Origin of the sequence: Stenotrophomonas sp. AN71 (genome assembly GCF_050435725.1) — a bacterium.
Lineage (GTDB): Bacteria > Pseudomonadota > Gammaproteobacteria > Xanthomonadales > Xanthomonadaceae > Stenotrophomonas.
In genome coordinates this window covers 228401-286071 of sequence record NZ_JBNDKU010000004.1, presented here as the reverse complement: position 1 = coordinate 286071, position 57671 = coordinate 228401, and the positions used below count along the sequence as shown (strand labels likewise).

General features: G+C 67.1%; 50 protein-coding genes (1 of these 50 cut by a window edge). 34 read left to right on the top strand and 16 right to left on the bottom strand.

Annotated features, from left to right (window positions below; all coding sequences use genetic code 11):
- Positions 1-148, bottom strand: the 5' end (the start) of a protein-coding gene (map, locus tag ABH900_RS09215) for a type I methionyl aminopeptidase (RefSeq protein WP_429622591.1). Its footprint begins 638 nt before the window's first position; only the first 148 of its 786 coding nucleotides appear in the window; the start codon lies at positions 146-148; its stop codon lies off the left edge, out of view.
- A gap of 230 nt (positions 149-378) precedes the next feature.
- Here map and ABH900_RS09210 point away from each other — a divergent pair, with 230 nt between their 5' ends.
- The 24 genes from ABH900_RS09210 to ABH900_RS09095 all read left to right on the top strand — a co-directional run bounded on the left by ABH900_RS09210 (position 379) and on the right by ABH900_RS09095 (position 28628).
- On the top strand, positions 379-915 hold the full coding sequence (locus ABH900_RS09210) for a Csu type fimbrial protein (RefSeq protein WP_429622590.1): 537 nt from the start codon (positions 379-381) through the stop codon (positions 913-915).
- A complete protein-coding gene (locus ABH900_RS09205) occupies positions 915-1664 on the top strand; it encodes a fimbrial biogenesis chaperone (RefSeq protein ID WP_429622589.1) in 750 nt (249 codons plus the stop codon). Before ABH900_RS09210 ends, ABH900_RS09205 begins: the two co-directional genes overlap by 1 nt.
- A gap of 7 nt (positions 1665-1671) precedes the next feature.
- Positions 1672-4050, top strand: coding sequence for a fimbria/pilus outer membrane usher protein (locus ABH900_RS09200; RefSeq protein ID WP_429622588.1), 2379 nt, complete (start codon positions 1672-1674; stop codon positions 4048-4050).
- Entirely contained in the window at positions 4047-5084 is a 1038-nt protein-coding gene (locus ABH900_RS09195; RefSeq protein WP_429622587.1) for a Csu type fimbrial protein, read from the top strand. Before ABH900_RS09200 ends, ABH900_RS09195 begins: the two co-directional genes overlap by 4 nt.
- A 247-nt stretch (positions 5085-5331) precedes the next feature.
- A complete protein-coding gene (locus ABH900_RS09190; protein WP_429622662.1) occupies positions 5332-5550 on the top strand; it encodes a hypothetical protein in 219 nt (72 codons plus the stop codon).
- The gene (locus ABH900_RS09185; RefSeq protein WP_429622586.1) at positions 5550-6248 is read left to right on the top strand and encodes a fimbrial biogenesis chaperone; all 699 of its coding nucleotides are present in this window, start codon (positions 5550-5552) and stop codon (positions 6246-6248) included. Before ABH900_RS09190 ends, ABH900_RS09185 begins: the two co-directional genes overlap by 1 nt.
- A 218-nt stretch (positions 6249-6466) precedes the next feature.
- Entirely contained in the window at positions 6467-7273 is an 807-nt protein-coding gene (gene rpsB / locus ABH900_RS09180) for a 30S ribosomal protein S2 (protein ID WP_295570718.1), read from the top strand.
- 126 nt (positions 7274-7399) lie between these two features.
- On the top strand, positions 7400-8275 hold the full coding sequence (gene tsf, locus ABH900_RS09175) for a translation elongation factor Ts (protein ID WP_429622585.1): 876 nt from the start codon (positions 7400-7402) through the stop codon (positions 8273-8275).
- A 263-nt stretch (positions 8276-8538) separates the two neighbouring features.
- On the top strand, positions 8539-10077 hold the full coding sequence (locus ABH900_RS09170; protein WP_429622584.1) for an HDOD domain-containing protein: 1539 nt from the start codon (positions 8539-8541) through the stop codon (positions 10075-10077).
- A gap of 121 nt (positions 10078-10198) precedes the next feature.
- Positions 10199-10927 (top strand): UMP kinase, encoded by a 729-nt coding sequence (gene pyrH, locus ABH900_RS09165; RefSeq protein ID WP_005415854.1) that lies wholly within the window; start codon positions 10199-10201, stop codon positions 10925-10927.
- A 96-nt stretch (positions 10928-11023) separates the two neighbouring features.
- The gene (gene frr, locus ABH900_RS09160; RefSeq protein ID WP_429622583.1) at positions 11024-11578 is read left to right on the top strand and encodes a ribosome recycling factor; all 555 of its coding nucleotides are present in this window, start codon (positions 11024-11026) and stop codon (positions 11576-11578) included.
- Between the two features lie 5 nt (positions 11579-11583).
- On the top strand, positions 11584-12351 hold the full coding sequence (uppS, locus tag ABH900_RS09155) for a polyprenyl diphosphate synthase (RefSeq protein WP_429622582.1): 768 nt from the start codon (positions 11584-11586) through the stop codon (positions 12349-12351).
- Positions 12348-13184, top strand: coding sequence for a phosphatidate cytidylyltransferase (locus tag ABH900_RS09150; protein WP_429622581.1), 837 nt, complete (start codon positions 12348-12350; stop codon positions 13182-13184). Before uppS ends, ABH900_RS09150 begins: the two co-directional genes overlap by 4 nt.
- Positions 13185-13186: 2 nt before the next feature.
- Complete coding sequence (locus tag ABH900_RS09145) at positions 13187-14377, top strand: 1-deoxy-D-xylulose-5-phosphate reductoisomerase (RefSeq protein ID WP_429622580.1); 1191 nt, start codon at positions 13187-13189, stop codon at positions 14375-14377.
- A 55-nt stretch (positions 14378-14432) separates the two neighbouring features.
- Positions 14433-15791 (top strand): RIP metalloprotease RseP, encoded by a 1359-nt coding sequence (gene rseP / locus ABH900_RS09140; RefSeq protein ID WP_429622579.1) that lies wholly within the window; start codon positions 14433-14435, stop codon positions 15789-15791.
- A 74-nt stretch (positions 15792-15865) separates the two neighbouring features.
- The gene (gene bamA / locus ABH900_RS09135) at positions 15866-18229 is read left to right on the top strand and encodes an outer membrane protein assembly factor BamA (protein WP_429622578.1); all 2364 of its coding nucleotides are present in this window, start codon (positions 15866-15868) and stop codon (positions 18227-18229) included.
- A gap of 422 nt (positions 18230-18651) precedes the next feature.
- A complete protein-coding gene (gene lpxD / locus ABH900_RS09130; RefSeq protein WP_429622577.1) occupies positions 18652-19674 on the top strand; it encodes a UDP-3-O-(3-hydroxymyristoyl)glucosamine N-acyltransferase in 1023 nt (340 codons plus the stop codon).
- Positions 19671-20129, top strand: a complete 459-nt coding sequence (gene fabZ / locus ABH900_RS09125) for a 3-hydroxyacyl-ACP dehydratase FabZ (protein ID WP_005415845.1) — start codon at positions 19671-19673, stop codon at positions 20127-20129. The genes lpxD and fabZ overlap by 4 nt, the downstream gene beginning before the upstream one ends.
- A gap of 16 nt (positions 20130-20145) precedes the next feature.
- Positions 20146-20937 carry an acyl-ACP--UDP-N-acetylglucosamine O-acyltransferase gene (gene lpxA / locus ABH900_RS09120; RefSeq protein ID WP_429622576.1) on the top strand — a complete coding sequence of 264 codons (792 nt, stop codon included), beginning with the start codon at positions 20146-20148 and terminating at the stop codon, positions 20935-20937.
- 53 nt (positions 20938-20990) lie between these two features.
- Complete coding sequence (gene lpxB / locus ABH900_RS09115) at positions 20991-22193, top strand: lipid-A-disaccharide synthase (RefSeq protein WP_429622661.1); 1203 nt, start codon at positions 20991-20993, stop codon at positions 22191-22193.
- Entirely contained in the window at positions 22190-22858 is a 669-nt protein-coding gene (locus ABH900_RS09110) for a ribonuclease HII (RefSeq protein WP_429622575.1), read from the top strand. The genes lpxB and ABH900_RS09110 overlap by 4 nt, the downstream gene beginning before the upstream one ends.
- Before the next feature lie 169 nt (positions 22859-23027).
- Positions 23028-26618: a DNA polymerase III subunit alpha gene (gene dnaE / locus ABH900_RS09105; RefSeq protein WP_429622574.1), complete on the top strand. Its 3591-nt coding sequence runs from the start codon at positions 23028-23030 to the stop codon at positions 26616-26618.
- A gap of 67 nt (positions 26619-26685) precedes the next feature.
- Positions 26686-27555, top strand: coding sequence for a hypothetical protein (locus ABH900_RS09100; protein WP_429622573.1), 870 nt, complete (start codon positions 26686-26688; stop codon positions 27553-27555).
- Positions 27556-27668: 113 nt separating this feature from the next.
- Positions 27669-28628 carry an acetyl-CoA carboxylase carboxyltransferase subunit alpha gene (locus ABH900_RS09095; RefSeq protein ID WP_429622572.1) on the top strand — a complete coding sequence of 320 codons (960 nt, stop codon included), beginning with the start codon at positions 27669-27671 and terminating at the stop codon, positions 28626-28628.
- Between the two features lie 132 nt (positions 28629-28760).
- Here ABH900_RS09095 and ABH900_RS09090 read toward each other — a convergent pair whose 3' ends face one another.
- Positions 28761-29216, bottom strand: coding sequence for a CopD family protein (locus tag ABH900_RS09090; RefSeq protein WP_429622571.1), 456 nt, complete (start codon positions 29214-29216; stop codon positions 28761-28763).
- A gap of 148 nt (positions 29217-29364) precedes the next feature.
- Here ABH900_RS09090 and ABH900_RS09085 point away from each other — a divergent pair, with 148 nt between their 5' ends.
- Both ABH900_RS09085 and ABH900_RS09080 read left to right on the top strand, forming a co-directional pair.
- Positions 29365-29955: a class I SAM-dependent DNA methyltransferase gene (locus ABH900_RS09085; RefSeq protein WP_429622570.1), complete on the top strand. Its 591-nt coding sequence runs from the start codon at positions 29365-29367 to the stop codon at positions 29953-29955.
- A gap of 93 nt (positions 29956-30048) precedes the next feature.
- The gene (locus ABH900_RS09080; protein ID WP_429622569.1) at positions 30049-31356 is read left to right on the top strand and encodes a polyhydroxyalkanoate depolymerase; all 1308 of its coding nucleotides are present in this window, start codon (positions 30049-30051) and stop codon (positions 31354-31356) included.
- A 108-nt stretch (positions 31357-31464) separates the two neighbouring features.
- Here ABH900_RS09080 and ABH900_RS09075 read toward each other — a convergent pair whose 3' ends face one another.
- Both ABH900_RS09075 and ABH900_RS09070 read right to left on the bottom strand, forming a co-directional pair.
- Complete coding sequence (locus tag ABH900_RS09075) at positions 31465-32454, bottom strand: sensor domain-containing protein (RefSeq protein WP_429622568.1); 990 nt, start codon at positions 32452-32454, stop codon at positions 31465-31467.
- Positions 32451-32816, bottom strand: a complete 366-nt coding sequence (locus ABH900_RS09070; RefSeq protein ID WP_046429709.1) for a PadR family transcriptional regulator — start codon at positions 32814-32816, stop codon at positions 32451-32453. The genes ABH900_RS09075 and ABH900_RS09070 overlap by 4 nt, the downstream gene beginning before the upstream one ends.
- Before the next feature lie 136 nt (positions 32817-32952).
- On the opposite strand from ABH900_RS09070, the gene ABH900_RS09065 reads away from it, so the two are divergent.
- Positions 32953-33855: a peptidylprolyl isomerase gene (locus ABH900_RS09065; protein WP_429622567.1), complete on the top strand. Its 903-nt coding sequence runs from the start codon at positions 32953-32955 to the stop codon at positions 33853-33855.
- Between the two features lie 110 nt (positions 33856-33965).
- On the opposite strand, the gene ABH900_RS09060 is transcribed toward ABH900_RS09065, so the two are convergent.
- Positions 33966-34838 (bottom strand): DMT family transporter, encoded by an 873-nt coding sequence (locus tag ABH900_RS09060; RefSeq protein WP_429622566.1) that lies wholly within the window; start codon positions 34836-34838, stop codon positions 33966-33968.
- A 115-nt stretch (positions 34839-34953) separates the two neighbouring features.
- On the opposite strand from ABH900_RS09060, the gene ABH900_RS09055 reads away from it, so the two are divergent.
- Together ABH900_RS09055 and ABH900_RS09050 are read left to right on the top strand one after the other, a co-directional pair.
- The gene (locus ABH900_RS09055; protein ID WP_429622565.1) at positions 34954-35898 is read left to right on the top strand and encodes a LysR substrate-binding domain-containing protein; all 945 of its coding nucleotides are present in this window, start codon (positions 34954-34956) and stop codon (positions 35896-35898) included.
- Between the two features lie 69 nt (positions 35899-35967).
- Complete coding sequence (locus ABH900_RS09050; protein WP_429622564.1) at positions 35968-36261, top strand: hypothetical protein; 294 nt, start codon at positions 35968-35970, stop codon at positions 36259-36261.
- Positions 36262-36351: 90 nt separating this feature from the next.
- Here ABH900_RS09050 and ABH900_RS09045 read toward each other — a convergent pair whose 3' ends face one another.
- Positions 36352-37116: a DUF4349 domain-containing protein gene (locus ABH900_RS09045; protein WP_429622660.1), complete on the bottom strand. Its 765-nt coding sequence runs from the start codon at positions 37114-37116 to the stop codon at positions 36352-36354.
- A 32-nt stretch (positions 37117-37148) separates the two neighbouring features.
- A complete protein-coding gene (locus ABH900_RS09040) occupies positions 37149-37505 on the bottom strand; it encodes a GFA family protein (RefSeq protein ID WP_429622563.1) in 357 nt (118 codons plus the stop codon).
- A gap of 112 nt (positions 37506-37617) precedes the next feature.
- Here ABH900_RS09040 and ABH900_RS09035 point away from each other — a divergent pair, with 112 nt between their 5' ends.
- Entirely contained in the window at positions 37618-39426 is a 1809-nt protein-coding gene (locus tag ABH900_RS09035) for a DUF885 domain-containing protein (RefSeq protein ID WP_429622561.1), read from the top strand.
- Between the two features lie 77 nt (positions 39427-39503).
- A complete protein-coding gene (locus tag ABH900_RS09030) occupies positions 39504-40571 on the top strand; it encodes a polysaccharide lyase (RefSeq protein WP_429622560.1) in 1068 nt (355 codons plus the stop codon).
- A 12-nt stretch (positions 40572-40583) separates the two neighbouring features.
- Here the strand turns inward: ABH900_RS09030 and agp are convergent, their stop codons facing one another.
- The 3 genes from agp to ABH900_RS09015 all read right to left on the bottom strand — a co-directional run bounded on the left by agp (position 40584) and on the right by ABH900_RS09015 (position 45475).
- Complete coding sequence (agp, locus tag ABH900_RS09025) at positions 40584-41807, bottom strand: bifunctional glucose-1-phosphatase/inositol phosphatase (RefSeq protein WP_429622558.1); 1224 nt, start codon at positions 41805-41807, stop codon at positions 40584-40586.
- Between the two features lie 119 nt (positions 41808-41926).
- The gene (gene smrA, locus ABH900_RS09020) at positions 41927-43759 is read right to left on the bottom strand and encodes a multidrug efflux ABC transporter SmrA (protein WP_429622556.1); all 1833 of its coding nucleotides are present in this window, start codon (positions 43757-43759) and stop codon (positions 41927-41929) included.
- Positions 43760-43915: 156 nt separating this feature from the next.
- A complete protein-coding gene (locus tag ABH900_RS09015; RefSeq protein ID WP_429622554.1) occupies positions 43916-45475 on the bottom strand; it encodes a serine hydrolase in 1560 nt (519 codons plus the stop codon).
- A gap of 110 nt (positions 45476-45585) precedes the next feature.
- Between ABH900_RS09015 and ABH900_RS09010 the strand changes: the two genes are divergently transcribed.
- Genes ABH900_RS09010 through ABH900_RS09000 form a run of 3 tightly spaced genes read left to right on the top strand, consistent with a single transcriptional unit; the run spans position 45586 to position 47822 of the window.
- Complete coding sequence (locus tag ABH900_RS09010) at positions 45586-46029, top strand: VOC family protein (RefSeq protein ID WP_429622553.1); 444 nt, start codon at positions 45586-45588, stop codon at positions 46027-46029.
- The gene (locus ABH900_RS09005; protein WP_429622552.1) at positions 46026-46829 is read left to right on the top strand and encodes a DUF72 domain-containing protein; all 804 of its coding nucleotides are present in this window, start codon (positions 46026-46028) and stop codon (positions 46827-46829) included. The genes ABH900_RS09010 and ABH900_RS09005 overlap by 4 nt, the downstream gene beginning before the upstream one ends.
- A gap of 45 nt (positions 46830-46874) precedes the next feature.
- A complete protein-coding gene (locus tag ABH900_RS09000; RefSeq protein WP_014036476.1) occupies positions 46875-47822 on the top strand; it encodes a DMT family transporter in 948 nt (315 codons plus the stop codon).
- A gap of 87 nt (positions 47823-47909) precedes the next feature.
- Here ABH900_RS09000 and ABH900_RS08995 read toward each other — a convergent pair whose 3' ends face one another.
- The 6 genes from ABH900_RS08995 to ABH900_RS08970 form a co-directional block, all read right to left on the bottom strand.
- Complete coding sequence (locus ABH900_RS08995) at positions 47910-49070, bottom strand: AAA family ATPase (protein WP_429622551.1); 1161 nt, start codon at positions 49068-49070, stop codon at positions 47910-47912.
- A 120-nt stretch (positions 49071-49190) separates the two neighbouring features.
- Positions 49191-50261: a sensor domain-containing diguanylate cyclase gene (locus ABH900_RS08990; protein WP_429622550.1), complete on the bottom strand. Its 1071-nt coding sequence runs from the start codon at positions 50259-50261 to the stop codon at positions 49191-49193.
- Between the two features lie 133 nt (positions 50262-50394).
- Complete coding sequence (locus ABH900_RS08985) at positions 50395-51117, bottom strand: pseudouridine synthase (protein WP_429622549.1); 723 nt, start codon at positions 51115-51117, stop codon at positions 50395-50397.
- A gap of 34 nt (positions 51118-51151) precedes the next feature.
- Positions 51152-52816 (bottom strand): diguanylate cyclase, encoded by a 1665-nt coding sequence (locus ABH900_RS08980; RefSeq protein WP_429622548.1) that lies wholly within the window; start codon positions 52814-52816, stop codon positions 51152-51154.
- Positions 52817-52925: 109 nt separating this feature from the next.
- Complete coding sequence (locus ABH900_RS08975; RefSeq protein WP_429622547.1) at positions 52926-55349, bottom strand: putative bifunctional diguanylate cyclase/phosphodiesterase; 2424 nt, start codon at positions 55347-55349, stop codon at positions 52926-52928.
- A 215-nt stretch (positions 55350-55564) separates the two neighbouring features.
- A complete protein-coding gene (locus tag ABH900_RS08970) occupies positions 55565-57520 on the bottom strand; it encodes a DEAD/DEAH box helicase (RefSeq protein WP_429622546.1) in 1956 nt (651 codons plus the stop codon).
- Positions 57521-57671 lie beyond the last annotated feature (151 nt).

The window sequence follows — 57671 nt, the reverse complement described above, 5'->3', positions numbered from 1 at the left end:
CGTGGCAGATGCGATCCAGTTCCTCGGTGGTGACACCGGGCTTGACGTGGGGGGTGACGATGTCGAGCACTTCGCTGGCCAGACGGCCGGCAATGCGCATCATCTCGATTTCCTGCGGGGTTTTCAGATTCACGCTCATGGCACCCATTATCGCCGATCCGGCCGCAATCTGAACGAACGCCACCCAACTGGCGATCCGGGCCATGCACGGTTCCGGCAAGGAAAGTGAAAGCGTGATGGTGCACACCCTTTCGTATCCCTATTCATCACGGATTACAGACACTTAGCCGCCCAAGCTGGCGCCGACCGTCGTCAAAGCGGCGCCCAACGTGCCGTCTTCGCCTTGTTCAACAGACCTTCGGGTCAGGGAGGTTGTCCATGCGATCCCTGCTGCATTCCCATCGCTCCTGGCTGCTGGCCTGCCTGTTGCTGGCCGGCCCGGCCCTGGCCCAGGCGGCCGACACCACCACCTTCAATGTCACCCTGGTGGTCACCAAGGCCTGCACCATCACCGCAGCAGCGGCCACCAACGTCGACTTCGGTACCGCGGCCTCGACCACCGCCACCCCCACCCTGGGCCAGGGCACGGTGACCGCGCAGTGCTCGGCACTGACCCCTTACACGATCTCGCTGAATGCGGGCGCGAACGCCGGTACCGCCAATGACGTCACCACGCGCCGGATGAAGAACACCAATGCGGCGGTGACCGCCAACAACTTCGTCGGCTATCAGCTCTACCAGGACGCCGCGCACACCCTGGTCTGGGGCGCCACGACCGGCACCAACACCCAGGCCGGCATCGGCACCGGCCTGGCCGTGCCCTACATCGTCTACGGCCAGATCCTGAACCTGAGCACCAACAACCCGGCCACCGGCAGCTACCTCGATACGGTCACCGCCACGATCACCTATTGATGGAGCACGCCCGCATGGCCGGATCCCGCCCGTGGCGCGCCACCGGCGTGGCGCTGCTCGCCCTGAGCCTGCTGGCCGCCGCCTCCGCTGGCGCCACCAGCCTGCAGGTTGCCCCCACCAGCCTGCAACTGGAAGCGCGCCAACGCGCCGGCGAACTATGGCTGACCAATAGTGGCACCTCGCCGGTCCGGCTGCAGGTACGGGTGTTCCGCTGGGTGCAACAGGAGGGTCAGGAGCTGCTGCTGCCCACCGATGAGCTGCTGGCCACCCCGCCGATGCAGGAACTGGCCGCCGGCCAGCAACAGCTGGTGCGGGTGATGCGCCCGACCCGGGAACCGCCGCCGGCACAACAGTATTACCGGCTGATCGTCGACGAGGTGCCCGACCTGGCCACCCGCGCCAACGGCATGCAGTTCGTACTGCGCTATTCGATCCCGGTGTTCGTGCAACCCGCCTCCGGCAAGCTGGCTCCACTGCTGCAGGCGCGCCTGGTGCAACTGGCCGATGGCCGCCACGGGGTGGAGGTGGCCAACGCCGGCAACAGCTATGCGCAGATCGCCGACCTCGCACTGGGCAGCGCCCAGCGCCCTCGCATCGTGCATCCAGGATTGCTGGGCTATGTGCTGCCCGGACAGGTGATGCGCTGGCCGATCGAGCGCACCGCCATCGACCGCGACAACGACCAGATCACGGCCAAGCTCAATGGCGAGTCGGAACAGACGCCGCTGTCGCCACCACCGGCTCGCTGAGGCGTTGATGGGCGCGCTGTTGGCTGCCCTGGCTCCTGCGGCGACCGAAGCCGCCGATGTGTCCGGCATGGCGGCCGGCGGCGCTGCGGATGTCTCCGGCGTGTCGGCCGATGCGATCCTGCCGCCGCCGACGCCATTGACTGCCAGCCAGACGCTGTACCTGGACGTGTCGCTCAACAGCACCCCGCGCGGCCTGCTGCCGTTCATCGACAACCGTGGCCGCCTGCAGGCCACCCCCGAGGTGCTGCGCCAGCTCGGCTTCAATGCGAGCGGCGATGCACCGGTCTACCTGGATCAGATCAGCGGTGCCATCGTGCGCTACGACGCGCACATGCAGACCCTGGCGCTGGACGTGCCGCTGGACCAGCTGACCCTGCCGACCACCGTACTCAGCCGCCCGCAGACGCGCACGCCGGCCGGCAGTGCCTCGCCCGGCGTGCTGCTCAACTACGACGTGTACGGCAGCCGCGTGGACACGCTTGGCAATCTCAGCTTGAGTTCGGAACTGCGGGTGTTCGGCGTTGGCAACGGCACCTTCGAGAACACCGCGGTCAGCCGCCGCTACCAGCAGCCCGGTGATCGTCGCTGGCGCGGTGAGAGCGTGCGCCTGGACACCCGCTGGAGCCTGGATTTCCCCGACAGCGCAACGACCCTGGAGGTCGGCGACTTCTACAGCGGCTTCGTCGACTGGACCCGTCCGGTGCGTCTGGGTGGCCTGCAGATTGGCCGCAACTACGGCCTGCAGCCCTACCGCGTGCTCACCCCCACGCCGAGCTTCCTCGGCCAGGCGGTGGTGCCGTCCACGGTCGAGCTGTATGTCGATGGCCTGCGCCAGTACAGCGGCCAGGTGCCGGTCGGCCCGTTCCAGCTGGCCGCGCAACCCGGCATCAGCGGCACCGGCAGCGCGCAGGTGGTGGTGACCGATGCGTTCGGCCGCATGCAGACGCTGGATTTCAGCTTCTATGGCACCCAGCAGCTGCTGGCCAGGGGCCTGTCGGACTGGTCGCTCGGCGCCGGCCGCCTGCGTGAGGACTTCGGCCAGCGTTCGTTCGCCTACGACGATCGCACCGTGGCCAGTGCCAGCTGGCGCGGCGGCGTCACTGATTCCTTTACCGGCGAGGCGCATGCCGAAGGCGGCGGCGGCCTGGCCCAGGCCGGCCTCGGCGGCTGGTGGCTGCTCGGTGGCGCGGGGGTGTTCAACGCCGCCTATGCCCACAGCGACTACCACGGCCTGCAGGGCGGGCAGTGGGCGCTGGGCTACAGCTGGAACAACCGCCGGCTCAACGTCAACCTGCGCACCGTGCGCAGCCACGGCGACTACCGCGATCTGGGCGCGCTGCAGGGCAACCTGCCACCGAGCATCAGCGAGCAGGCCACGGTCGGCCTCGACCTGCTGCGGCTGGGCACGCTCAGCGCCAGCTTCCTGCGCCTGCGCTACCCCGATGGCGAGGACAACCGCTACGCCAGCCTGTTCTGGTCGCGCACCTGGAGCCAGCGCTGGTCGGGCTACCTGTCGGTGAACCAGAACCTGGACAGGAGTGACGACCGCAGCATCTACCTGTCGGTGACCGCCAGCCTCGGCAACAACCGCCAGGCCAGCCTGTCCAGCCAGCGCAACGGTGACAGCCAGAGCTGGGTGGCCGACGTCACTCAGCCGGTGCCCGGCGACGGCAGCGCCGGCGGCGTCGGCTGGCGCGCGCAGGTGCGCCATGGCGAAGACGGCAATGGCGGCCTGGCCGAGGTCGGCATCCTCAACGACATCGGCCGCTATTCGTTCGGCGCCTCGCGCCAGGGCGGCCTCAATTACGCCTATGCCAGCGCCAGCGGCAGCCTGGTCTGGATGGGCGGGCACACCTTCGCCACGCGTGAGGTCTCCGACGCGTTCGCGGTGATCAGCACCGACGGCGTCGGCGGCGTGCCGGTGCGGCTGGAAAACCGCCTGATCGGTGTCACCGATGATCGTGGCCTGCTTCTGGTCAGCCCGCTGCTGTCGTGGCAGCGCAACCGGGTCTCGATCGACACCCTGGATCTGCCCGAGGACATGCGCGCCGATCGCATCGAGGACTGGGTGACACCCCGCCAGCGCGCCGGCACCCATGTGACCTTCCAGCTGCGTTCACGGCCCTCGCTGAGCCTGACCCTGCAGGCCATGGACGGGCAGCCCCTTGAGGTGGGCAGCGAGGCACAGCTGCCCGACGGACGCCAGGCCCTGGTCGGCTATGACGGCCTGCTGTACCTGGAGGACGTGGCGGCCGGCAGCGTGCTGTACATCACCACCAGCCGCGGCCAATGCCGGATAAAGGTGCCGGACCTGCCCAAGGTGGTGGCCAGCGGCGCGCGCCCGAAGCCGGCGCCCCTGCAATGCATCCCGGAGGTGGCACCATGAGGGTGCTGTTGCTGGGCCTGCTGCTGATTGCCGGCCTGCTGGCGGCGGCACCGGTGCGCGCCACCGCAGTGTGCACCGCAATCGCCGACCCGACGCTGCCGTTCGGCAACATCAACAGCAACGCCCCCGGCGCCACCACCGGCACGCTCAACATCACGGTGAACTGCACCACGGCCGCGCTGAGCCTGCTGGCCACCACCGGCGTGCGGGTCTGCGTGGGCATCGGCGCCGGCAGCGGTGGCGGCAGCAGTGCCAGCTTGCGGACGATGGCCACCAGCACCAGCGACACCATGAACTTCCAGCTCTACAACACCTCCAACTTCAGCCAGGTCACCGGACTGACCCCGCGCGGCACGCCGCCAGCGCAGGAGCTGACCATGAGCTACAACGTACCGCTGCTGACCGGCGGCAGTGGTGCCCAGGCCACGCAGCTGTTCGCACAGATTCCGGCCAACCAGGTGCTGGCCTCGGGCGCCTACAGCAGCACGTTCAGCGGCGCCAGCGTGGTGCTGACCTGGGCCTGGAACGAAGTGCTGCTCGGCACGGCCACCATCCCCGCCACCTGCAACGGCGGTGCCACCGGCACCAACAGCGCCAGCGCGGCCTTCAGCTTCACCGCCACCGCCAACGTGCTGCCGCAGTGCGGCAGCTACGTCACCACCAACATGAATTTCGGCAACGTCACCGGCGGCATCACCAGCAACATCGACCAGACCGCCACGCTGACCCTGAGCTGCTTGAAGAACACCGCCTACCAGGTCAGCCTCAACAACGGCCAGAACAATCCCGCCGCCACCAGCACGCGGCGAATGGCCACCACCATCGGCGCCAGCACCTACTACCTCACTTACGAGCTGTATCGTGATTCCACGCGGACCCAGCGCTGGGGCAACACGCTGACCGTCGATACCGCCAGCGGTACCGGTACCGGCAGCGCCCAGCAGTTGACGATCTACGGCAGGGTGCCGCCGGTCACTGGCCAACCGCCGGCCGGCACCTACAACGACGTGGTGCAGGTGACGATCACCTACTGACGGGCGTGCCGACCAACGGTCGGCACCTACCGGGGTGGGTTTCGAACGGTCGGCACCTACCAGGGCGGGTTTCGAACGGTCGGCCTCCATCAGGGCGGGTTTCAGTAGATCCACGCCATGCGTGGATGCAGGCATGACGCAGTCGAGCACGCTCGGCTCTACAGTTCCGGCGCATCCAGCCGATACCGCGCAGCGAGTCCTGACGTACGGTGGTTGGCTGGTGGTTCGCGCAGTTCTGATCGGGGCGATGCTGGTCGCCAGCACGCCCGCATGGGCCGAACCCAGCAGCACCGCGCTGCAGATCCGGCTGACGGTGGTCGAAGCGTGCAGCACTGAGGCCGGCGCCACCCGTTGCCAGGTCCCGCAGCAACGCAGTGACGCACCGCAGCTGCCGGCCCAGGTCCGTGATCTGGCGCCACCGGTCGCCAACGATGAACACACGCCTGCCGTGACCGTCATCTACTGATGCGCGCGGCGCTGATCCTCCTGGCGTTGCTGCTGGCGTTGCCCGCCGCTGCACTGGACCTGTCCCCCACCACCCTGCAGCTGCCTGCCGAAGGCGGTCGCACCGAGCTGTGGCTCTACAACCCCGGTCCCGGCCACTGGCAGGGACAGGTGCGGGTCCTGGCCTGGGAGCAGCAGCTGGACGCCGAACACCTGCGGCCCACCGACCGGATCCTGGTCAGCCCGACCCGGCTCGACCTCGCCCCAGGCGTGCGGCAGCGCGTCTGGTTGCTTCCAGCCCGGCCCGGGACCGTCACGGGCGAACAGGCCTATCGGATCGTGCTGGAGCCCAGCCAGGCCGACCTGCCACGCTATTCATTGCCGCTGTTCCACGGCCAGGCCGCACCGGACGTGCGGCCACGCGTACAGGCCCGGATCGAACCCGACGCGTCGCAGCCCTATCTGCGATTGAGCAATGCCGGCCCGCTGCACGCCCGTCTGCACGACCTGGTGTTTGTTGCCGATGACGGCCAGCGCACCCTGCTGCTTCCTGGTCTGGCCGGCTATCTGCTGGCCGGGCACGAGCGCCGCTGGGCGCTGCCGGCCCGACCGAACGGCTACCATGGCGGGCATTTCCACGCCCATCTGCAGGATGGCCGCCAGGTGGACCTGACCGCGCCGGACCCGGCAATTGCAGCGAGCGCACCGAGCGGGCTATAATCGACCGGATTCCTGCCGCCTGCGTGCGCGGGAACCCGTCAACACCGGACGTCACCGGTGAATCCACACCTGCTGCCCCCATCCGTGCCGGGGTGCTCCGCGAGGAGTTCGGCCACGGAGGCAACAGGGAAGCCCAACCCCGGAACCGATCGCGCTTCCACGCGCCCGCATACCTATCCCGCGGGCGGAATCGCTGGTTCCATATCAGGAGTATTGCAATGCCCCAGGTCACCATGCGTCAGATGCTGGAAGCCGGCGTCCACTTCGGCCACCAGACCCGTTACTGGAACCCGAAGATGGCTCCGTACATCTTCGGCGCCCGCGGCAAGATCCACATCATCAACCTGGAAAAGACCGTCCCGCTGTTCAACGACGCGATGAACTTCATCTCGTCGGTTGCCCAGAAGCGCGGCACCGTCCTGTTCCTGGGCACCAAGCGCAGCGCCCGCGAAACCATCAAGGAAGAAGCCGAGCGTTGCGGCATGCCGTTCATGAACCAGCGTTGGCTGGGCGGCACCCTGACCAACTTCCGTACCGTCAAGCAGTCGGTTGCCCGCCTGAAGGAACTGGAAGCCGGTGAAACCGACGGCACCTTCGAGAAGCTGGTCAAGCACGAAGTGCTGGGCCTGCGTCGCGAGCGCGACAAGCTGGAAGCCTCGCTGGGCGGCATCAAGGACATGAATCGCCTGCCGGACGCCATCTTCGTGATCGACATCGGCCACGAAGACATCGCGATCAAGGAAGCCAAGAAGCTGGGCATCCCGGTCATCGCCGTGGTCGACACCAACTACAACCCGGAACTGGTTGATTACGCCATCCCGGGCAACGACGACGCCATCCGCGCTGTGCAGCTGTACTCGCGCGCTGCCGCCGACGCCGTGCTGGAAGGCAAGGCCGCTGCTCCGCACGCCGCTTCGGTGCGCGAGGAAGAGTTCGCTGAAGCCGCTGCCGAAGGCGAAGAGAAGCCGGCCCGCCGCGCTCCGGCCAAGAAGGCCGCCAAGAAGGGCGACGACGCCCAGGCCTGATCCAGGCCCCAGGGTGGACGCCCGGCGTCCACCCTCCCTGCGCGCAGCCCTTGGCGCGTGACAGGACCGTGTCACACGGGCCGGCCACCATGCCGGCCCTACCCCTTTCTTTCGTGAGGTAATCCCGTGGAAATCACTGCTTCCCTGGTCAAGGAACTGCGCGAGCGCACCGGCGCCGGCATGATGGAATGCAAGAAGGCTCTCACCGAAGCCAACGGCGACATCAACGCCGCTGCAGAAGCCATGCGCAAGTCCGGCGCTGCCAAGGCCGACAAGAAGGCTGACCGCGTGGCCGCCGAAGGCCGTCTGGGCCTGGCCCAGGACGGCGGCAAGGCCGTGCTGGTCGAAGTCAACTCGGAAACCGACTTCGTCGCCAACGATGACAACTTCAAGTCCTTCGTCAACGCCGTCGCCGCTGCCGCCCTGGCAACGGGCGCGACCGACATCGAAGCCGTGAAGGCTGCCAAGCTGGCCGATGGCCGCACCGTTGAAGAAGCCCGCGCCACCGCCGTGCAGACCCTGGGTGAGAACATCCAGATCCGTCGCCTGGTGAAGGTTGAAGGCAACAACACCGTCGGCGCCTACGTCCACACCAACGGCAAGGTTGGCGTGCTGGTCGACCTGGTCGGCGGCGACGCCGAACTGGCCCGCGGCCTGGCCATGCACGTGGCCGCGCTGAAGCCGCCGCACAACAAGGCTGCCGACGTCCCGGCCGACTTCGTCGAGAAGGAAAAGGAAATCGAACTGGCCAAGATGTCCGAAAAGGACAAGTCCAAGCCGGCCGACATCCTGGAAAAGATCATCAGCGGCAAGATCAACAAGATCGTCAGCGACGTGACCCTGTACGGCCAGACCTATGTGCTGGGCGACACCACCGTGGAACAGGTGGTCAAGGCCGCTGGCGCCGATGTGGCAGGCTTCCAGCTGCTGGTCGTCGGCGAAGGCATCGAGAAGGTGGTGGAAGACTACGCCGCCGAAGTTGCCAAGGCGATGCAGGTCTGATTCCAGCCTTCCGGCTGTGAAGCGACCAGAAGGAGCCGCGGGAAACCGCGGCTCTTTTTTTGTGCCTGCTGCGCCCGTGGGTGCGCACCCTATCCGTGGGTACGCACCGTGGGTGCGTACCCCGGCACCAGAGGTCTTTGCGTTGTGCGCGAATCAAGCCGATACTCGGCGCAGGGAATCCGCAGTCACTTAGCAGGAACGAAAAGCACGGACTGTGATGCATTCCTAGGTATTCTTGTCCTAATGGAATTGAACGATCCGACATGCCTCCCGAGCTGACAGCTGCCCTGGCGCTCTGCCGCAACCTGCCCTCGCCACCCGGTATTGCCCTGCGCATCATCGAACTGGCCCAGGACCCGGAAGCGGACATCGCCACCGCCGCCGACATCATCGCCATCGACATGGCGTTGAGCGCTCGCATGCTGCGCATCGCCAATTCGCCGCTGTACGCCAGCCGCCGCCGGATCGAGAATCTCGGTCAGGCGCTGACCATGCTCGGCCTGAACGCCACGATCAGCCTCGCCCTCGGCTTTACTGTCACCCAGGGCCTGACCGGCGGTACCGGCGCTGACCATGATCTGCGCCAGCGCGCCTGGAAGCGCAGCATCCTCAGCGCACTGGCTGCCAGCCAGCTCGGCCAGGCCCGCGGCCTGCGCCGGCTGGAGGAACTGATGCTGGCCGGCCTGCTGCAGGATCTGGGCGTGCTGTGCCTGGCCCAGGCCGAATCGGAGCGCTACCTGCCGCTGCTGCGCGAAGCGCACGACAACATCGACCTGGTCGCACGCGAGCGCGACGAACTGGGTTGCAGCCACGCTGACGTCGGCGCCTGGGTGGCCGAACAGTGGGGCCTGCCGCGCTACCTGGTGGAGAGCATCAGCCACAGCGAGGACGAGGACGCGGCCGAATCGCCGTTCCAGGCCTGCGTGCAGCTGTCCGGCGCCGTGGCCGACATCTGGCTGGACAGCGACGCCGACACGGCGCGCGAGCGCGCCCTGCAGCAGGTCCACGACCGCCTGGAACTGGACAGCGCGCGCTTCGACCAGGTGCTCACCCGTATCAGCGAGGCCCTGCCGGACATCGCCAGCCTCTTCGATGCCGGCCTGAACTCGCCGTCGCGGGTACGCGAGCTGATCGATCACGCCCAGGAGTTGGCCACCCTGCGCAACCTGCGCGAACTGCAGGATGCCGACCAGGCGCGCCGCCGCGCCGACGAATTCGAGGCCCGGGCCAAGCGCCTGGCCGACCAGGCCCACCGCGACGCACTGACCGGCGTACTCAACCGCCGCCAGCTGGAAGCCGTGCTGGAGCAGGAATTCCTGCGCGCCAGCCGCCAGGGCTGGCCGCTGTCGGTAGCCTTCATCGACCTGGACGACTTCAAGAAGATCAACGACGCCCACGGCCACCTGACCGGCGACGAGGTCCTGCGCGCTTTCGCCGGCAAGCTGCAGGGCCAGCTGCGCAACAGCGATACCGTGGCCCGCTTCGGCGGCGAGGAATTCGTCGCGTTGCTGCCCAACACCAGCGAAACGGTGGCTCTGGACGTGATCCGCCGGGTGCTGGCCAGCATCGTCGCCACCCCGATGGCCGAGCTGGAAGGTGGCCCGCTGTTCGTCACCTTCTCCGCCGGCGTGGCCACCCAGGGCGGTTATGAACGCTTCGCCGACGTGCAGGACCTGCTTCGCGCAGCCGACGACGTGCTGTACCGGTCCAAGAACCTCGGTCGCAACCGGGTGATCGCCCGCTCGCCGGGGGCCCTCGGCCACGACGAGCTGTCGGCGACCGCCGGCGCCGAGCTGGGCTGAACGGAAGGCCCCGCATGACCGGGGCGAATGGCTGGATTTTGCGCCGCAGTGCACAAAACACTTTGGCCCGACGCCGCATGCGCGTAGAATCCCCCGCGATTTCCACGCACCCGAGGTCCCTATGTCCAAGCTCGCCTATCGCCGCATCCTTCTGAAACTTTCCGGGGAGGCGCTGATGGGAGATGAGGACTACGGCATCGACCCGAAGATCATCAACCGCCTGGCCCGTGAGGTCATCGAAGCCCAGCAGGCCGGTGCCGAAGTCGCGCTGGTGATCGGCGGCGGCAACATCTTCCGCGGTGCCGGCCTGGCCGCTGGTGGCATGGACCGGGTCACGGGTGACCAGATGGGCATGCTGGCCACTGTCATCAACGCCCTGGCCATGCAGGACGCCCTCGAGAAGCTGGGCGCCAAGGCCCGCGTGATGAGCGCGATCAAGATCAACGACGTGTGCGAGGACTACATCCGCCGTCGTGCCATCCGCCACCTGGAAAAGGGCCGCCTGGTGATCTTTGCCGCTGGCGTCGGCAGTCCGTTCTTCACCACCGATTCCGGCGCTGCCCTGCGTGCGATCGAGATCGGCGCCGACCTGCTGCTGAAGGCGACCAAGGTCGATGGCGTGTACGACAAGGACCCGAACAAGCACAGCGACGCAGTCCGCTTCGACAGCCTGAGCTACGACGAAGTGATCCGCCGCGGGCTGGAAGTGATGGACACCGCCGCGTTCGCGCTGGCCCGCGACAGCGACCTGCCGATGCGCGTGTTCGACATGGGTCAGCCGGGCGAGCTGCTGAAGATCCTCAACGGCGCGAACATCGGCACCCTGGTCCAGGGCCGCGACCCGGCCTGAGCCTGAGCGCTGGGCGACGACCGGGCCGATTCAGGCCCGGCAGCGTCCCGTATTCGCCTATAATCGCCCGATTCCAGATACATCCAGGACCGGGCGATGCTCAACGACATCAAAAACAACGCGCAGACGCGCATGGCCAAGAGCATCGACGCTCTGAAGCACACCCTCACCTCCATCCGGACCGGGCGTGCCACGCCGGCCCTGCTGGACCGCGTGATGGTCAATGCCTACGGCAACGCCAGCACCCCGCTGAACCAGGTTGCCTCGGTCTCCAACGCCGATGCGCACTCGCTGCTGGTCACCCCGTTCGACAAGAGCATGATCAAGGAGATCGAAAAGGGTCTCTACAACGCCGAGTTCACCCCGAACACCCTGGGCACCGCCATCCGCATCAACATGCCGCCGCCGACCGAAGAGCGCCGCAAGGAGCTGGCCAAGCAGGTGCAGAAGGAAGGTGAAGGCGCCAAGATCGCGATCCGCAACATCCGTCAGGACGCGAACAAGGAAGTCGCCAAGCTGGTCAAGGACAAGGCGATCAGCGAAGACGAGAAGAAGCGCGGCGAAGACGACATCCAGAAGCTGACCGACGCCAACATCAAGGACGTCGACAAGGTCGTTGCCGACAAGGAAAAAGAACTCCTGTCGGTCTGAAGTCGATGCCTTCAGTCCCGCCTCCGTTGCCGGCCGCACTGCCCCGCCACATTGCCATCATCATGGATGGCAACGGGCGTTGGGCGCAGCAGCGCCGTCGTCCGCGCGTGATCGGCCACCGGGCCGGCGCGCGCGCGGTCAACCGCACCATCGAACGCTGCCTTGAACTGGGCATTCCGGCGCTGACCCTGTTTGCCTTCTCCAGTGAAAACTGGGGCCGGCCGCAGGAAGAAGTCGATGCGCTGATGAAGCTGTTCCTCGGCGCGCTCGACCGTGAAGTGGACGAGCTGCATCGGCGCGGCGTGCGTGTGCGCTTCATCGGCGAACGCGAGCGCTTCGGTGCCGGACTGGTCAGCCGCATGCAGCTGGCCGAGCAGCGCACCGCCGACAACACCACCTTGACCCTGTCGATCGCCGCCAGCTACGGCGGCCGACAGGACATCGCGCGCGCCGCACGCGCGCTGGCCGTCGAAGTGGCGGCCGGTCGCCTGCTGCCCGAACAGATCGACGAATCGCTGCTGGGCAGTCAGGTCGCCCTGGCCGACCTGCCGCCGCCGGACCTGTTCATCCGGACCGGTGGCGATACCCGCATCAGCAACTTCCTGCTGTGGCAGCTGGCGTACACCGAGCTGTGGTTCACCGAGGCCCTGTGGCCGGACTTCGATGCCGATCAGCTGCAGCAGGCGCTGGACGCCTACGGCAGCCGCGAGCGTCGCTTCGGCCTGACCAGCGCCCAGATCGCCGCACTGGCCACCGAGACTTCCAGCCCATGACCAAGACCCGAGTCCTCGCCGCGCTGATCATGGCGCCGGTCGCCATTGCCGCGATCCTGCTGCTGCCGACCCAATGGCTGGCCGCCGCCGCTGCCGCCGTGCTGCTGATCGGCCTGTGGGAGTGGTTGAAGCTGGCCGGTATCGAAGACACCCTGGCACGCACCGTGCTGCTGGTGCTGAACCTGCTGCTGATGGTCCTGCTGGTCTGGGCCGATGGCAGCACGCTGGTGCTGTTCCAGATCACCACATTGGCCGGCGTCGCCTGGTGGCTGGCCGCGCTGGTCTGGCTGCGCTTCTTCACCTTCGGCGCGCAGCCGACCGCCCCGTCGCGGATCGTGAAGATGCTGGCCGGCACCCTGGCCATCGTCCCGGCCTGGGCCGCGCTGGTATTGATCCATGCCGGCGGCGATCCGCCGGGCAAGCAGGGCCACCTGTGGCTGCTGGCTGCGCTGGCGCTGGTCTGGGCCGCCGACTCCGGTGCCTATTTCGCCGGCCGCCGGTTCGGGAAGCACAAGCTGGCCCCCAGGATCAGCCCGAACAAGACCTGGGAAGGCCTGTTCGGTGGCCTGCTGGCCGGCGTCGCCGTGGCCGTCGGCCTGGGCTGCCTGGCCGGGATCGACACCGCGCAGCTGCCGGGACTGCTGATCACCTCGGTGGTGGCCGTGTTTGCCTCGGTGCTGGGTGACCTGTTTGAGAGCCTGATCAAGCGCCACGCCGGCGCCAAGGACTCGGGGCACCTGATCCCGGGCCATGGCGGCGTGCTCGACCGCGTCGACGGCATGCTCGCCGCCGTGCCGGTCTTCGCGCTGGGCAAGGAAATCTTCGGGTTCTGACCATGAATGCTGTCGCAGACCTGCGCCGGGTCGCTGTGCTCGGCGCCACCGGCTCGATCGGTGCCTCCACCCTGGACGTGATCGCCCGCCATCCGCAGCGTTACCAGGCCACCGTGCTGGCCGCCGGTCGCCAGGTGCAGGCGTTGCTGGCACTGTGCCGGCAGCACCGGCCAGCACACGCGGTGATCGCCGACGAATCACTGTTTACCGAGCTGCGCGATGGCCTGCGCGAAGCCGGCCTGGCCACCGAGGCCCATGCCGGCCATGCCGCACTGGACCAGCTGGCCGCCAGCGATGCCTGCGACACCGTGGTCGCCGCCATCGTCGGCGCCGCCGGGCTGTCCTCGACCCTGGCCGCCGCCGCGGCCGGCAAGCGCATCCTGCTGGCCAACAAGGAATCGCTGGTGCTGGCCGGCGAACTGCTCACCCGCACCGCCGAGCGTGCAGGCGCCGAGATCATCCCGATCGACAGCGAGCACAGCGCGATCTTCCAGTGCCTGCGCTCGCGCGACGCCAGCGTCGCCGGGGCCGGCGTGCGCAGGATCCTGCTCACCGCCTCCGGAGGCCCGTTCCGTGGCCGCAGCCGCGCCGAACTGGCCCAGGTCACCCCGGCGCAGGCCGTGGCCCACCCGAAGTGGTCGATGGGACCGAAAATCTCGGTTGATTCGGCAACGTTGATGAACAAGGGCCTTGAAGTGATCGAGGCCCACCACCTGTTCGGCGTGCCGGGCGAGCGCATCGAGGTGCTGGTCCACCCGCAGAGTCTGGTCCATTCGCTGGTCGAGTTTGTTGACGGCTCGACCCTGGCACAGATGGGCCTGCCGGACATGCGCACCACCCTGGCCGTGGGCCTGGGCTGGCCGCAGCGCATCGAATCGGGTGTGGCGGGGCTGGATCTGTTGGCCCAGGGTCGGCTGGATTTCGAAGCCCCGGACACCGAGGCCTTCCCCTGCCTGGCCCTGGCCTGGCAGGCCATGCAGGCCGGTGGCACCGCACCCGCGGTGCTGAACGCCGCCAACGAAGAGGCGGTTTCAGCGTTTCTTCAGGGCCGGATCGGTTTCCTGTCGATCCCGGACCTGGTTGCTAACGCTCTTTCAACACTGCCGACGCAAGCAGCCGATACACTGGAGATCCTCTTGTCCGCCGACCAGCGGGCACGCCAGCTCACCCTGAACGCCATCGACGCCGCCTGAACGACCGCCTCGCCCTGCATGACGACGACGCCCCTGCCCGCCAATGTGAGCCTGCATGACTGACTTCATCGGATCGGTCTGGTGGATGATTGTCAGCCTCGGGCTGCTGGTCACTTTCCACGAATTCGGGCATTACTGGGTCGGGCGCCTCTGCGGGGTCAAGATCCTGCGCTTCTCGGTCGGATTCGGCCGCCCACTGTGGTCGCGCCGCGACAAGCACGGCACCGAGTTCGCCATCGCCGCCATTCCGTTGGGTGGCTATGTGAAGTTCCTCGACGAACGCGAGGTTGAGGTCCACCCGCAGGAACGCGGCCAGGCCTTCAATCACAAGAGCGTCTGGCAACGCATCGCCATCGTTGCCGCCGGCCCGATCGCCAACCTGCTGCTGTGCATCCTGCTGCTGTGGGCGATGTTCGTGATCGGCAAGCAGGATTACTCGCCCACCATCGGCCGGGTCAGCGGCATTGCCGCCAGCGCCGGCCTGGCCAGTGGTGATCGCGTGCTGCGGGTGGACGATCGCCACGTGGTCACTCTGGGCGATGCCAGCATGGCCCTGACCGCAGCCGCGATGGACCGCCGGGACGTCTCACTGGAAGTACTGGACCGGGCCGACCAGGTGCACGTGCGCACCCTGCCGTTGTCGCAGCTGCCGGCCGGTTTCGATGAACGGCGGGTGCCGATCCTGGCTGGCCTGTACTGGCAGTCATGGCTGCAGCCGGCCCTGGTCGATTCGCTGACCGCCGATTCGGTGGTGGCCGGGCAGCTGCAACCGGGCGACCTGATCGTGGCCATCGATGGCCAGCGCATCGACAGCGTCGACCAGGTGATCGGCGAGATCCAGGCCCTGGGCCGCGCCGGCGGACCGGGCATGATCGAGGTCCTGCGCGGCGGTGAGCGGCTGGCGCTGGAAGTCACCCCGCGCCAGGGCAAGGACGGCAAGGGCAACCCGGTCTGGCAGATCGGCGTCGGTTTCCCGACCACCTACAGCCCTGCCTACGACACCCTGCTGCGCTACGGCCCGCTGGATGCAGTGACCGTGGCGGTACGCGAGACCGGCCGTCTGGCGGCCGATTCGCTGGGCATGATGGGCCGGATCGTGACCGGCAAGGCCTCGCTGCAGAACGTTTCCGGGCCGGTGACCATCGCCCGCGTGGCCAATGTGTCGGCCAAGCGCGGGCTCGACTGGTTCCTGCAGTTCCTTGCCCTGCTGTCCCTCAGCCTGTGCATCATCAACCTGCTGCCGATCCCGATCTTGGACGGCGGCCACTTGCTGTATTACCTTATTGAGTTGGTCAAGGGCAGCCCGCTGAGCGAGCGTGCCATCGCCGCCGGCCAATACATCGGCCTGGCGTTGCTGGCCGGGCTGATGGGGTTGGCGTTCTACAACGACATCCTCGGCCTGGTCCCGCGATGAACTTTTCCACGTTGTTGCCGTCTACAGCGTCGGCATCCCGCACCAATGAAATCGACCTTCCTACCGGACGTGACATGACGCGACTCCCCAATCGCCGCCTGCTGGCCCTCGCCCTCGCCGCCGTCACCGGCGCTCCCGCCCTGGCCCAGGCAGCCGAGCCCTTCACTGTCAGCGACATCCGCGTGGATGGGCTGCAGCGCATCAGCTCGGGCACGGTGTTCACCTACCTGCCGGTGGAACGTGGCGAGACGGTCACCGACAACAAGGTTGGCGAGACCATCCGCGCCCTGTACAAGACCGGCTTCTTCGAGGACGTCCAGCTGGACCGCCAGGGCAGCATCCTGGTAGTGACCGTCAAGGAACGCCCGGCGATCAACAAGCTGACCGTGACCGGCAACAAGGACATCAAGTCCGACCAGCTGCTCAAGGGCCTGTCCGACATCGGCCTGACCGAAGGCGGCACCTTCGATCGCCTGAGCCTGGACCGCGTGACCCAGGAACTGCGCCGCCAGTACAACGACCGTGGCAAGTACAACGTCGATATCACCCCGACGGTGAGCCCGCTGGACCGCAACCGCGTGGACATCGCGATCGCCATCAAGGAAGGCAAGGCGGCCAAGATCCGCCACGTCAACCTGGTCGGCACCGAGAAGTACGACAGCAAGGACATCCTGGAGACCTGGGAGTCCAAGGAGCACAACTGGGCGTCGTGGTACCGCCGTGACGACCAGTACTCCAAGGAAAAGCTGTCCGGCGACCTGGAAAAGCTCAACTCCTGGTACCTGGACCGCGGCTATGTCGACTTCAGCATCGATTCGACCCAGGTGTCGATCAGCCCCGACAAGCGCGACATGTTCCTGACCGCCGGCGTGACCGAGGGTGCGCAGTACAAGATCTCCGAGATGAAGGTCAGCGGCGATACCATCCTCCCGCAGGAGGACGTCGAGCGCATGGTGATCCAGAAGTCCGGCGACACGTTCTCGCGTGCGCTGCTGGAGTTCAGCTCGGACAACATCACCAATTCGCTGTCCAACATCGGCTACGCGTTCGCCAAGGTGAACCCGATCCCGACCACCAACCGCGCCGAGCAGACCGTGGCCATCAACATGCAGGTCGTTCCCGGCCCGCGTGTGTCGGTGCGCCGCATCCTGTTCCGCGGCAACACCCGTACCTCCGACGAAGTGATGCGTCGCGAAATGCGCCAGTTCGAGAACAGCTGGTACTCGCAGGCCGCGATCGACCGTTCCAAGATCCGCCTGCAGCGCCTGGGCTACTTCGAGTCGGTGGAAGTGGAGACCCCGGCCGTCAGCGGCAGCAACGACCAGGTCGACGTCGTCTACAACGTCAAGGAAACCACCTCCGGCAGCTTCGTGTTCGGCCTGGGCTATTCGCAGTCCTACGGCATGACCACCTCGGTGCAGCTGTCACAGAACAACTTCCTCGGCGGCGGCAACCGCGTGTCGGTCGAAGCCTCGCGCAGCAGCTACCTGCAGCGCTACGGCTTCAGCTACACCAACCCGTACTTCACCGATGACGGCGTGTCGCTGGGCTACAACCTGTCCTGGCGCGAACTGGACTACTCCGACTTCAACACCGCGCAGTACAACAGCACCAACGGTTCGGCGCAGGTGGTGTTCGGCGTGCCGCTGACCGAGACCGATACCGTCTCGCTGATGTTCGGCATCGACAGCAACCAGATCACCACCTATCAGGGCTCGACCCCGCAGTCGATCATCGACTACATCAATGCGGTCGGTAAGCGCACCTTCCATGCCTGGCGCACCGAGCTGGGCTGGGCACGCGACTCGCGCAACGATTACTTCATGCCGACCCGCGGTACCTACCAGCGCATCGGCCTGGAAACCACGCTGCCGGGTTCGACCATCGAGTACTACAAGCTGAACTACCAGATCAGCAAGTACTGGCCGATCATGCCGTCGCTGGTGATCAACACCCGCGCGGAAATCGGCTACGGCGATGCCTACGGAAAGGATTACACCCGCGTCATCGACAACGGCGACGGCACCACCCGCACGGTCACCGCAACCGGCCTGCCGTTCTTCGAGAACTTCTACGCCGGCGGTACCAACTCGGTGCGTGGCTTCGAAGACAACACCCTGGGCCCGCGTGAGGTCACCACCGGTTATCCGGAAGGCCAGCCGCTGGGTGGTTCGCTGAAGACCGTCGGTTCGGTCGAAGCCTACTTCCCGCGCCTGTTCGACAGCCCGTCGGCGCGCGTGTCGGCCTTCGTCGACTTCGGCAACGTCTACAACGGCACCAAGAACTTCAAGGCCAACGAACTGCGCGTCTCCACCGGTGTCGCCCTGCTGTGGCGCGCCCCGGTCGGCCCGATCTCGATCAGCTACGCCTTCCCGCTGAAGAAGGAAGACGATGACAAGATCGAGCGTCTGCAGTTCACCTTCGGCGGGCAGTTCTGACGAACCGCCCTGCGGCTCATCAGAACTGCACGCGCATTCCTCCTATCCCCCGCACCGCTGGCGCGCCCCCCTTAACAGAAGGGGGGCTCTCCACCAGACGGGTCTCGAATCGCCGGGCGTTGCCCGGCGTTTCCGTTTAACCCGGATGGCCGAAGCGCACGCTCCGCTTCTGATCTTTCCTGTTTTTCCGTGGCTGGCACTCGCGCCAGAGCGTCGAAGGTCGGGCGGGTCGGGGCTGCGGGGGGGTGAGCCGCATGGATGCGGCGACCAAGGCTACATGGACGTACTTGCGCCGTCCCCCGCGGCCCCGACCCGACCGACCCAGCCCATGAAACTGGCTCTGCCGGCCGCAAGGGGCTCCGCCGTTGGCTGTACAACCGCCCCCGCATGACCGCAATGGCGTCACACGTTAAACTCCCGCCGTGAATACTCCCACCTACACCGCCCAGCAACTCGCCGAGCAGTTCGGCCTGCAGGTCCATGGCGACCCGGCGACCGCCATCCATGGCGTGGCCACCCTCGCCCACGCCGGTCCTGGCCAGCTGACCTTCCTTGCCAACCCGCGCTATCGCGCGCAGCTGACCGACAGCCAGGCCGCGCTGGTGGTACTGCGTGCCGACGACGTCGAGGCCGCCCCCGGCGCCGCGCTCGTCGCCAAGGATCCGTACACGGTCTTCGCCAAGATCGCCGCGCTGTTCGACATCGCACCGACCCGACCGCCCGGCATCCACCCCAGCGCCGTCATCGATCCCGATGCCCAGGTGGCCGCCAGCGCCCACATTGGTCCGTTCGTCACCATCGGTGCGCGCAGCGTCGTGGGCGAGAACTGCATCGTCGGTCCCGGCAGCGTGATCGGCGAGGACTGCAGCCTGGATACCGGCTGTGAACTGATTGCCCGGGTCACCCTGGTCACCCGGGTCAAGCTCGGCAAGCGCGTGCGCATCCACCCCGGTGCCGTGCTCGGCGCCGATGGCTTCGGCCTGGCGATGGATGCCGGCAAGTGGATCAAGGTGCCGCAGCTGGGTGGCGTGCGGATCGGCGACGATTGCGAGATCGGCGCCAACACCTGCGTCGATCGTGGTGCCCTGGAAGACACGACCCTCGCCGAGGATGTGCGCCTGGACAATCTGGTACAGATCGCGCACAACGTGCAGATCGGCGCCCACTCGGCCATCGCCGGCTGCACCGGCATCGCCGGCAGCGCCAAGATCGGCCGTTACTGCCTGCTCGGTGGCGCCGTCGGCGTCGTGGGCCACCTTGAAATCTGCGACAAGGTCGTGATCACCGGCAAGTCGGTGGTTCGCAACTCCATCACCGAGCCGGGCGAGTACTCGTCCGGCACCCCATTGACCGACAACCGCACGTGGCGCAAGAACGCCGCGCGCTTCAAGCAGCTGGACGCATTGGCTCGCCGCGTCCTGGCTGCTGGCAAGGAGAAAGAATGAACGACTCGCTGCAGCTTCCGATCGATGTCTGCCAGATCCAGGAACTGCTTCCGCACCGTTACCCGTTCCTGCTGGTCGACCGGGTGCTTGAACTCGATGTCGAGGCCAAGCGCATCCTGGCGCAGAAGAACGTCAGTATCAACGAGCCCTTCTTCCAGGGCCACTTCCCGGGCCGCCCGATCATGCCCGGCGTGCTGATCATCGAAGCGCTGGCCCAGGCCGGTGGCGTGATGACCCAGCTCACGCTGGGCCGCGATGCGCAGTCCAAGCTGTTCTACATGGTCAAGGTGGAAAACGCCCGCTTCAACAAGCAGGTCGTCCCCGGCGACGTGCTGATGCTGGACGTGCAGATGAAGCGCCTGATCCGCAACATGGGCTGGTACTACGGCGAGGCCAAGGTCAACGGTGAAGTCGTTGCCTCGGCCGAGGTCATGTGCGCCGGCGCCAAGGGCTGATCCACTGGAGGCAGCAATGACTGACAACGCACCACGGATCCACCCCACCGCCGTCATCGATCCGGCCGCGCGCCTGGCCGACGACGTCCAGGTGGGTGCCTTCACCCTGATCGGCCCCGACGTTGAGATCGGCGCCGGCACGGTGGTCGGCCCCCATTGCAGCATCCATGGCCCGACCCGGATCGGCCGCGACAACCGTTTCGTCGGCCACGCCGCGATCGGCGGCGAGCCGCAGGACAAGAAGTTCGCCGGCGAGCGCACCGAACTGGTGATCGGCGACCGCAACGTGTTCCGCGAGTTCGTCACCCTCAACCGCGGCACCGGCGGCGGCGGCGGCATCACCACCATCGGCAACGACAACTGGATGCTGGCCTACACGCACGTGGCGCACGACTGCCATGTCGGCAATTTCTGCGTGTTCTCCAACAACACAACCCTGGCCGGCCATGTCACCGTGGGTGACCACGTGATCATCAGCGGCTTTGCCGGTGCCCACCAGTTCTGCCGAATCGGCGCGCATGCCTTCCTCGGCATGGGGGCACTGACCAATGGCGACGTTCCGCCGTTCACCATGGTCGGCACCGACTCGCTCGGTCGCCCGCGCGGCATCAACAGTGAGGGCCTGAAGCGCCGCGGCTTCGATGCCGACCGCATCTCGGCCATCAAGCGTGCCTATCGCACCCTGTACGTGGCGGGCCTTCCGTTGGCCGAGGCCAAGCTGCAGCTGACCGAACAGGCACGCGACAGCGACGACGTGAAGGCCATGCTGGACTTCATCGAGCATGCCGAGAGGCCCCTGCTGCGATGAGCAGTACGACCGGCCAGGCGCCGGCCGGCGCCGCGGTGATCCCGCTGGCCTCGATGGCCGGCAGCGTTCCCGCGCAGCGGGTGCTCAGCGAGCGCCCGTTGCGGATCGCGCTGGTCGCCGGTGAAGCCTCCGGCGACCTGCTCGGCGCGGGCCTGGTGCGCGAGTTGAAGGCGCGGTTCCCCAGTGCCGAATTCGCCGGCATCGGCGGCGATGCCATGCGAAGCGCCGGCTGCCAGACCTGGCACGATGCCAGCGAGCTGGCGGTGATGGGCCTGACCGAAGTGCTGCGTCATCTGCCCCGGCTGCTCAAGCTGCGCTCGGCGTTCCGCCAGCGTGCGCTGGAATGGCAGCCGGACGTGTTCATCGGCATCGACGCACCCGACTTCAACCTCGGCATCGAGCGCTGGCTGAAGCAGCGTGGCGTGCCCACCGTGCATTACGTCAGCCCCTCGGTCTGGGCCTGGCGCGAGAAACGCGCCGAGAAGATCGGCAGCAGCGCCGACCTGGTGCTGTGCCTGTTCCCGATGGAACCACCGATCTATGCCAGGCATGGCATCGACGCACGTTTCGTAGGCCATCCGATGGCCGATGACATTCCGCTGCAGGGCGACCGTGAACAGGCGCGTGCAGCGCTCGGCCTGCCAACCTCGGCCAAGGTGCTGGCCGTCCTGCCGGGCAGCCGCCTGGGCGAGATCTCGCGCCTGGGTGAACCCTTCTTCGAAGCCGCCTGGCAGGTCTCCGAACGTATTCCGGGCCTGCACGTGGTGGTGCCGGCGGCCAACGCCGCCTGCAAGCGGCTGATCGAGGAACAGCTTTCGCGTTCGGCGTTGCCGGTCGCCTATTCGCACGTACTCGATGGACAGGCCCGCAACGCGATGATCGCGGCCGACGTGGTGGTGCTGGCGTCGGGCACCGCAACCCTGGAAGCGATGCTGGTGAAGCGACCGATGGTGGTCGGCTACCGCGTCAACGAGCTGACCTACCGCCTGGTCAAGGCACTCGGTCTGATCAAGGTCGACCGCTTCGCGTTGCCCAACATCCTGGCCGGCCAGGACCTGGCTCCAGAACTGATGCAGCACGACTGCACGCCGGAGAAGCTGGCTGCGGCCATCCAGCAATGGTTCGACCACCCGCAACGGGTGACCGACCTGCAGGACACCTACGTCCGCCTGCATGAGCGACTGCGCCGCAATGCCTCGGCCCGCGCCGCCGACGCCGTCGGCGAGCTGCTGATGCGCGACGCGGCCCAGGCATGAGCCGCCGTCACGCCGCGGCGGCCAGCCTGGCCCTGTTCGATGGAACGCCGGTGGTGGAACCGGAGCGGCTGGTCGCCGGCGTCGATGAGGCCGGGCGCGGTCCGCTGGCAGGCCCGGTGGCGGTCGCCGCGGTGGTGTTCGACCCGTCCCGGCCGCGTATCAACGGCCTGGATGATTCCAAGCAGCTGACCGCCGCACGCCGCGAACAGCTGCATGACCGCATCATCGAGCGGGCGCTGGCCTGGCATGTGGTGCTGGTGGACGTGGACAGCGTCGACCGCCTGAACATCTACCAGGCCACCCTGCAGGGCATGCGCGATGCGGTCGCGGCGGTTGCCCACGTGGCCGGCTTCGCCCGCATCGACGGCAACGTGGTGCCCAAGGGCCTGGTGCTGCCGGCGCAGGCGCTGGTCGGTGGCGATGGCATCGACCGCGCGATCATGGCCGCCTCGATCCTGGCCAAGGTCTCGCGCGACCGCTACATGCAGGACGTGCATGCCCGCCACCCGCAGTACGGTTTCGACCAGCACAAGGGCTATGGCACCCCGGCGCACCTGGCCGCCCTGCGCGAGCACGGGCCCTGCCCGGAGCATCGGCGCAGCTTCGCCCCGGTGCGCGAATGCCTGGAAGCAGCGCCAGCCCCCGCGATCACAGCCATCGCGTGAACAACGGCGCCGGGCCATGCCCGGCGGCATTCGCGCAATCGGCGTACCGTCAAGTCCTTGTCGCTTCCCCCTGCCCTCGCTACCCTGACCGGGCACTCCAGCGCATTACGACCCCGGCGACGATCTCCCCGTCGGCACCCGGGGCCCGCGCGCTCCAACCTGGTCCGGCATGTCCAACTCCCGCTTCGTACATCTCCACGTCCACACCGAGTTCTCGCTGGCGGACTCGACCATCCGTGTGCCGGCCAAGCCGGACCAGGCCGACCCGAAGAAGGCCAAGCAGGCCAACCTGCTGTCACGTTCGGTGGAGCTCGGCCTGCCTGCGCTGGCGGTGACCGACCTCAACAACCTGTTCGCCCTGGTCAAGTTCTACAAGGCCGCCGAAGGCGTGGGCATCAAACCGATCGCCGGCGCCGACGTGCTGATCGCCGAGGAGGGCCAGGACCCCTGGCGGATGACCCTGCTGTGCCGGGACCGCGAGGGCTACCTGAGCCTGTCGCGGCTGCTGACCCGTGCCTGGATGGAAGGCCATCGCCCGGAAGGCGGCGTGGCCGTGCACCCGGACTGGCTCAAGGCCGGCAATGCCAACCTGTTCGCGCTGGCCGGGCGGCAGAGCCTGGCCGGGCGCCTGGCATTGGACGGCAAGCATGAGCTGGCCGAGCAGCAGCTGGCCGACTGGCAGCGCGTGTTCGGCGATGGCCTGCACCTGGAACTGACCCGCACCGGCCGCGATGGCGAGGAAGCCTTCAACCAGTTCGCGCTGATGGCCGCCGGCCAGCGTGGCCTGCCGGTGGTGGCCAGCAACGATGTGCGCTTCCTGGCGCCGTCGGACTTCAGCGCGCACGAAGCGCGCGTGTGCATCTCCACCGGACGGGTGCTGGACGATCCCAAGCGCCCGCGCGAATACAGCGACCAGCAGTACCTGAAGTCGCCCGAAGAGATGTGCGCGCTGTTCGCCGACATCCCCGATGCCATCGACAACACGCTGGCACTGGCCGAACGCTGCAACATCGAGATGCGGTTGGGCACCTACTTCCTGCCCAACTACCCGGTGCCCGACGACGAGACCCTGGACACCTGGATCCAGAAGCTCTCGCGCGACGGCCTGGAAGAGCGCCTGCAGAAGAATCCGCTGGCGCCGGGCAAGACCCGCGAGGAGTACTTCGAGCGCCTGGAATTCGAGCTCAACACCATCATCAAGATGGGTTTCCCCGGCTACTTCCTGATCGTGGCCGACTTCATCCAGTGGGGCAAGAACCAGGGCATCCCGATCGGCCCGGGCCGTGGTTCGGGTGCCGGTTCGCTGGTGGCGTGGGCGCTGAAGATCACCGATCTGGACCCGCTGCCGTACAACCTGCTGTTCGAGCGCTTCCTGAACCCGGAACGCGTGTCGATGCCCGACTTCGACATCGACTTCTGCATGGACCGCCGCGATGAAGTGATCGACTACGTCGCGCGCAAGTACGGGCGTGAACGCGTCAGCCAGATCATCACCTACGGCACCATGGCCGCCAAGGCGGTGGTGCGCGACTCCGGGCGCGTGCTCGGCTTCCCGTACGGGCTGGTCGATGGCGTTTCCAAGCTGATCCCGAACATCCTCGGCATCCACCTGAAGGATGCGCTGGGCAAGGGCAAGGAAGGCCCCAGCTCGGAGATGGCCTCGCCGGAGCTGATCCAGCGCTACGAGAGCGAGGACGATGTCCGCGACCTGATCGACCTGGCGCTGCAGCTGGAAGACCTCACCCGCAACGCCGGCAAGCATGCCGGTGGCGTGGTGATCGGCCCCGAGCCGCTGAGCGAGTTCTGCCCGCTGTACGCCGAACACGACGAGAACGGCCTCGGCAAGAATCCGGTAACCCAGTTCGACAAGAACGACGTGGAAGAAGTGGGCCTGGTGAAGTTCGACTTCCTCGGCCTGCGCACGCTGACCATCATCGACTGGGCGGTGAAGGCGATCAACCAGCGCCACGCGCGCGCCGGCATTCCGCCGGTGGACATCGCTGCGATTCCGCTCGACGACACACCCACCTACAAGGACATCTTCGCCAACGGCAATACCGGCGCGGTGTTCCAGTTCGAATCCTCGGGCATGCGCCGCCTGCTGAAGGACGCGCGCCCCGACCGTTTCGAAGACCTGATCGCGCTGGTGTCGCTGTACCGCCCCGGCCCGATGGACCTGATTCCCTCGTTCAACGCGCGTAAGCACGGCCAGGAAGAAATCATCTATCCCGATCCGCGCACCGAAGCCATCCTGAAGGACACCTACGGCATCATGGTGTACCAGGAGCAGGTGATGCAGATGGCGCAGATCGTCGGCGGCTACTCGCTGGGCGGCGCCGACCTGCTGCGCCGCGCGATGGGCAAGAAGGTGCCGGCCGAAATGGCCAAGCATCGCGAGATCTTCCGCGAAGGTGCGGCCAAGGATGGCGTGAACGAAGCCAAGGCCGATGCGATCTTCGACCTGATGGAGAAGTTCGCCGGCTACGGATTCAACAAGTCGCACGCGGCCGCGTACGCGCTGGTCAGCTACCAGACCGCATGGCTGAAGCGCCACTACCCGGCCGAGTTCATGGCGGCCACGCTGTCCTCGGACATGGACAACACCGACAAGGTGGTCGGCTTCCTCGACGAGGTGCGCAACCTCGGCCTCACGGTGCTGCCGCCGAAGGTGAACCAGTCGGCCTTCATGTTCGAAGCGGCCACGCCGGACACCATCCAGTACGGCCTGGGCGCGATCAAGGGCGTTGGCCAGGGCGCGTGCGAAGCGGTGGTGGATGAGCGCCTGAGGGGCGGCGAGTTCAAGGACCTGCTCGACTTCTGCACCCGCGTCGGCTCGGCCAAGCTCAACCGGCGCACGCTGGAAGCGATGATCAACTGCGGGGCGCTGGACGAGCTCGGCCACAACCGCGCCTCGCTGATGCTGCAGTTGCCGGAAGTGGTCAAGGCCACCGACCAGATGGCGCGCGAGCGCGCCTCCGGGCAGAACTCGCTGTTCGGCGGCCCCGACCCGAGCACCGTCTCGATCCAGCTGGACCTGCCCGAAGCCGAGGAATGGCCGCTGCTGCAGCGCCTGAACGGCGAGCGCGACACGCTGGGCTTCTACCTCAGCGGCCACCCGTTCGATCCCTGGCGTGACGACGTGCGCGACCTGGTCGGCAACGACCTGGGCGCGGTCGAGAAGATCTGGAGCGCCAACAGCGGTGGCGGCGGTGGCGGCGAAAAGCGCTGGCGTCCGGAAGTGCAGACCGTGCTGGCCGGCCAGGTGGTCGGCGTGCGCCGCAAGGGCGAGAACCAGATCTTCATCCAGCTGGAGGATGGCCGCGGCCGCGTCGAGTGCAGCGCGTTCTCCGACGCGATGGCCGAGTTCGGCCACCTGATGACCAAGGACCGCATCCTGGTAGTCAAGGGTGGCCTGCGCGAGGACGAGTTCAATGGCGGCTTTGCGCTGCGCATCCGCCAGTGCTGGGATTTCGATGAGGTCTGCGCCAACTACGCCACGCGCCTGTCATTGCGCCTGGACCTGCGCCAGCAACGCCCGGTCTGGGAGCGCATCGATGCCCTGCTTGACCGCCATCGCCCGGGCCGCACGCCGCTGCGCCTGGACCTGCTGCTGAAGGGGCCGCAGGGCGGCATCGCCGGCATGCTCGATGTCTCCGGGCAGAGCGCGGTGCGCATCGATTCCAAACTGATGGAGGCGCTGCGCGCCGACCCGGCCGTGCGCACACTGAAGGTGCGCTACAGCCCGCCATGGGCCAGCTGACGCTGGCTTGGTTTTACCCTGTACGCCCCCCCTGTTTTCCCGTTCCATGTATCAAGGACGATTGCCGATGAAGACCCTGCTGTTCCCGTTCGCTGCCGCGCTGGCCCTGGCGGCCTGCGCTCCGTCGAAGATCGACTTCCAGATCGACAACCCGACCGACACGCCGCTGGCGTTGAGCATCGATGGCAAGGAGCTGCCGGTGGCCGCACAGGGTTCGCGCCCGATCTCGCTGGCCGTGGGCGAGCATCGCCTGCACACCGATGCGCTCGGTGAGGTGCGTTTCATCGTCTACGTCGACGGCCGAGGCGGCCTGATCAACCCCACCCTGAGCGAGTATGTGATCGCCCGTGAGATCTATGTCACCGACGAGAGCAAGCTGAAGAACTTCGGCGTTGGCAACACCGGCATCGAGCTGGGCGGGGTGGACTTCGAAGGCCCGTTCGAGAAGCACCACGAACTGTTCATCGACAAGACCTGGACCTACGGTGTGCGCGAGCCGTTCCCGAAGGAAAAGGTGGTGGCCCATGTCGATTCCAGCGGCGGCCAGATCGTGGCCAAGGTGTTCACCGCGCCGGACTTCATCAGCTACGTGGAAGAAAGCATGGGTGAGCCCGGCGCGTTCAGGCGCGAACAGCCGGCCGGCTACGTGACCCCGGCGTTCAGCCTGGAACGGGCCCCGGCCAGCCTGCCGGCGCTGGTACCGGCCTTCGAGGCGCATGCCGCGCCGCTGCGGGAGGTCTACGCGCAGTGGCTGAAAGCCACCAGCGCCGATGAACAGAAGGCCCTGCGCAAGCAGGACTTCGCCGCGCAGATGGCCTTCACCTCGGCCACCGCCACCCTGGGCAGCACGCTGGGCCGGGAAGCCAACGAGGCCTACAACGACTTCGTCTCCCAGCGTGGCCAGCTGATGGGCCGCAGCGCGCTGGTGGTGCCCTGAGCTGACTGGCGCGCCCTTCCCGCCTGCGCTACCGTCGCCTTCCAGACGAAGGCGTACGGGTGGTTTGCACGCATTCGGCTAGAATTCCCCTCTTCTTTACACGACGGCTTCCGATGAATCCGAACTACCTCGACTTCGAGCAACCCATCGCTGACCTGGAAGCCAAGATCCAGGAACTGCGCAACGCCAGTGCCGGGCCGGCGGTCAATGTCGAGGCGGAAGTGCACGCCCTGCAGGACAAACTGCGCGTACGCACCGCGCAGATCTTCCGCAACCTGACCTCGTGGCAGGTGCTGCAGCTGGCCCGTCATCCGTCGCGCCCGTATACCGCCGACTACATCCGCACCATCTGCGATGAGTTCCAGGAACTCGCCGGTGATCGTGCCTTCGCCGACGACAAGGCCATCATGGGCGGCCTGGCCCGCATCAACGGCCGCGCGGTGATGCTGATCGGCCACCAGAAGGGCCGTGACACCAAGGAAAAGATCAAGCGCAACTTCGGCATGCCCAAGCCGGAGGGCTACCGCAAGGCCCTGCGCCTGATGAAGATGGCCGAGCGTTTCGGCCTGCCGGTGCTGACCCTGATCGACACCGCCGGCGCGTGGCCGGGCATCGATGCCGAATCGCGTGGCCAGTCCGAAGCGATCGCACGCAACCTGATCGAGATGGCCGAACTGAAGGTGCCGATCATCTGCACCGTGATCGGTGAAGGCGGTTCCGGCGGCGCGCTGGCGCTGGGCGTGGGCGACCGCACCGTGATGCTGGAGTATTCGGTCTACTCGACCATCACCCCGGAAGGCTGCGCCTCGATCCTGTGGAAGGACGCCGGCAAGGCCAAGGATGCAGCCGAGCAGCTGGGCCTGACCGCCCCGCGCCTGAAGAGCCTGGGCCTGGTCGACAAGGTCGTGCGCGAGCCGACCGGCGGTGCGCACCGCAACCCGACACAGATGGCCAAGCGCCTGAAGGCCGTGCTGATGAACGAACTGGACGCACTCGAAAAGCTGTCCACCGAGCAGCTGCTGGAACAGCGCTACACGCGCCTGCGCAGCTATGGCACCTACGAAGCGGCATAAACCCGGTAGTGCCGGCCGCTGGCCGGCAACTCCCATGCGATGGCAGAACCAAAAGAGCCGGGCAGATGCCCGGCTCTTTTGGTTTGTGCCTCGTACAGCATCCACGCATGGCGTGGATCTACGACGGTTCCGTCAGAACGGCTTGGCCAGTACCAGCCACACGATCGGAATGAAGGCCAGCAGCGGGATTTCGTTGATCCAACGCAGCGCCCGCGAAGACGGCAGTGCCCTGCCGTTGCCCACGCCCTTGAGCAGGCGACCGATCCAGATGAAGTACGCCAGCAGCAGCACCACCAGGCCCAGCTTGGCGTGCAGCCAGCCGGCGCCCTGTGGCGCGACCATGGTCGGGAATCCCGGGATGACCCTGTAACCCAGCCACAGCACCAGGCCCAGCAGAACCGCCAGGCCGAACATCGAATGACCGAAACGATACAGCCGCAGGCCCATCAGCTGCAGGCGCTGGACCACTGCCGGTTGCCCTGCCGTCTCGGCCAGGTTGACCAGGATGCGCGGCAGGTAGAACACCGTGGCCATCCACGCCACCACGAATACGATGTGGAAGGTCTTGACCCAGAAGTAGCTCTGCATGCGCTCGCTCCGGCGGCTGGCGTAGAGGGGCGGCCATTCTCGCACGCCGTGCCCACGTCCCCCTACGCAACACCGCCGCGACACATCGACGCATGGCGCGGCGCAACACCGTACGATAGACGCCGTTTCCCCGAACGCGCCCTGCTCCATGGACAAGACCTACGACGCCGCCTACTTCCAACGCTGGTACCGCCGTGCCGACATCGGCGGCAGCGCCCGACTGGCGCGCAAGGTCGCACTGGCCGTGGCCAGCGCCGAGTACTACCTGGAACGTCCGATCCGCAGCGTGCTGGACATCGGCTGCGGCGAAGGCGCCTGGCGTGCTCCGCTGCTGAAGCTGCGTCCGAAGGTCGAATACCTGGGCTTCGACAGCAGCGAGTACGCTGTTCGCCGCTACGGTCGCACCCGCAACCTGCATCTGGCCCGCTTCGGCGATTTCGCCTGGCTGCGGCCCTGTGCCCCGGTCGACCTGCTGGTCTGCTCGGACGTGATGCACTACGTGCCCAACCGCGAACTGCGCGCGGGCCTGGCCGGCGTGGCCGAGCTGACCGGCGGCGTGGCCTTCCTGGAGACCTTCGCCGCCGAGGACGAGTTCGATGGCGACCACGAAGGCTTCCAGGCCCGCCCGGCGCGCTGGTATCACCGCACGCTGGCCCAGCACGGCCTGCAGCCGGTAGGGTCGCACTGCTGGCTCGGCCCAGCCCTGGCAGGCGATGCGGCCGCGCTGGAACGGATGTGAATCCGGATTCATTATTTTCAGCCAACTTAACCTGCGGGACACCCGGATGGGATATGCTGCGCGGCAACATATGACCATACATATTCGGTCGTCATGCTCTATCAACTGCACGAACTGACCCGCAACCTGCTCGCCCCCTGGGTGCACCAGGCCCAGGCCAACGCCAAGTTCTTCGCCAACCCGGGCCACTGGTGGTCGCAGATGCCCGGTGCCGATCGCCTGGCTGCGGTCAACGAGCTGTTCCATCGCATCGGCAAGGATTACGAGAAGCCCGAGTGGGGCATCAACGAAATCGACGTCGATGGCGAGCGCGTGCCGATCGTCGTGCACGAGGAAGTGAGCAAGCCGTTCTGCAAGCTGCTGCGCTTCAAGCGCCACAGCAATGAAGCCGACCAGCTGCACACCATGCTCAACCAGCCGTTCGTGCTGGTCGTTGCGCCGTTGTCTGGCCACCACGCCACCCTGCTGCGCGACACCGTGCGCACCCTGCTGCGCGACCACCGTGTGTACGTCACCGACTGGGTCGATGCGCGCATGGTGCCGGCCAGCGAAGGCGAATTCGGCCTGGACGACTACATCGCCTACATCCAGGAGTTCATCCGCCACCTCGGCGTGGAGCGCCTGCACGTGGTCAGCGTCTGCCAGCCGACCGTGCCGGTGCTGGCCGCGGTTTCGCTGATGGCCAGCCGCGGTGAACCGACGCCGCGCACGCTGGTGATGATGGGTGGGCCGATCGATGCGCGTTGCAGCCCGACCGCAGTGAACAACCTGGCCACGCAGAACCCGCTGTCGTGGTTCGAGAACAACGTCATCCACAGCGTACCGGCCAGCTATCCCGGCGCCGGCCGCCGCGTGTATCCGGGCTTCCTGCAGCATGCCGGTTTCCTGTCGATGAATCCGAGCCGTCATTTCAGCTCGCACTGGGATTTCTACACCGACCTGGTCAAGGGTGATCTGGAAGACGCTGACGCGCACCGTCACTTCTACGACGAGTACAACGCGGTGCTGGACATGCCAGCCAAGTACTACCTGGACACCATCCGCGTGGTGTTCCAGGACTTCCTGCTGCCGCGTGGCGAGTGGGTGGTCAACGGTGAGAAGGTCGATCCGTCGGCCATCCGCGATACTGCGTTGCTGAGCATCGAAGGCGAGCTGGACGACATCGCCGGGCTGGGCCAGACCGAAGCGGCGCAGGCACTGTGCACGGGTATTGCGGCTGATCGCCGTGAGCACTTCATCGTCGAAGGTGCCGGCCACTATGGCATCTTCAGTGGCCGCCGCTGGCGCGAAGTGGTGTACCCGAAGGTACGCGACTTCTTCGCCGCGCATGCAGAGGCACCGGCGGCGAAGGTCACGAAGAAGAAGAGCAACGTTACTCCGTTGCGGCGCAAGGCGGGGTAACGCCCCTCGCTGGTAGAGGCCAACCTTGGTTGGCGCTCTGCCGCGAATCCCGACATCTGATCGATCGTGCCAACCAAGGTTGGCACCTACCAAAGTGCGGACTCCTGCTTACAACCGCACCAGCAGATTCTTGGCCAGCATTCCATGCAGCTTGCCGATGCCGCGCGCCAGATGCAGGGTCAGCACCAGCAGCAGCGCGCCCGCCCCGGCAACCACGATCGCCACCAGCGGCGAGGCTGCCATCGGCAACACATTCACATCGTTGATGTACACGCCGGGGATGTCGCCACTGAAGATCGCCGCGACCGGCGCCCAGACCAGGCTCAGCGACAGCGACAGCAACGTCACCGCGAGGGTGAAGTAGAGGATGCCCAGCGGCAGCATCAGCACGAAGTACAGCAGGGTCAGCCAGGTGCGGCCATCGGTGAACATGTCGCCGATGCGCTGCAGCCAGCTGCGGCTGTGATCGGTATAGCGCGGCCGGCGCGGCATGCGCTCGCCCAGCAATGCCTCCACCAACCGCCCTTCCAGCAACGCCAGGCCACGCACCGAACCGAAGAACAGCACGGTCAGCGGAACGCCGATGATCAGGATCAACAGGCCCAGCGACAGCGACAGGCCGGTCACAACCCAGGTGAAGAAGAAGATGCCGGTGGCCAGCGAGAGCAGCATGTAGAACAGCGCGCCATAGGTGTGCGGATCGGTCACCACGCCGAAGAAACGTGCCAGCAGCGAGCGCTGCACCGGCGCCGGCGGCGGTGCGGCCGGCTCGACGCCACTGGCTTCCGCCGCCGCACGCAGCACCGGCGCGGTATCCGCCCGCGGCGCGCGTAGCGCACGGTTCACTGTGAGCTCGGTTTCGCGATAGATCTCCGCCACTTCGTCGGGCGCACCGTAGCTGCCAGCAACATCGGCGATCACCTCGGCCTCGCTGCGGCCGGGCTGCGCGGCCAGCTCCGAGCGCAGGTATTCCTCGGCGTCGTACAGCGCGTCCTGCACCATCGCCGGGTCGGCACCGTCCAGCGCAGCGCGCAGCTGCGCCAGGTACTGCGGGATGGTGGTGGGCAGGGCACGGCCTGCCGGGCTCGGGTCGTTCATTGCGGTACCCCCTCCAACACGGAATCGACGGAATCGCGGGTGGCCTGCCAGGCCTGGCGCCACTGCGCCAGCACTTCGCGGCCACGTTCATTGATGCGGTAGTAGCGCCGCGGTGGCCCACTGCTGGACGGCTCCACATGGCTTTCCAGCAGGCCGGCCCCTTCCAGATTGCGCAGCACCGGGTACAACGCGCTCTGCTTGCCGCTCAGCACGCCCTCGCCCACGCGCTCCAGCTCCTTGGCGATCAGGTAGCCGTACAGCGGCGCCCCGGCCCGGGCCAGTACCGCCAGCAGTGCCAGCGACACGGTTCCGGCACTCAACTCCTTCTGGAACTTCTTCAGGTGGACGTCGTCCTCGGACATGACCGGCCCTCCACTACGTTGAAGTCCACAGTAGTGCGAAGTTCGGTATAGCGAATGTGTCGTTAGTCATCGTGCCGGTTGGCGTGGCCGGGCCGCTCACGCAGAATCGAAGCCTCGTTCATGTTCCGGGGTTCCCATGCCGCACCGTCGTCGCCTTGCCCTGACCGCCCTGGCCTTCGCCTGCCTGCTGCCCGCCATGGCCAGCGCGGCCACGCCCTACCGCAGCCCGCAGCAGATCCTCGATGCTTCGGCGGCCAGCGACTGGCGCACGCCGGATCCGGCCAACCTGCTGTACATGGACCTGCCGGCCGGGCGGGTGATCATCGAGCTGGCGCCGCAGTTCGCCCCGCGGCATGTGGCCAACATCCAGACCTTCGCCCACGAGCACTTCTGGGACGGCACCAGCATCTACCGCTCGCAGGACAACTTCGTGGTGCAGTTCGGCGATGCCGACGCCGATGATGCGGCCAAGGCCAAACCGTTCGGCAGCGCGGCACGCAAGCTGCCGGCCGAGTTCGAGCGCGCCAGCGCCGGCCTGAAGGTCAGCGTGCTGCCGGATCGCGATGGCTGGGCCGCGCAGACCGGTTTCGTCGACGGCTTCCCGGTCGGCCAGCACCCGCAGGCCGGCAAGGCGTGGCTCGCGCACTGCTACGGCATGCTCGGCGCCGGCCGCAACAACGAGGAAGACAGCAGCATCGGCGCCGAGCTGTATGTGGTGACCGGCCAGTCACCGCGCCAGCTGGACCGCAACATCACCGTGGTCGGCCGCGTGCTGAAGGGCATGGAGCTGCTCAGCGCGACCCCGCGTGGACCGGCGCCGATGGGTTTCTATGCCGACCCGAAGCTGCGTACGCCGATCGTGTCGATCCGTCGCGTCAGCGACGTGCCCGCGGCCGAGCGCACACCGATCCAGGTACTGCGCACCGATTCGAAGACCTTCGCCGATACGGTCGAGGCGCGACGCAATCGCGTGGATGATTTCTACAAGCGCCCGGCGGGGCATATCGATCTTTGCAATGTTCCGGTGCCGGTGCGGTAGCGCCGGGCCATGCCCGGCGAGCGCAGCGGCGGGTTGGCAATGCGAAGCGGAAAGCATCCACGCATGGCGTGGATCTACTGTAGCCGAGCCATGCTCGGCTGCACGCTCCCTCACCCCTTCTGACTCACCGCCACACTCCCCAGGATCAACCCGCCGGCGATCAACATCTGCAGCGTCACCGGCTCGCCCAGGAACAGCCACGCAAAGGCCGCCCCGAACAACGGAACCAGGTAGGTCACCGTCGAGGCGCGCGACGGGCCGATACGACCGATCAGGCGATAGAACATCAGGAACGCGAATCCGGTGCAGACCACGCCCAGTGCGATCGCCGCACCCCATGCCTTGCCCGGAATCGGGCCCTGCGGCAGATGAGTGAGCGCCATCGGCAACAACCACAAGGAGGCGCACGACAGCGTGGCCGCTGCCGCCGCGGCCGAGGGCAGCCCGGTCATATGCCGCTTCACCAGATTCACACCCAAGCCGTACAGCAGCGAGGCGGCCGCGCCGGCCAGCACCGCGGTACCAATGCTCAGGCCCGATATCTTGGCCGTGGCCAGCACCACCACCCCGGCAAAGCCCACCAGCAGAGCGCCCGCGCGGCGCACACCGATCTTCTCGCCGAAGAACAGGAACGCGATCAACGCGGCGAACAGGACTGTCATGGCGTTGCAGATCGCGCCGATGGCCGCAGGTGCGCGCTCGGCCGCATAGGCGAACAGCACGAACGGCAGCGCCGAGTTGACCAGACCGATGGGCGCCAGCCACAGCCAGCGCCGCGGCGGAAACTGTGCCCGGGCGCGCCACAGGAACGGCAGCAGCACCAGCGCGCCCAGCACCAGACGAACCTCGACCAGCGCGAACGGGCCAAACGACGGCACCGCCATCCGCATGAACAGGAACGAGCAGCCCCAGATGGCGCCCAGCAGGGTCAGTTCCAGCGGTGTGCGCCAGTCGCGCTCGGCCACCTGTGGGATCGCATTCATGCCCTGCCTCCGTCCATCGTCCATTCCTCGCCAAGGCAATCAGGATCGGGCGCAGACACCCGCCGCACAAGCGCGTAGTATCGCTGCCAGCCACAAATATCGTTTGAGGCTGGACATGCAGCTACGCCCTTCCCTGCTCCCCGCGCTGGCCGTGTTCGCGGTCGCCGCACGCCACCAGAACTTCGCCCAGGCGGCACAGGAACTACACCTGACCGCCAGTGCGGTCAGCCACCACGTGCGCCGCCTGGAAGAGGTACTGGAGACCCGGCTGTTCCTGCGCCACGCGCGCGGTGTGCGCCTGACCGCCGAGGGCCGGCAGTTGGCCGATGCGGCCAGCGCGGCCTTCACCGATGTCGCCGCGGTCGCCCACCACCTGCACCCGGATGCGGACAGCGTGCCACTGCGTATCACCACGCTGCGCTCGCTGTCGTACTGCTGGCTGGTGCCACGGCTGCCGCGCTTCACCCAGGCACACCCGCACATCCGCCTCGAGCTGCACACCGGCAGTGGCCTGGACCGCTACGACGACAACGGCCCTGAAGTCGGCATCCGCTACGGCCTGGGCCAATGGCCGGGCCTGCACGCGCAGCACCTGATGGACGACAACCTGTTCCCGGTGGCCTCGCCGGCCCTGGCAGGCGTGGAAACCCTGGTGGATCCGGCACGCATCGCCGAACTACCGCTGCTGAGCGATCTGTCGCCGCAGGGCTGGCGCGACTGGTTCCGCCACGCGGGCGTGCGTCCGCCGTCACCGCTGCCGCCGATGCACACCTTCGCCGACAGCACCGACGCGATGCGTGCGGCGGTGTACGGCATGGGCGCGGTACTGGCGCGTACGCACATCGCCCAGCCCTACCTGCAACGTTATGAAGTGGTGCGCCTGCCTGGACCGGCGTTGAAGGCACGCTATGCCTACTACGTGGTTCATGCCGAAGGGCAACCACCCAGCCCGGCCGCACGCCTGTTCATCGACTGGCTGCTGGAGCAGGCCCAGGACGAACGCACGCCGATTCCCGCGCTGCCGGACAGTCTGCTCGGGCGTCCAGCCACGCGCAGCTGACTGCGCCCTCACCCGCTCTTTGCCTGGCGCTGGCTAGGCTGCTGGCGAACCCTTCCACGTGCCCCTGACATGAGCCTGCTGCGACTGCGCATCACCGGAACCGAAGACGACGCCCGCGCCATCAGCGATATGCTGCTCGGCCTGGAGGGCATTGAACATGTCGAGGAAACCGACGACCTGATGCCGCACATGGATGACGACGACTCCAGTTCGGCCGGGCTGTCCGATGACATCGGTCCAGGCATCCACGAACTGGAAGTGGAGGTCGGCAACGAAAGCACCGCACAGAAGGTGCGCGATGCGGTGCAGGAGCTGGCGCTGGAACTGGACGTGTTCATCGAGTACGAAACCGACGAAGGATGAGCGTCCGCCGGGCATGGCCCGGCGCTACCCGATGCTTGAAGCACCTCGGTAGCGCCGGGCCTCGACCGGCGAGCGCAACGCGCGGTTCGATCAGGCGTTGCGACGGCGGCGACGCCACCAGGCGCGCACGCCCCATGCTGCGATCAACGCCAGTACCGCCACCGGCAGCAATGCGGCCGCCGCACGGATCAGGAATGCCACGCTGGTGCTGAGGATGCCGCCCGACTCGCTCAGCGCCTCGCCGATCTCGCTGCGGCTGCGCTGGCCGGAGGTGGTGTCGAAGTGCAGCGTCACCAGCTGGGTATCAATGCGATGGCGCTGCTGCGCGGTCTCCTTGTTGGCCTGCTCGACACCGGCCTCGATCTCCGACAGGCGCGTGGTGATCGCCATCAGGTCCTCGACCTTCAGGTCCTTGCGGTCCTGGTAGGACAGCAGCCGCGCATGCTCCTTCTCCAACCGCGCCTTGGTCAGCGTGGTGTCTGCCACCTGCTGAGCGAGGTCCTCGGCACGGGTGTTGCGCGACTGCAGCGTGCCGCCTTCACCGGCCAGCGCGATCAACGGTTCGACGCCCTTCGGTGCGATGCGCACCTTGACCTCGCCACTGGGTCGCTCGCCGCTGCGCTGATCGACCTGCAGTACCGCGCAGTCACCGAATTTCGCGCTCTGGCAGGCCTGAGCGATCTGCTGGATGCGCGGCGCGATCTGCGCCGCTTCCAGCTGCACCTGTACGTCATGTTCGTAGGCCAGGAACGCGCCTTCCGGCGAAGCAACGGCGGCTGCAGCACCGCCTCCGGCATCGGCCGCCACGTCGCCATGCTTCGCACACGCCGCCAGCGCCAGCAGGAGCACCGGCATTGCCACCACGCGCGTCCACGCGCGCACCGGCCTCACAGCGCGGCTCCGTCGTAGGAGGTCACGGCCAGCGTGGCCAGATCCACTGCCGGCACGCAGCGCACGTTGACGGCCACCATCGGCATGCCGGAGCGTGGGTCGACCGCCTCGCTGTAGGGCGCAATGCCACATTCGCGGCAATGGTGGTGGTCGATGTGGGCCTTGTTGAAGTGATAGGTGGCCACGCCCGCCGGATCGGTGGTCAGCTGGAACGCCTCGCGCGGGGCGAACCACAGCAGGCTGCCACGGCGCCGGCACATCGAGCAGTTGCAGTCGATGACACTGTCAATCGGCGCCTGCGCCTGTACGGTGAATGCGATCCTGCCGCAATGGCAGCTTCCCTGGTATTGCATGTCCTGCGCTCCGCTGGAGGGTCCTTGTCGGCGACCATGGTAATCCTATGGCACGGGGACAAAGCCGCCGCAGGGCCCTATGCTCGAGGTTTGACCCCGTACAGGAACGCCGATGCGCCCGCATCTTCTTGCCCTCGCCCTGGTCGCCGCCCTGGCCGGTTGCCAGCCGGCCGACGCCCCGACCAACGCTTCCACCCCGGCCGCCGGCCAGCAGGCCGCGGACGCGGCGGCCGATGCCGCCTTCGCTGACCTGTCCAAGCGCGCGCTGGATACCTGGATGCAGCTGTCACCGGTCAGCGCCACCCAGATCGGCGACCATCGCTACGACAGCGAGCTCGATGACCTGAGTGCCGCCGGCCAGCAGAAGACCGTAGCGGCCTACAAGGCGCTGCTGGGTGAGCTGGACAAGATCGAGGTGGCCAAGCTGGGCCGCGAGAACCAGGTGGACGCGGCGATCCTGCGCAACCAGCTGCAGTCGGAAATCTGGAACGCCGAGGTACTGCAGTCCGGCAAGTGGGACCCGCAGCTGTACAACGGCATCGCCGGCAGCGCGATCTACGGCCTGATGGCGCGCGAATTCGCGCCGCTGCCGGATCGCCTGAAATCGGCCACCGCGCGCATGGAGAAGCTGCCGGCGATCTTCGCCCAGGCCCGCGAGAACCTGGATCCGGCCCGCGTGCCGAAGATCCATGCCGAGACGGTGGCCAAGCAGAACAAGGGCATCCTCAGCATCGTCGATACCTTCATCACCCCGCATATCGGGGAACTGCCGCAGGCCGACCAGCAGCGCCTGCAGGCCGCCATCGATGGCCTGAAGAAGGCGGTAGACGAGCAGCAGACCTGGCTGGACAAGACCCTGGTGCCGAACGCCAAGGGCGATTTCCGCATCGGTGCGGAAAAGTACGACCAGAAGCTGAAGTTCGCGCTGAGCTCGTCGCTGTCGCGCCAGGAGATCGGTGAGCGTGCGCGCGCCGAACTCAAGCGCGTGCGCGAGGACATGTACGGCATCGCGCAGACCGTGCTGAAGGACAAGCCGGGTGCACCGGAGATGCCGGCCCAGCCGACCGACGAGCAGCAGCAGAAGGCCATCGAGGCCGCGCTGGAGCTGGCCTACGCCGACAAGCCCGCGCGCGACAAGGTGGTCGACGATGCCAAGGCCGCGCTGGAACAGTCCACCGCATTCGTGCGCGAGCACGATCTGGTGACCCTGCCCGACGCGCCGGTGGACATCATCCTGATGCCGGAATTCCAGCGTGGCGTGGCCGTGGCCTACTGCGATTCGCCGGGCCCGCTGGACAAGAACCTGAAGACCTTCTACGCCGTGTCGCCGATTCCGGACGACTGGAATGAAAAGCAGGTCGACTCGTTCCTGCGTGAGTACAACTCGCGCATGATCCATCTGCTGAGCATCCACGAAGGCACTCCGGGCCACTACCTGGAAGGCTGGCATTCGGCCAAGTTCCCCTCCACCCTGCGGGCGGTGCTGCGATCGGGCCTGTTCGCCGAAGGCTGGGCGGTCTACACCGAGCGCATGATGCAGGAGCAGGGCTACCTCAACAACGACCCGCTGTTCCACCTGGTGCAGCTGAAGTTCTACCTGCGCACGATCTCCAACGCGATCCTCGACCAGGGCGTGCACGTGGACAACTGGGATCGCGAGAAGGCGATGCACCTGATGACCCACGATGCGTTCCAGCAGGAAAGCGAAGCGGCGGGCAAGTGGGTGCGCGCGCAGCTGACCTCGGCGCAGCTGCCGACCTACTTCGTCGGTGCGCAGGAACACTTCGACACCCGCAAGGCAGTGCAGGAAAAGCTGGGCGACAAGTTCAACCTGAAGGCCTACCACGACCAGGTGCTGTCCTACGGCGCACCGCCGGTGCGTTTCGCCCGGCAGCTGATGCTGGACCAGCCGATCGAGTGATCGGACGGGTATGCGCTGGATGACAACGGCCCGGATCGCTCCGGGCCGTTGCCGTTTGGGGTGGGTCGGCACACCGGATGCGCATCACGCACCGACAACATGTCCAGGCGCATGGTTCGCCGGGTTCGTCCCTTCCGCCGGTTTCCATGTCCCTCCCCTTGCTTCGCCTCGCCCTGCTTCCCGCCTTGCTGGCCAGCGCTTGCGCACACGCCGCCTGCCCCCCACCGCCGGACGGACAACCCGACATCCGTGCCCTGGGCTACTACACCGACAAGGCCGGTTCGGTGATCGACCCGGCACTGCACCAGCAGAACCATGACGCCACCGCGCCACTGGACCGCTATGCCGCCGACGTGGCGCGCATGAGTGACGACTACCTGCGCGACGGCGATCCCGCCGCCGCGCAGTGCACGCTGACCTGGCTCGGCGCCTGGGCGAAGGATGGCGCGATGCTCGGGCAGATGATCCGGGTCAACAACGACCAGTCGTTCTACATGCGGCAATGGATGCTCGATGCGGTGGCCATGGCCTACCTGAAGGTGCATGACCAGGCCGATCCGCAGCAGCGCGCGCGCATCGATCCGTGGCTGCAGCAGCTGGCGCGGGCCAACCTGACCTACTGGGACAACCCGAAGCGGCGCCGCAACAACCACTATTACTGGGGCGGCCTGGGTGTGCTGGCCACCGGTCTGGCCACCGACGACGACGCCCTGTGGCAGGCCGGCCGCGCCGCCTTCCAGAAGGGCGTCGATGACATCCAGGCCGATGGCAGCCTGCCGCTGGAAATGGCGCGTGGGCAGCGTGCCCTGCACTACCACGACTACGCACTGGCCCCTCTGGTGATGATGGCCGAACTGGCGCGGCTGCGCGGGCAGGACTGGTACGCCAGCAAGGACCACGCGATCGATCGCCTGGCGCGACGCGTCATCGAGGGCAGCAAAGATCCGGCGTGGTTCAGTGAGCACACCGGTGTGGCACAGCTGCCGCTGCAGGCCAGTGGCTGGGTGGAGTTCTATCGTCTACGATCACCCGATGGCGGCTTGTTCGAGGCCGCGCATGCACGTGGCCCGTTCCACTCGCCGCGGTTGGGCGGTGACCTTACCCTGATGGCCACGCGTGGCATCGTGCGCGCGCCGGTGCGCTAGCCCTCTGCTGTTTCAGCGAGAGGCACGCTGCAGAAGCTGCTGGAACTGGGCGCCGCTGCAGCCGCGCGCGGCGCAGCCTGGCAACCGCAAGGCGACGCGACCCGGCGGCTGCGCGTCGGTCAACGGCCGCGCATCGCGAAGCTGCACGGTGGTCGGGTAGACGTAGACCAGACGGATCCGCTGCTCGCCACGACGCCGGTCGCGCCAGCGCTCGAACTGCAGCAGGCCGCCGATCGGCGTCTTTTCATACTGGCCCGGCAGCGTGTAGTCGGTGATGCCCAACGCAGCAAGCACTGACCCGATGTTGGAATCGTGGCCGACCAGCAGGGTCACCTTCGGCGAGGCCGGATCGTTCAACAGCGTGTCCACCTGCGCCAGCAGTGGCGTGGCCACGTCGCGGGCGACCTCGGGGGTACCGAACAGGATGTCCTGGTAGCGGTTGCGGATCTGCGCCAGCGCCTGCCATTGCGCCTCGGTGTTCAACCGGCCCCAGCCTTCGGCGCTTGCATCGTTGGCTTCGTAGTGCTGCATCAGCAGCGCGTCGACCAGCCCACTTGCCAGAGCCAGCGCCCCGGATGCGCGCGGCTCCTTTCCCGGCTCTGCACTGAACGTGGTACCGGCCAGCGTCAGATGGCAGTCGCTACGGCCTGCGCACACCGCCGACTGCGGATAGCGGGTGATGTCCTCCACCACCGCCAGCGCTGGTGCCAGTTCCGAACGTCCCAGCGCCTGCTGCATGGCCAACAGCGCGCGCTCACGGAACGCCGCATCACCGCGATGGATCACCGGATTGAACAACGGATCCATCGTGCCCAGCGGCCTGCGCTGCTCAATGGCGACATGGCAGCCCGGGAACGCACCGGCGACGAAGAACTGCGCGGTCGCCTGGGTGCGCTGCAGGCTGTTGGCATGGGCGTGGAAATCAGTCGGCTGCGGGCAATCGGACACCGGCAGCAACGTTGCCTGGCGCAGCCATTGGCCCATGTAGCGGCCCATGTAGACCTCCAGCACACCGCCCTTGGTGGTGAGCTCGCCCGCACCCACGTCCCAGCGTGGCCAGGTTTCGGGGGTCGCGTTGGCGAGCGCGCCGGAGGCCACCACCGGCGCGCGCAGGTTGTGGCGGCTGAGCAGGATGACCTGCTGCAGCTGCTCGTCCGCGACGGGTGCGGCCATCGCGGTCGCAGTGCTCACACCCAACGCAAGCGCCAGCAACAGGGGGCGTAGGGGGAGGATCATGCAGGTCTCCAGAAGCATGCTGGGGTCAGAGCCCTTTCCTTCGAAAAGGGATCCGACCCCAAGGGATACATGACTGGGGTCGGATCCCTCTCGCAGAGAAGGCTCTGACCCCGGAACGATTACTGATCAGCCGCCACGAAACCACCGGTCTGCCGCGCCCACAACCGTGCGTACAGACCACCGGCCGCAATCAGCTCGGCGTGTGTGCCTGTCTCGACGATGCGGCCCTGGTCCATCACCACCAGCCGGTCCATGCGCGCGATGGTCGACAGCCGGTGCGCGATCGCGATCACGGTCTTGCCGCCCATCAACTCATCCAGGCTGTCCTGGATCGCCGCTTCCACTTCCGAGTCCAGCGCCGAGGTCGCCTCGTCCAGCACCAGGATCGGTGCGTCCTTCAGCAGCACGCGGGCAATCGCGATGCGCTGGCGCTGGCCACCGGACAGCTTCACGCCACGCTCGCCAACATGGGCGTCGTAACCACTGCGTCCCTGCCCGTCCACCAGCGTGTCGATGAAGGCGGCCGCGCGTGCCTTGGCCACGGCCGCATGCAGCTGTTCGTCGGTGGCATCCGGACGGCCGTACAGCAGGTTGTCGCGGATCGAGCGGTGCAGCAGCGAGGTATCCTGGGTGACCACACCGATCTGCTGGCGCAGGCTCTCCTGGGTGACGTATGCGATGTCCTGATCGTCGATCAGGATACGGCCACTCTCCAGGTCGTAAAGCCGCAACAGCACGTTGACCAGCGTCGACTTGCCCGCACCGGAAGGACCGACCAGGCCTATCTTTTCGCCCGGCTTCACCACCAGGTCGAGGCCGGCAATCACGCCGCCTTTCTTGCCGTAGTGGAAGTGGATGTCCTGGAAATGCACGCCACCACGCGTCACCTGAAGCGGCACTGCATCCTCGCGGTCCTGCACGGTCAACGGCTGGGCGATGGTGGTGATGCCGTCCTGCACCGTGCCGATGTCCTCGAAGATGCCGTTGATGGTCCACATGATCCAGCCGGACATGTTGTGGATGCGGATTACCAGACCGGTCGCCAGGGTGATCGCGCCGACGGTGATGTGGCCGCCATTCCACAGCCACAGTGCCAGCCCGCACGTCCCGGCGATCAGGAAGCCGTTGACGATGGCGATCGCCAGGTCCATGCCGGTGGTGACCCGGGTCTGTGCGCGATGCTTGACCGCCAGTTCCTGGATCGATTCGGCTACGTAGGCCTGCTCCCGCCCACCATGGGCGAAAAGCTTCAGCGTGGGAATGTTGGTGTAACCGTCGACGATGCGGCCCATCGCCTTGGAACGCGCCTCGGACGCGATCCAGGCGCGTTCCTTGGCGCGTGGCACGAAGTAAACCAGGATCACCGCATAGACCAGCATCCACAGGATCAGCGGCACCATCAGGCGCCAGTCGGCCTGTGCGAACAGGTACAGCGCGGTGCCGGTGTAGACCACGATGTACCAGAGCGAATCGACCATCTGCACCGCCGATTCGCGCAGCGAGGTGCCGGTCTGCATCACCCGGTTGGCGACGCTGCCGGCGAAGTCGTTCTGGAAGAAGCTCAGGCTCTGCCGCACCACGTAGTTGTGCATCAGCCAGCGCGAGCGGTTGCTCAGTCCAGGCACGATGGCCTGGTTGACCAGCAGGTTGTGCAGGCCGACCAGGATCGGCCGCGCAATGACCGTGATGAACAGCATCCACCCCAGCTCGTTGGCGTGGCGCTTGAAGAAATCGGCACCCGGCTGCTCGGCAACCATGTCGACGATGCGTCCGAGGTAGTCGAACATCGCCACTTCCACCAGCGCCAGCAGCAGGCCAGCGATCAGTGTGGCCAGCAACACCGGCCACACCGGGCGCAGGTAATGCAGGTAGAACGGCAGCACCTTGCGCGGTGGCATGCGCCCGTCCACAGGCGGGAACACCGGAATCAGGGATTCAAACCAACGGAACATCGCATTCCCTCGCCATCAATAGCCGGCGGAGTATCCCACGCCGCGTGTGTACGCCGGCCGACGATGCCCCGGTTCCGGTAGTGCCGGCCGCTGGCCGGCAATCCCATGTTCGCCGCAAACATCGCGAGGTTGCCGGCAAGCGGCCGGCACTACCCCTTACGTGGCCGGAGTGAACTGCAGATCCTGGAAATCGAAGCTGAAATCGGTCAGGTCGGAGATCGGCTGCATGCGCACCTCGCGCACCTTGCCGTCCGGGTCCAGGTTGAAATTGACGAACGCGTCGGCGTTGAGCGAGCGGTCATCCCAGCGCACGATGAAGGTGTCGTGCTGCCAATGCTCCAGCCGCCCGCTCAACTGCGCGGTCTTCATGAAGCGAAGGCGCAGGCCCTTGCCTTCGGTGCTGACCTGCATGTCGCCATACCAGCGGTCACGGTAGGTACCGGTGTAACCGGACAGCGCCAGCGATGGCGTACTGCCCTTGGCCCGCGCGGCCTGGTGCCCGGCCCAGGCTTCATCGGCCTTGTCCTGGCCCTTGGCCACGGCCTTGGCATAGGCATCCACCCAGTCATGCTTCTCGGTTCCCAGGTAGGCATCGAGCACACTCAGGGTGATCGCGTTGAAGGCCGCACCCACTTCCTGGTTGGTCAGCACCACCACGCCCAGCTTCTCGCCCGGCACGAGGGTCAGGCGCGAGACCATGCCCGGCCAGCCGCCGGTGTGCCACACCAGTTTCCGACCACGGTAGTCACTCAAGCTCCAGCCTTCGCCATAGCCTGCGAAGTTGGCCCGTGCCGGCGCCAGCTCCGGCACGCTTGGCGCCGGGATCGACTGCGGGGTGATCATCCGCCACATCTGCTGCTGGCTCTTGTCGGTGAACAGCGGGGTGCCATCGGCCAGCTTGCCTTCGGCCAGCTGCACCTGCATCCAGCGTGCCATGTCGTGCGCGCTGGAATAGATGCCACCGGCACCGGCATTGTTGGACCAGGTCAACGGTGCAACCGCGCGCAGATCCTTGAAATCGTACTTGGCGTGACCCACCGCCGCCTTGTCGCCCGGCTTGAGGTGATCGGCGTTGTAGCGCGTGCCGGCCATGCCCACCTTGTCGAAGATGCGGGTCTGCAGGAACTGCTGGTAGCTCATGCCAGAGACGTGCTCGATCACCTGCTGGGCGACCGCGTACAGGATGTTGTCGTAGGCATAGCCTTCGCGGAAACCGCCCTTCAGCGGCACCTTGCCCAGCCGCTGCACCACTTCGGCATTGCTGTAGGACGTGGTGGGCCAGAACAGCAGGTCACCGGCGCCCAGGCTCAGGCCACTGCGGTGCGAGAGCAGGTCACGGATCGTCATCTGCCCGGTCACGAACGGGTCGGACATGCGGAACGACGGCAGGTGATCAATCACCTTGTCGTCCATCTTCAGCTTGCCTTCTTCGGCCAGCAGGTTCAGCGACGTGGCGGTGAATGCCTTGGTGTTGGAGGCAATGGCGAACAGCGTGTCGGCCTGCACCGGCTCCGGCTTGCCCTGCTCGCGCACGCCCCAGCCGCGCTCCAGTACCACCTGGCCATCCTTGACCACGGCCACGGCAATGCCGGGCACGTCGAACTGCGCGCGCACGCGCTCGACGGTCGCATCCAGGTCCTGCAGCGGCGGCGGGGTCGCCGCGCTCGCCATGGTCGTGCACGCCAGCAGCACGGCACCTCCGATCCAGGTTTTCATCCAGCACGATCTCCGAACAGGGGTTGCGGCCGTGTGCAGGCCGTCACCGGGGTTTCGCGGGATGGTAACGGTCGCCGATGCACCCTGCCACGTGCCATAGGAGGGGTGTCATGGGCGAGAACGGCCAGTCCAGCAATGGGTCCACCATCATTCCCTGCCTGCGCTATCGCGATGCGCTGGCTGCCATCGACTGGCTGCAACGCGCGTTCGGTTTCCACCCGCAGGCGGTGTACGCCGACGGCGATACCGTCTTCCATGCTCAACTGACCTTCGGCCACGGCATGATCATGCTCGGCTCGGCCACTACCGAGAGCGAATGGAGCCGGCATGCGGTGTTGCCCGATGAGGTCGGTGGCCGCCAGACCCAGAGCGCCTGCGTGATCGTCACCGATGCCGACGCGCACTATGCGCGGGCCATGGCTGCCGGCGCGCGCATCGTCATCGACATCGCCGACCAGCCCTATGGTGGGCGTGGCTACGCCTGCGCCGACCCGGAAGGCTACCTGTGGTGGTTCGGCAGCTACGACCCGTGGCGCGCGGACCACGGCCAGTGACCGCCGCTGCCATCCGCTGTGGCATCGGCGGCTGGGTGTTTCCCGAGTGGCGCGGCGGTACGTTCTACCCGCCGGGCCTGCCGCAGCGCGAGGAACTGGCCCACGCCAGCCACGCCCTGCGCTGCATCGAGATCAACGGCACCTTCTACCGCATGCCCACTGCGGCGCAGTGTGCGCAATGGGCGGCGCAGACGCCGCCCGGCTTCCGCTTCTCGATGAAGGTACCGCGCTATCTGGTACAACGTCGCGACCTGTCCGGCACTGCGGACGCCTCCGCGCCCTTCCTCCAGGCAGCCTTGGCGCTCGGTGACCGGTTGGGCCCGCTGCTGTGGCAGCTCGATCCACGTCATCCGGCTGATGCCGCCGCCTTCGAAACGCTGATGGCACAGCTGCCCAAGCAACTGGACGGCGTGCCACTGCAGCATGCCCTGGAGGTCCGCAACGCAGAGGCGCATGGTCCCGCACTGGTCGCCGCCGCACGCCGGCACGGCGTGGCTCTGGTGATCGAGGACAGCGACGAAGCACCGCTGCACGGCGATGTCAGTGCCGGCTTCGTCTACGCGAGGATCAAGCGCAGCCAGGCCCGCTTGCATGAGGGCCTGCCGGTACCGGTGCAGCAGCGTTGGGCCGAGCGTGCCCGATGCTGGTCGCGCGGCGAGCCGGTGGACGATCTGCCCTGCCTGGCTGGGCCCGCCGCGGAAACGCCGCGCGAGGTCTACCTGCTCTGCATCGGCGCGGGCAAAGCCCGCAATCCGGCAGCGGCGATGGCCCTGCAGCGACGCGTGTACGACGGCGCATAGCCCGGCCGATACGCGGTGGAGTCCGCCTTGCCTCACAATAGGCGGATGAGCACACCCGACACCCGCAAAGCGCTGTGGCAGATCCACTTCTGTGTCCTGCTATGGGGCGTCACCGCCATCCTCGGCAAGCTGATCACCCTGCCCGCGCTGCCCCTGGTCTGGTGGCGCATGCTGCTGGTGACAGCGATGCTGGCCCTGCTGCCGCGCGTCTGGCGCGGGCTGCGTACCCTGCCACTGCGGCTGGTGGCCGGCTACGCCGGTATCGGCGCACTGGTCGCCCTGCACTGGCTGACGTTCTACGGTGCAGTGAAGCTGGCCAATGCGTCGGTGGCGGCCACCTGCATCGCGCTGGCGCCGGTGTTCACTTCAATCATCGAACCGTGGGTGGCCAAGCGTCCGTTCCAGCTGCGTGAGCTGGCGTTCGGCCTGGCCGTGCTGCCCGGCGTGGCACTGGTGGTCGGTGGCGTGCCCGATGGCATGCGCCTGGGTGTGCTGATCGGTGCGATATCGGCGCTGCTGGTGGCGGTGTTCGGCTCGCTCAACAAGCGCATGGTCAGCCATGCCGATCCCCTCACCGTCACCGCGCTGGAACTGGGCGCCGGCACCCTCACCCTGACCCTGCTGGCGCCGCTGATGCCCTACCTGCTGCCGGCGCTGGCCAGTCCACTGTGGGTGGTGCCGGACCTGCATGACGGCATCCTGCTGCTGGTGCTGGCCGGATTCTGCACGCTGCTGCCGTTCGCGCTGGCCCTGGTCGCACTGCGCCACCTCAGTGCCTACACCGTGCAGCTGGTGACCAATCTGGAGCCGGTCTACGCAGTGCTGCTGGCCGTAGTGCTGCTGCGCGAACAGCACGAGGTCACACCGTGGTTCTACCTGGGCGTGGCGATCATCGTAGGTGCGGTGTTCCTGCATCCGCTGTTGAATCGCCGCAAGCCGGTACAGCACCCGGAGATCCTCGGTACGGCCGAGGCGCGCAACATCGCCGATTGAGCGCATCCACGCATGGCGTGGATCTACCGAACGCGGCGACCAGCGTGGGAATGGCCACAGCATGCGTGTGGGGCGTGGAATGAGGGGTCACCGTTGCGGCCAATGCCAGGCCGGTGCATCCAGCAGGCCCTGCCCGCTCAGCAACGTGCGGCCCTGCGCCTTGTGCAGGTGCAGCGAGTGACACCCCGGTGCCTGTTCAAGCGCCGCAATCAGGCGGCTGGCGTGTGACACCACCCAGACCTGGCTGCGCGCACTGGCCGCGATGATCAGCCGCGCCAACGCCGGCAGCAGGTCCGGGTGCAGGCTGGTCTCCGGCTCGTTGAGCACCAGCAACGGCGGTGGGCGCGGGGTGTGCAGGGCCGCAGCCAGCAGCAGGAAGCGCAGGGTGCCATCGGACAGCTCGGCCATCGACAAGGGCCGCAACAGGCCCGGCTGGTGGAAACGCAGGGCCAATCGGCCATCCAGCTCCTCGAAGCCGACCGAGGCACCGGGGAAGGCATCGTCGACGCTGCGTGCCAACGCAACCGGGTCACCGATCTCGAGAATGGTCACCCAGGCCGCCGCCAGATCCCGGCCGTCGTGATGCAGCACCGGCGTACGGGTGGCCATCGCGGGCTGCCGCGCCGGTGCATCCGTATCGCTGCGGAAGTGATCGTAGAAGCGCCAGCGACGGATGTACTCGCGCAGGACGATGGTCTCCGGCATGCGCTGCGGGTCACCCACCTGGGTGAACAGGCTGTCGAACAGCGACAATCGTTCATCAACCAGATCCCAGCCACGCGCGTGGCGCTGCCGGACCACCGCCCCGCGCCGATCGACCAGCAGATTGGCGCTGCGCAGGAACGGCCCGGCCCAGATCGCCTCCGCCTTGATCTGCGGATCCAGCGCGAACGCCGACCGACTGGGCGGCGGGTAACCGAGATCGATGGCATAGCCGAATTCGTCGGTGGTGAAGCCCAGCTTCAGCCCCACCGACGCCTGCCGGGGACCGCCCTGCAGTGGCATTTCACCGGCGGTGACCCGGCGATCAATCATCTCGGGGCCTGCCCAGAGCGCCGAACCTAGGCCGCCCTCGCGAGCGAGCACCGCGGCGACGCCGCCCTGCACGGTTTCCGCCAGCAGGCGCAACGCGCGGTACAGACTGGACTTGCCGCTGCCGTTGTCGCCGGTGATCACGTTCAACTGCTGCAACGGCAGCACCAGTCCGTGCAATGACCGGTAGTGGGCGATGGCCAGGGTCTGCAGCATGGGCGCGTCCGGGGGAATGGATGCACCATGCTGGCTGTTCTTGATCGCAGGGGTTGCGACGCGACGGTGTTGAATCAGGAACAGCATCCACGCGTGGCATGGATCTACCAGGCGGGGGATTCAGCCCGCCAGTTCCACCCGGTTGCGGCCATTGCCCTTGGCCCGGTACAACGCCTTGTCGGCGCGTGCCAGCGTTTCATCCACGCTTTCACCCGGCTGGTGCTGGGCGAGGCCGATGCTGATCGTCACCGGGAATCCCAATGGCAGATCGGCCACGGCCAGGCGCAGGAACTCGCACTGCAGCTCGGCGGTGCGCAGGTCGGTGCCTGGCATCACCGCCACGAATTCCTCACCGCCATAGCGCGCGGCCATGCCGCGCCCGGCGAAGTGCGAGCGCAACAGTACACCCAGCTCAGCCAGTACCCGGTCGCCGGTCGCGTGGCCCTGGAAATCGTTGATGTGCTTGAAATGGTCGATGTCCAGCAGCGCCACGCAGGCCACTCCGGGCTGCCCATCGACCACAGCGGCGGCCTCCTCCAGCGCGGCCGCCATCGCCCGCCGGTTCGGCAGGCCGGTCAGCGCATCGGTGCGGCTCTGCTCGGCCAGGTCGGCATTCTGCGCCAGCAGCACGTCCTGGTACTCCGACAGCAGGCGCTCGTAGTCATCGCGTTCCAGCATGTGCTTCTGGATGTCGAGCGCGAAACGGCGCAGCTCCATCACCAGCATCACCTGCCGCGACAGCGCGGCCAGCGCCTCGGCCTTGTCGCTGGCCAGGTGCTGCGGCTGGGCATCGAACACGCACAGCGTGCCCAGTGGCAGGCCGTCGGAACTGATCAACGGCGCGCCGGCGTAGAAGCGGATATGCGGGTCGCCGGCCACCACCGGGTTGTCATGGAAGCGGATGTCCTGCAGCGCGTCCTCCACCACCATGATTTCCTGCGGCTGCAGGATGGCGTGACCACACATCGATTCACTGCGCAGGTTTTCCGCTGCATCGATGCCCTGGATCGACTTGAACCATTGCCGCTCGACGTCGATCAGGGTGACCGCCGCCATCGACGTGCCACAGACGGCCTTGGCGATCACCACCAGGTCGTCGAAGGATTTTTCGCGCTCCGAATCCAGTATCCGGTAACGGTACAGCGCCTCGAGGCGAAGGGCTTCGTTGGCAGGCTTGTCGGGCTTGATCATGCAGCGTCACGTTCCGGCAGGTCACTGCGAAGTCTAGCGGATGCTGGCCTGCAATCCGCACATCGGGGGGTGCCGGCCGCCAGCCGGCATCCCCCTGCGTTGCACGCCCATCACAGCCGGCCAGCGGCCGGTACTACCAGTCCAGCTGCTTCGGCAGCAGGCCCTGCAGTTCCTGCTCGGTCAGGTTGCGCCACTGTCCGGGCTTCAACGCGCCGATCTTGATGTTGTCGATGCGCACGCGGCGCAGCTGGGTCACGCGGTAGCCGAACTCGGCGGCCATCAGGCGGATCTGCCGGTTCAGACCCTGCTGCAGGGTGATGCGGAAACCGAACTTGGCGATCCGCGAGGTCCTGCACGGCAGCGTCATCTGGTCGTGGATGCGCACGCCACGGGCCATGCCACGCAGGAATTCATCGGTGACCGGCTTGTTCACCGCCACCAGGTACTCCTTCTGGTGGCCGTTTTCGGCACGCAGGATCTGGTTGACGATGTCGCCGTTGCTGGTCATCAGGATCAGGCCCTCCGACTCCTTGTCCAGGCGGCCGATCGGGAAGATGCGCTGCTCGTGGCCGACGAAGTCGACGATATTGTCCTTGACCGAACTTTCCGTGGTGCAGGTGATACCCACCGGCTTGTTCAGCGCGATGTAGACGTGGCGGCGGGCGCCGGGCTTGCGGGCAACCCGCGCGCGCAGCGGCTGGCCGTCAACCAGCACCTGGTCTTCCTCGCCCACCACCGCGCCAGTGCCGGCCGGGTGGCCGTTGACGGTGACCCGGCGCGCGGTGATCAGGCGATCGGCCTCGCGGCGGGAGCAGAAGCCGGTGTCGGCGATATGTTTGTTGAGTCGGGTGGTCATCGCACCATTATCCGGCATCGCCGCCCCCGTTGCTTCATGCCAGCGCAGGCGGATCGAGCTCTTCCCCGTCGAACACCCGGTTGCGGCCACCGCGCTTGGCCACATACATGGCATGGTCGGCCCGCCGCAGCAGGGCGGCCAGGTCATCCTCGCCCGGCCGCCACTGCGCCAGGCCGATGCTGGCGGTCACTTCCAGGCCAGGCACCTGCAACGCCCGGCCCGCCTCGGTGATGCGCTGACGCAGGCGGTCCAGCCGTGCCGAGGCGGCCTCGCGTGGCATGCCCGGCATCAGCAGCAGGAACTCCTCGCCGCCCATCCGCACCACCTGGTCCTGGCTGCGCACCGCCGCACGCAACGCGCGCGCCACCGCCACCAGGACCTGGTCACCGACGGCATGGCCATGGCGGTCGTTGATGTCCTTGAACAGGTCGATATCGAGGAAGCCGATCACCAGCGGGCCGCGTTCGCGATCCACCCGTTCGAGCTGGCGTGCCAGCTGCTGCAGGCCGGCACGCCGGTTGGGCAGGCCGGTCAGGCCGTCCGTCTCGGCCAGCTGGCGCAGTTCATCACGTTGCTGGCGCAGCCGGCCCAGTCGCTGGTTCATGGCATACGCCGCCATCATCAGCAGCCAGGTCACCGCCAGCTGCAGCGCTTCCACCCGGTACTCCAGCAGCCACTCGGCACGGCATGCGTCGGCAACGATCAGCACCAGCATCGGCGCCAGCGCGGCCAGCCCCGCCTGCGCCCAGCGGTCGCCACGCAGCCGCGCCCACACACCGACCACCAGCGCCAGGCCGCAGCCCAGCAGGTAGGACACCTGCAGGCCCCGTGCCACCCAGGCCAGGCGGTCCCAGTGCAGCCACGGCACCCACGCGGCGAGGACCAACAGGCCCCACAGCACCAGCAGCTGGACAGGGCGCGAGCGCGGCAGCAGCCGATCGCCGCCGTTCAGGCGCCACAGCGCGGGCAGTACCAGTGCCTGGGTGGCCGCGGTCAGCGCCAGCAACCACCAGGCTCCGCGCTCGCCCACCGGCAGCCACGGTTCGGGGTAGCCACTGAGCCCGCCAAGGATTGCCTGCCACAACACCAGCACCGCGGTGCCGGCGATGTAGACCAGGAAGCTGCGGTCGCGGGTGGTCAGGAAGGCCATCAGCGCCGACAGCGCCAGCGCGATCGCCACCGCGATGCAGGCCGCGCGCACCAGCAGGCGGGCGGTATCGTTCTGCTGCACCGGGCTGGGCGCGCCCAGCCTCAGGGTCGGCACCCAGCGCGCCTTCAGCGGCGTCTGCCAGGACGCCAGGAACGGTTCGTGGCTGCCCGCCGGCGGCACCGCAACCAGGCCGATGCCTGCGCGGAAACGCGAATCGCGGGTCCGCGCGTCGTGCATGTTGCCGCAGATTTCGCGATCACCATGCTGCACGCGCACTTCGCCGGCAAACACGTTGAACACGTCCAATGCCTGCGGCTGGCCTGACCAGCCGTCCGGCGGTGCCGGCACCTGCACCTGTTGCCGCGGACCGGCCAGCATGGCCTGCGTACACGCGCGATGCGGGGTGGGTTCATCGGTAGCGGCCCCCACCAGCAGATAGTCGCGGCCGGCTTCTGCCGCTGCAGCCTGCAGCGGCCACGGCGTTGCAAACCACATCAGCAGTACCACCCACGCCACTCCCGTTCCGTACCGCCACTGCCTGCCGCCCACGCCACGTCCCGTTGCTGCTTACGCCCGCGCCCACTGCGCGACGCCCCTGGCGGGCATTATCGCAGCCACCGGTGCGGCGCACGTGTAGACCAAAGTCGCCGCCACGCGTTCAGCCGGCGGCCGGCGGCCCCTTCACCGCAACCAGCCGCACCGGCCGCAGTTCGGCCAGGGTCATCCGTTCCAGCGGTTGCGGCCGCTCGATCGCGTAGCCCTGCAGGCCCTGCACTCCCAGTCGGGTCAGCGCAGCGGCGACCTCGGCGGTCTCCACCCATTCGGCCACCACCTCCATCTGCAGCTCGCGCCCCAGCTCGCTGATCGCACGCACGGTGGCATGGCTGATCGGGTCGGTATCCATGTCACGCACGAACGCGCCGTCGATCTTCAGGATATCGGCCGGCAGCTGGCGCAGATAACCGAACGAGGACAGGCCTGAGCCGAAATCATCGAGTGCCATCCGGCAACCGCGCGCCTTCACCGCATCGATGAAGGCCCGCGCCTGGCTGAGGTTGCTGATCGCGGCGGTTTCGGTGATCTCGAAGCACAGCTTGGAAGCCAGCGCACGATTGCGCTCGAGCAGATCGCAGACGAAGGCAAGGAAGCCCGGCTCAGCGATCGACTGCGCCGACACGTTGACGTTGCACAGCCCCAGCTGACGGACATGCGCCGGGCACACCTGCAGGTGCCGGAACAGCAGGCCCAGCACATGCCGATCCAGCGCCACCGCCATGCCGTAACGCTCCACCGCCGGCATGAACTGGCCCGGCAGGTGCAGGCTGCCATCGCTGCCACGCATGCGCACCAGCACCTCGTAATGCAGGTACGAGGGATCGCCGACACGGGCAATGCGCTGGGCGTACAGCACCATGCGATTCTCGGCCATGGCCAGGCTGACGCCCTGCAGCCGCTCGGCTTCCAGGCGCCGTTCCTCCAGCGCCATGCGGTTCTCGTTGAAGCAGTGCACGCGATTGCGGCCGGCCTGCTTGGCTGCATAGCAGGCGCTGTCGGCGGCGCTCATCAGCCAGTTCACGTCCGGTGCCTCGGCACTGACCTCGACCACGCCGATGCTGCAGCTCAGCTGTGGGCTGCCCTCGCTGACCGGAAACGTGGCCTGGCCGAGATTGCGGATCACCCGTTGCAGCACCCGCTTGGCTTCGTCCTGCCCGGCATGGGCGAGGAACACCGCGAACTCGTCCGCACCCAGCCGCCCGACCCAGTCACCATCGCGCACGGCCACCACCAGGTAGTCGGCGAAGCTGCGCAGCATCTGGTCACCGGCCGCGTGGCCGAAACTGTCGTTGACCAGTTTGAAATGGTCCAGGTTGATATAGCACAGCGCGTGCGTGCCACCGTCGCTGCGCACCTGCAGCAGTGCACGTTCCAGCAGCCGTTCGATCTCGCGGCGGTTGATCAGGCCGGTCAGCGGATCATGACTGGCATGGTGCTCGATCTCGCGGGCCAGCGCGTGGTTCTGGCTGACGTCTTCAATGATCGCGAACACAGAAAGTCCGCCATCGGCACTGCGTACCCCGGTGCCGCTCCAGCGACCCCAGACCAGGCTTCCATCACGGCGGCGGAACCGCAGTTCGCTCGGCCGCAGCTGCCGGTCCCAGTCGATCCGGCCAACACCGTCGATGACCAGTTCGCCATCCATCAGCAGGTCACCCAGCGACATCTGCATCAGCATGTCGCGACGGTGATCGAGAATGTCAGCCATCGCCTGGTTGGCTTCAATCACCTTGCCTTCAATATCGAGCTTGAGCATGCCGACGTTGGCCTGGTAGAACGCGGCGCGGAAGCGGCTCTCGTGTTCGGTCAGATCCTTGCCGACGCGGCGCGCCAGCGCGACCGCCATCAGGCTGATCGCCAGCACCGACAGGCCGCCGACCACCAACGTCGCCATCCGCACCAGCGCGGCCATCCGCAGCAACGCCTGCGAGAACGCCTGTGCCTGCACCTGCAGGCGCCGATCGAGGTCGCGCAGCTGCTGCAGATAGTGGTCGCGAAGGGGAGGCGGCACCGCTCCCTCCGTATGCCTCAGCTGCAGTTCGTCGACCAACCGCTGCACCGCCATCAGATCGCCATCGGTCTGCCGCCACAGGGCGGTTGCTTCACGGAAAGCACCGATGTCACGCGCGTAGCGGAAGGAGAACACCAGCCGCGGAATATCGGCGCGCGCGTTGCCACCCTGCAGGAAACCCTGCCGGGCCTTGTCCTCATCGGGTTCAGCCTGCTCCAGCGCCAGCCGCGCCTGCAGATCGCCGGTTGGAATCTGCAGCGCCCGGCGCGCGTCGTCCAGGTCCTGGGCATGGCCACGGGCCAGGTAGCGACTGAGCGCGGCGGTCGCATCCTGCTGACCCCGCGACCAGTAACCCTGGCCGGCAATCCAGGCCGTGGAGGCCGCCTGTAGTTCCTGGATCAAGGCGGACAGCCCGACCAGTCCGATCGCCATGCCCGTCAACAACGCAAACCGAAGTCCCAGCCCACGGGTCATCGGCACCCGCCGGCTCTGTTGGTCCGTGCCACTCCTACCCATCCCGGATCCCCCCGAATGTGATGCGGTGACAACCTCCTTTGGAACCGGCCCAGCCTAGGACCGACAGTGTGTTGGCCATGCGAAAAAGGGGACGGAGGGGATTAAGTCGTTTTCGGCATAAGCGCATGGCCTGCCATTTACGACTTAATCCCCTCCGTCCCCTTTTCCTGTACGCCAGCCCGGGGGCTGGCGTTGTTCGGGACTACAGCGGCGGCTTAGTAGCTGCGCGGGCCGCGCGGCTTGAAGCCGTCACGGCGCGGCGGGCGGCTGTCACGGTCACCGCCGCGGTCGCCACCATGTCCACCCGGACCGCCCGGACCACCGCGACGCGGGCCACCCGGACCACCCGGGCCGCCCGGACCACGCTTGTCGAAGCGCGGCTTGAACGGACGCGGTGCCGGGTTGACCTCTTCACCGGCCGCGAGCGGACGCATCTGCAGCTGCTGGCCGGACACCCACACCTTCTGCAGGTGGGTCAGCACGTCAGACGGCATCTGTGCCGGCAGATCCAGCAACGAGAAGTCGTCGTGGATGTCGATGCGACCGATGAAGCGGCTTTCCAGCCCGGCTTCGTTGGCGATAGCGCCGACGATGTTGGCCGGCTTCACGCCGTGCTGGTGACCGACCGAAATGCGGTAGGTCTCCATGCCCTGCTCCGGCGCACCACGCGGCGGCACGTCGCGGCGCGGGCGCTGCTCGAAACCACCCTCGGCGTCGTCACGGCGCGGGCCACGCTCGAAGCGCGGGCCACGTTCGTTGCGGTCGAAGCGGTCGCCGCGTTCCGGGCGGTCGCCACGATCGAAGCGCTCGCGCGGCGCGCGCTCTTCACGCGGGGCACGCACCGGCGGCTGCAGCAGGAACGGGGTATCGCCCTGCATCATCTTGGCCAGTGCGGCGGCCACTTCGATGGCCGGCACGTTCTGTTCGGTCTCGAAGCGCTCCAGCAGCTGGCGGTAGAAGTCCAGGCCACCGGCACCGAGGGTCTCGGTGATGCGCGAGGTGAACTTGTTGATGCGGTTGTCGTTGACCGCTTCCACGCTCGGCAGCTGCATTTCTTCGATCGGCTGGCGGGTCGCACGTTCGATCTGGCGCAGCATGCCCTTTTCGCGCGGCGTGGCGAACAGGATCGCTTCGCCGCTGCGGCCGGCACGGCCGGTACGGCCAATGCGGTGCACGTAGCTTTCGGTGTCGTACGGGATGTCGTAGTTCAGCACGTGGCTGATGCGCTCCACGTCCAGGCCACGGGCGGCCACGTCGGTGGCGACCAGGATGTCCAGCTTGCCTTCCTTCAGCATGGCGATGGTGCGCTCACGCTGGGCCTGCTGCATGTCACCGTTGATCGCTGCCGCCGCCAGGCCACGGGCCTGCAGCTTGCTGGCCAGTTCCTCGGTGCCGGCCTTGGTACGCGCGAAGATGATCATCGCGTCGAACGGCTCGACTTCCAGGATGCGGGTCAGTGCGTCCAGCTTGTGCATGCCACTCACCCACCAGTAACGCTGGCGGATGTTGGCCGAGGTGGTGGTCTTGGCCGCGATGGTCACTTCCACCGGGTCCTGCAGGTAGGTCTGCGCGATGCGGCGGATCTGCGGCGGCATGGTGGCCGAGAACAGGGCCACCTGACGCTTCTCCGGCAGCTTCTTCAGCACGGCTTCAACGTCGTCGATGAAGCCCATGCGCAGCATCTCATCGGCTTCGTCCAGCACCAGGGTCTTCAGCTCGGACAGATCCAGGGTGCTGCGGTCCAGGTGATCGATCACGCGGCCGGGGGTGCCGACCACGATGTGCACGCCGCGGCGCAGGGCCGACAGCTGCTGGCCGTAGGGCTGGCCGCCGTACACCGGCAGGACGCGGAAACCCGGGATCTTCGACGAATAGGACTGGAACGCCTCGGCGACCTGGATGGCCAGCTCACGGGTCGGGGCCAGCACCAGGGCCTGGGGCTTGATCTGCTGCAGGTCGATGTTGGACAGTACCGGCAGTGCAAACGCTGCGGTCTTGCCGGTACCGGTCTGGGCCTGGCCCAGCACGTCACGGCCTTCCAGCATCGCCGGGATGGTCGCGGCCTGGATCGGCGACGGGGTTTCATAGCCGATGGCGGCCACTGCCTGCATCACAGGCTCGGACAGGCCAAGCTGCGAGAACTGCAGCGGCGCTTGGGATTCTTGGGACATGGAAAACTCCAAAGGCACGGCCATCTGCATGGCAGTGCGATAAATAAAGGGATGGTCCGCGCTTTGGGCGCCCTTCTTATCGCGTGCCCTGGCGCTGCTCGGTCGGAGGGAGATTCACTCGCTCAGGGCGGAATAATACCGCATTGATCCT

Excerpts from the sequence above, each read along its gene's own strand:
- ABH900_RS09150 (WP_429622581.1), top strand. The coding sequence starts at position 12,348 with ATGACCAAGACCCGAGTCCTCGCCGCGCTGATCATGGCGCCGGTCGCC.
- ABH900_RS08970 (WP_429622546.1), bottom strand. The coding sequence starts at position 57,520 with ATGTCCCAAGAATCCCAAGCGCCGCTGCAGTTCTCGCAGCTTGGCCTG.
- fabZ (WP_005415845.1), top strand. The coding sequence starts at position 19,671 with ATGAACGACTCGCTGCAGCTTCCGATCGATGTCTGCCAGATCCAGGAA.
- ABH900_RS09060 (WP_429622566.1), bottom strand. The coding sequence starts at position 34,838 with ATGAATGCGATCCCACAGGTGGCCGAGCGCGACTGGCGCACACCGCTG.
- ABH900_RS09010 (WP_429622553.1), top strand. The coding sequence starts at position 45,586 with ATGGGCGAGAACGGCCAGTCCAGCAATGGGTCCACCATCATTCCCTGC.
- ABH900_RS08995 (WP_429622551.1), bottom strand. The coding sequence starts at position 49,070 with ATGCTGCAGACCCTGGCCATCGCCCACTACCGGTCATTGCACGGACTG.
- ABH900_RS09055 (WP_429622565.1), top strand. The coding sequence starts at position 34,954 with ATGCAGCTACGCCCTTCCCTGCTCCCCGCGCTGGCCGTGTTCGCGGTC.
- lpxA (WP_429622576.1), top strand. The coding sequence starts at position 20,146 with ATGACTGACAACGCACCACGGATCCACCCCACCGCCGTCATCGATCCG.
- ABH900_RS09110 (WP_429622575.1), top strand. The coding sequence starts at position 22,190 with ATGAGCCGCCGTCACGCCGCGGCGGCCAGCCTGGCCCTGTTCGATGGA.
- pyrH (WP_005415854.1), top strand. The coding sequence starts at position 10,199 with ATGTCCAAGCTCGCCTATCGCCGCATCCTTCTGAAACTTTCCGGGGAG.
- ABH900_RS09095 (WP_429622572.1), top strand. The coding sequence starts at position 27,669 with ATGAATCCGAACTACCTCGACTTCGAGCAACCCATCGCTGACCTGGAA.
- ABH900_RS09210 (WP_429622590.1), top strand. The coding sequence starts at position 379 with ATGCGATCCCTGCTGCATTCCCATCGCTCCTGGCTGCTGGCCTGCCTG.
- frr (WP_429622583.1), top strand. The coding sequence starts at position 11,024 with ATGCTCAACGACATCAAAAACAACGCGCAGACGCGCATGGCCAAGAGC.
- ABH900_RS09190 (WP_429622662.1), top strand. The coding sequence starts at position 5,332 with ATGCTGGTCGCCAGCACGCCCGCATGGGCCGAACCCAGCAGCACCGCG.
- ABH900_RS09015 (WP_429622554.1), bottom strand. The coding sequence starts at position 45,475 with ATGAAAACCTGGATCGGAGGTGCCGTGCTGCTGGCGTGCACGACCATG.
- smrA (WP_429622556.1), bottom strand. The coding sequence starts at position 43,759 with ATGTTCCGTTGGTTTGAATCCCTGATTCCGGTGTTCCCGCCTGTGGAC.
- ABH900_RS09145 (WP_429622580.1), top strand. The coding sequence starts at position 13,187 with ATGAATGCTGTCGCAGACCTGCGCCGGGTCGCTGTGCTCGGCGCCACC.
- ABH900_RS09100 (WP_429622573.1), top strand. The coding sequence starts at position 26,686 with ATGAAGACCCTGCTGTTCCCGTTCGCTGCCGCGCTGGCCCTGGCGGCC.
- ABH900_RS09040 (WP_429622563.1), bottom strand. The coding sequence starts at position 37,505 with ATGCAATACCAGGGAAGCTGCCATTGCGGCAGGATCGCATTCACCGTA.
- ABH900_RS08975 (WP_429622547.1), bottom strand. The coding sequence starts at position 55,349 with ATGGGTAGGAGTGGCACGGACCAACAGAGCCGGCGGGTGCCGATGACC.
- ABH900_RS09065 (WP_429622567.1), top strand. The coding sequence starts at position 32,953 with ATGCCGCACCGTCGTCGCCTTGCCCTGACCGCCCTGGCCTTCGCCTGC.
- ABH900_RS09090 (WP_429622571.1), bottom strand. The coding sequence starts at position 29,216 with ATGCAGAGCTACTTCTGGGTCAAGACCTTCCACATCGTATTCGTGGTG.
- rpsB (WP_295570718.1), top strand. The coding sequence starts at position 6,467 with ATGCCCCAGGTCACCATGCGTCAGATGCTGGAAGCCGGCGTCCACTTC.
- ABH900_RS09000 (WP_014036476.1), top strand. The coding sequence starts at position 46,875 with ATGAGCACACCCGACACCCGCAAAGCGCTGTGGCAGATCCACTTCTGT.
- ABH900_RS09085 (WP_429622570.1), top strand. The coding sequence starts at position 29,365 with ATGGACAAGACCTACGACGCCGCCTACTTCCAACGCTGGTACCGCCGT.
- agp (WP_429622558.1), bottom strand. The coding sequence starts at position 41,807 with ATGATCCTCCCCCTACGCCCCCTGTTGCTGGCGCTTGCGTTGGGTGTG.
- ABH900_RS09075 (WP_429622568.1), bottom strand. The coding sequence starts at position 32,454 with ATGAACGACCCGAGCCCGGCAGGCCGTGCCCTGCCCACCACCATCCCG.
- ABH900_RS09170 (WP_429622584.1), top strand. The coding sequence starts at position 8,539 with ATGCCTCCCGAGCTGACAGCTGCCCTGGCGCTCTGCCGCAACCTGCCC.
- ABH900_RS09035 (WP_429622561.1), top strand. The coding sequence starts at position 37,618 with ATGCGCCCGCATCTTCTTGCCCTCGCCCTGGTCGCCGCCCTGGCCGGT.
- bamA (WP_429622578.1), top strand. The coding sequence starts at position 15,866 with ATGACGCGACTCCCCAATCGCCGCCTGCTGGCCCTCGCCCTCGCCGCC.
- ABH900_RS09050 (WP_429622564.1), top strand. The coding sequence starts at position 35,968 with ATGAGCCTGCTGCGACTGCGCATCACCGGAACCGAAGACGACGCCCGC.
- ABH900_RS08985 (WP_429622549.1), bottom strand. The coding sequence starts at position 51,117 with ATGACCACCCGACTCAACAAACATATCGCCGACACCGGCTTCTGCTCC.
- rseP (WP_429622579.1), top strand. The coding sequence starts at position 14,433 with ATGACTGACTTCATCGGATCGGTCTGGTGGATGATTGTCAGCCTCGGG.
- ABH900_RS09195 (WP_429622587.1), top strand. The coding sequence starts at position 4,047 with ATGAGGGTGCTGTTGCTGGGCCTGCTGCTGATTGCCGGCCTGCTGGCG.
- ABH900_RS09205 (WP_429622589.1), top strand. The coding sequence starts at position 915 with ATGGAGCACGCCCGCATGGCCGGATCCCGCCCGTGGCGCGCCACCGGC.
- dnaE (WP_429622574.1), top strand. The coding sequence starts at position 23,028 with ATGTCCAACTCCCGCTTCGTACATCTCCACGTCCACACCGAGTTCTCG.
- ABH900_RS09080 (WP_429622569.1), top strand. The coding sequence starts at position 30,049 with ATGCTCTATCAACTGCACGAACTGACCCGCAACCTGCTCGCCCCCTGG.
- ABH900_RS08990 (WP_429622550.1), bottom strand. The coding sequence starts at position 50,261 with ATGATCAAGCCCGACAAGCCTGCCAACGAAGCCCTTCGCCTCGAGGCG.
- ABH900_RS09045 (WP_429622660.1), bottom strand. The coding sequence starts at position 37,116 with ATGCCGGTGCTCCTGCTGGCGCTGGCGGCGTGTGCGAAGCATGGCGAC.
- ABH900_RS09070 (WP_046429709.1), bottom strand. The coding sequence starts at position 32,816 with ATGTCCGAGGACGACGTCCACCTGAAGAAGTTCCAGAAGGAGTTGAGT.
- ABH900_RS09030 (WP_429622560.1), top strand. The coding sequence starts at position 39,504 with ATGCGCATCACGCACCGACAACATGTCCAGGCGCATGGTTCGCCGGGT.
- ABH900_RS09200 (WP_429622588.1), top strand. The coding sequence starts at position 1,672 with ATGGGCGCGCTGTTGGCTGCCCTGGCTCCTGCGGCGACCGAAGCCGCC.
- uppS (WP_429622582.1), top strand. The coding sequence starts at position 11,584 with ATGCCTTCAGTCCCGCCTCCGTTGCCGGCCGCACTGCCCCGCCACATT.
- lpxB (WP_429622661.1), top strand. The coding sequence starts at position 20,991 with ATGGCCGGCAGCGTTCCCGCGCAGCGGGTGCTCAGCGAGCGCCCGTTG.
- ABH900_RS09185 (WP_429622586.1), top strand. The coding sequence starts at position 5,550 with ATGCGCGCGGCGCTGATCCTCCTGGCGTTGCTGCTGGCGTTGCCCGCC.